The organism is Ensifer sp. Root142 (genome assembly GCF_001426785.1).
Taxonomy (GTDB): Bacteria; Pseudomonadota; Alphaproteobacteria; order Rhizobiales; family Rhizobiaceae; genus Ensifer; species Ensifer canadensis.
In genome coordinates, this window is the sequence record NZ_LMFK01000016.1 from 1 (window position 1) to 56,746 (window position 56,746).

Genomic DNA, 56,746 nt, shown 5'->3' on the forward strand with positions numbered 1-56,746 from the left:
TCGGCAGCCCACTTGGTGATCGCCGCAAACGAGTTGAACGGCGCCGCATCCCCGGCAAACTGCGCAAGAAACAGACCGGGGCCCTTAATCGTTTTCATCGCAAACATCCTCCTGATGATATGGCTACCGGCAGAGCCGGCCGGTTCAGCCAACGACAGGAAGAAGCGGACGAAAGCTTCATTTTCGCTGCAGCTGAAGCACCTGAAACGTTGCAGGCGCCGAAGCTAGCAGATTTTCTGTATGGAGCAACCGGTTGGGACGAGAATTTCGGGAGGCGTCCTCCTGCGTTCACAGGCGCCGAAATGCCAATCCGGAAACTGACTGCGGTGCGCCTCACCGGCACGACGAGGCACCAGTAAAAAAACCGGCCGCAGCGGCGGCCGGTTCTTCAATCAGCGTTGATCGCAGCCGCTCAGACGTAGCGGTTGACGACATTCTCCAGCAGCTCCTGCTTGCCGGACTTCGGTTGCGGGTTGAGGTCGGACTTCAGCACCCAAGCTTCGATCTCTTCCAGCGAGAAGCCACCCTCGAGCATCTTCTTGGCTTCCGGCACCTGCCAACCGGCGTAGCGCTGATCAAGCGGAGCCGACAGCGCCTTGTCTTCGATCATCTGGGCGGCCGCCTTGATGCCGCGGGCGCAGCAATCCATGCCGCCGATATGGCCGATCAAGAGGTCCTCGGGGTCGAGCGACTGGCGCCGCAGCTTCGCGTCGAAGTTGGTGCCGCCCGACTTGAAACCGCCGCCTGCCAGCACCTGATAGTAGGCGAGCGCCATTTCCGGCACGTTGTTGGGGAACTGGTCCGTATCCCAACCCGACTGGTAGTCGTTGCGGTTCATGTCGATCGAACCGAAGATGCCAAGCGCATTGGCAAGAGCCAGTTCGTGCTCGAAGGAATGGCCGGCGAGGATCGCATGGCCCTGCTCGATATTGACCTGGACTTCCTTCTCCAGACCGTACCTCTTGAGGAAGCCGTAGACCGTGGCGACGTCATAGTCATACTGGTGCTTGGTCGGCTCCTGCGGCTTCGGCTCGATCAGGATCGCGCCCTTGAAGCCGATCTTGTGCTTGTAGTCGACCACCAGATTGACGAAGCGGCCGAGCTGGTCGAGTTCTCGCGAAAGGTCGGTGTTGAGCAGCGTCTCGTAACCTTCGCGCCCGCCCCACAGCACGTAGTTCTCACCGCCGAGACGCTGGGTGGCATCTAGGCAGGTCTTTACCGTCGCGGCTGCAAAGGCAAACACATCCGGATCCGGATTGGTGGCGGCACCCGACATATAGCGGCGATTGGAGAAGAGATTGGCGGTGCCCCAGAGCAGCTTGACGCCGGTGTCGGCCTGCTTCTTTGCGAAATAGTCGACGATCTCGTTGAGGTTCTTGGTGTTTTCGACGAAGTTCCGGCCCTCGGGGCGCACGTCGGCATCGTGGAAGCAGTAGTAGGGAACGCCGAGCAGCTGGAAGAATTCGAACGCAACATCCGCCTTCAGCTTGGCCGCATCCATCGTGTCCTTGAACCATGGGCGCTCGAACGTCTGGCCGCCAAAGGGGTCTCCGCCCGGCCAGACGAAGGTGTGCCAATAGGCGACCGCGAAGCGCAGGTGATCTTCCATGCGCTTGCCGAAAACGACCTCGTCCTTGTTGTAGTGGCGGAAGGCGAGCGGATTGCTGCTCTCCGGTCCCTCATACTTGATCTTAGCGATATCGCCGAAAAATCCCGTGCTCACGGTCTGGCTCCTCTCAAGGCTGGTGTGCCGGCGCCGCGACTGCAAAACGCCCGGTCATTACGTGGAAGGTAATTGGTTTCATTCCCTCGTGCGGCGATACCTGCGGCATCGAAACGCCAAGCCAAAGGAATAGTCAGATGAACGATTTCAACCGGATCGCCGAGGCCTACATCGCCGCCTGGAACGCAGAGGTCGGCAGCCGCAGCGTGTTGATCGAAGCGGCCTTTACCGTCGACGTCGCCTATCGCGACCCGATCATGCAGGGTGACGGGCATGCGGGCATCGGCGGCTTGATCGCCGGCGTTCAGGGCCAGTTTCCTGGTTTTCGCTTCACGCTCAAGGGCACGCCGGACGGCTTTGCCGACACGATCCGCTTCTCCTGGGCGCTTGGCCCAGATGGCGACGAATCCGTGATCGAGGGCACCGACGTCGGCCTCATCGAGAACGGCCGGCTGAAACAGGTCACCGGCTTTATCGACAAGGTGCCGGCGCAATAGGCCCGGTCGATCGAAAACAGCCATGGAGGGGCGCGGTGCGGTCACGTCGTCGCGCCCTTGATGGCGGGATAGAGACGCCGATAGCTCTGGTAGGCTTCGTCGTAGGCCGCCACAAAAGCCGCTTCGGGCGCGATCGTTTCCGCCGTTTTCGGTGCATGGCAAATCGCGACTGGGTCGGCGCCGGTCGCCGCGATCAGGCCGAGACGCGCAGCACCGAAGGCGGCGCCGAAATCGCCATCAGCAGGCAGATCGACCGGCAGGTCGAGCGCGGTCGCGATCGACTTCAGCCAGTAGCGCGAACGCGATCCACCACCGATCGCCGTCACCCGCGAAAGCGTCGTGCCGGCGGCACGCAAAGCTTCGAGGCTGTCACGGATGGCGAAGGAAACGCCTTCCATGACCGCCTGCGTCAGCACTACCCGGCTGCTCTCGTGGCCGAGCCCGGCAAATGCGCCGCGGATCGTTGCATCATTGTGGGGCGTGCGCTCGCCGGAGAGATAGGGAAGGAAGGTCACGCCGCTTGGCGCCTTCAGCGTATCGCCGAGCTCGGTGCTGAGGTCGGCGGCGCTGCGACCGGCGATTCCGGAATACCAGTTGAGCGCATCGGTCGCCGACAGAATGACACCCATCTGATGCCAGGTATTCGGCAGAGCGTGGCAGAAGGCGTGAACGGCGCTTTCCGGATTGGGCAGGTAGCTTGCATTGGCGGCAAACAGCACACCCGACGTGCCCAATGAAACGAAAGCATGGCCTTCGCCGACGGTGCCCATACCGCAGGCAGACGCCGCATTGTCGCCCGCCCCCCCGGCAACGACGACGCCGGCATCCATGCCCCAGCGTGACGCCAGCTCGGGCCGGAGCCCGCCCGCCCGATCCGTGCCTTCGACGAGATCCGGCATCTGCCGTTCCTCCATGCCGGTGGCCGAAAGCAGGCTTTCTGACCAGCGGCGCTTGGCCGTATCGAGCCAAGCCGTGCCGGCCGAATCCGACATCTCGGACATATGCTCACCCGTCAGCCACAGGCGCAGATAGTCCTTCGGCAACAGCACCCACCGCACCTTGGCAAAGAGATCCGGCTCGTTTTCACGCACCCATGCGAGTTTCGGCGCGGTGAATCCGGGGAAGACGATGTTGCCGGTGATGGCGCGGAATTGCGGCTCGGCATCGAGCGCCGCTGCCTCGCGAAAACTGCGGGTGTCGTTCCAGAGGATGCAGGGCCGCAGCACCTTGTCGTCGGCGTCAAGCAGCGTCGCGCCATGCATCTGGCCGGAAAGGCCGATGCCGCGCACGGCGGCAAGGGCTGAAGGATGTGCCGCCTTCAGGCCTGATATCGCCTCCTCGGTAGCCCTGATCCAAGCGGCCGGGTCCTGCTCCGACCAACCGGGATGCGGCCGCGAGACGTCGAGTGCGCCGGATGCCGAACCGACAATACGCTGATCGCCATCCATCAGCATCGCCTTGACGCCCGACGTGCCGAGATCCAGTCCAAGATACATGCGTGCCTCCATTGGGCAATTCCGGGGAAAGCGTGCAACGGTTTTCCGTCAGGAATTGTGTAAATTCAAAGCATTACACCGGTTCGACCGGCAGGTTGTCTTTGAGGAAAATGTCGATGCGGATGCGTTCCTGCGCCTCTATCATCGAGAGCCCATCGGCGCGGGCCTTCAGCACGCGAATGGCGCTGCGCACCTCGTGACCGGCATCCTGGTTGAGCAGCGCATCGATGGTACCCGAAACGAGTGCAGCACGACTGTACGGCGTCAATTCGTGCGCGATCGCGCAGATCTCGGACTGACGTCCGGCCTTCTCCAGCGCCGCGATCAGGCCGCGGTTGCCGGCGCCGAGGCTGTAGATGCCGCTAAGGTTCGGATGCGCGGCGAGCAGATCCTGCACCAGATTTTCGACTTCCGACGGGTCATCGTGGCCCTCGACCACGGGCAAAAGCTGCCGCTTGGCGGCACCTTCATTGACGGCAGCGCTGAAACCCTCAAGCCGATCCCGATGGTCTCGCACCAGCATCGATCCGGCGACGATGGCAACGGGCCCGTCGCGGCCGCCGACAAAACGCCGCATCAGACTGCCGGCCGTGCGTCCGGCGGCAATATTGTCGACGCCGGCGAAATGCTCGCGCTCGGAGCCGGTCAGGTCGGACACGAGGGTGACGACGGCAATGCCGTCCTCGCGAAGCCGCCCAACGGCCGCAACCACTTCAGGCGCTTCGACGGCAACGACGGCAACGCCGGCCGGTCCGCGTCGGCGCGCTTCGTCGAGCGCATCGGCCAGCGCCGATGCATCGAAGGCGGGAACGGAGAGGATGCTGACATCGGTCCGCTCGACGGCGGAGCGGGCCATTGCGGACTGGACCTCGGCCTCGAGCCCGCGCATGAAGGCGTTTTCGCCTTCGGGCAAAATGAAGATCAGCGGATAGCTGCGGCTCTTGGCAAGGTTGGCCGCCGCCACGTCCCTGATATAACCGAGCGTCGCGATCGCGCGCTCGACCTTGTCGCGCGTGACCGTCCGCACACCCGGGCGATTGTTCAAAACCCGGTCGACGGTCGCAAGGCTGACGCCTGCTTCTGCAGCGATGTCGTGGACTGTAGGGCGCATCATTTCCTCCCGCAAACTGCCTTAGAGGAATTTTTGATGTACGTAAATCAAAAACACGCAAGGAAAGACCGGCCGCTGTTTTCGCTGGCTAAAAACGCTTGCTGAATGCTTGCGTGAAAGTGACCTCGCCGTGGCCCTTCCCGGCCTCGGCAAGCACCACATCCATGAAGCCGTCGGTCACGCGCACGAGCGCGAAACCGCCCATATAGGCCGCCTTCGGCTTGAACAGATCCAGCCCTTCGCGGCGATAGATCATCGCGGTTTCGTGCTGATGGCCGTGAAAGAGACCGATGACATTATAGCCCTTGACGGCATCAACGAGCGCCTGCCGCTCGCCAGGACTCCACCAATGCGGCGGGCCATTGCCCTGGTCGTCGAAGGTCCTGGCGGCAGCGTCCCAGACCTCCGTCGAGAAGGCATCCCAGCCATAGTGCTGGAACAGGATCACCGGTCGGCCGTCAGCGGCATAGGTTGCCAGATCCTGCTTCAGCCACGGCAGCGCATCCACCGCACCCTTGCTGACGTCGCCACCGAAGCGTTGGAGCTGAACGAGATGCAGCCCGCCCCAATCCCAGGAATAGCAATCCGACAGCGGGTCGTAGTTCGTCACCGGCACCGGAGGCTTGTAGAACACCGACTGCCGATGATTGAGCTCGACATAGTCGCGCAGTTCGCGGCGATACCAGTCGACATGCGGCGGCGGCCCGTCCTGGTCGAGGTCATGGTTGCCGAGCCCGACATAGACGGGGAAGTGCACGCGGTCGGCACCCGGTCCTTCCTGATAGCGGCTCGAAAACTGCTGCAGCTGCCGTCCCTCACGCGGCTGGCGCACCTGTCCGCCGCCGTCATCGGTCACGTCGCCACCGAGCACAAGACCGAGCGGCCGGCCGATCCGCCGGCCGGTGCTGCCGAGCCCGCTTGACTGACCGCCGACGGTTTCCGGCCAGTGCATCGCCGGCAGGGCATTGAGCGCTGCCACGTGGCGAAGCAGATTCGCGTCGGTCTTGCCTTCGGCCGCACAGTTCGGCGCAAGGCCCTCGGTCGAGACGAGGCAGGCGTGGATATCGTTCGAAAACAGGAAGGTAGCATCGATGGGCGGACGTCCGGCTGCGCGCATGGGCGTGGCCAACAGTGTCGCGCCGATGCCGGCGGCGGCGGCAAGGAAGGAGCGCCTGGAGATGCCGAAGTGTTGGTATGCCCGCATGAACGGCCCCGTTTCCAACCCGGCCAGGTGCCGGATCGTCGATCAGGGTTCGGCCGGACGTTGCTTTCCGGCCGGATTGTGCCGCAACACGAAGACGGCGTAAACCGCGCGTGGGCCTAGTGCCCGCCGCCGCTGGGTCCGACGCCCTGCGGTTTCTTGATCATCATCACACCCAGGATCAGCGACAGGAACAGCACGGTCAGGATGACGAAGATATCGCCGAACGACAGGATCATCGCCTGCTTCTGGGCCATCGCCGCAAGCTGCTTGATGGCGATCGAAGCACCATCGAGACCATGGGCGTTGAAGGTGGCGGCCATGTTGTTGAACCGCTCCATCGCCTCGGGGTTGCCCCACTGGATGTGTTCGGAGAGCCGGGCATAGTGCAGATCCTGGCGCTGGGTCAGGATGGTGTTGATCACCGCCAGGCCAACAGCGCCGCCAAGGTTGCGCGTCAGGTTGAAGAGGCCGGATGCGCCGCGCATGCGTGCCGGCGGCATGGTGCCGAGCGCGATGTTGTTGATCGGCACCATGCACAGCATCAGCCCGACGCCGCGCAGGATCTGCGGAATGAACAGCTCGTAGAAGTCCCAGTCAGCCGTCAGATGTCCCATGATCCAGGTGCCGCTGGCAAAGCTGGCAAAGCCGATGGTCATCAGCACGCGCGGATCGAGTTTGCCCGACAGGAAGCCGGCGACCGGCGCCGTGAAGAACATGGCTAGACCCGAGACAAACATCGTCTCGCCGATCATCAGTGAATCGTAGCCGCGGATGCGCCCGAGATAGAGCGGGTAGAGATAGGTGAGACCATAGAGCCCGATGCCCATGACAAAGGAGAACATCGAACCGAAGGCGAAATTTCGGTTTGAAAACGCCCTGAGGTCGACCACCGGGAATTCCACCTTGAAGGCCCGGTAGAAGAAAATCACCGCGGCGATCACGGTGGCGACGGCACCCATGACGATATGCTCGTCGTTGAACCAGTCGTTGGCGTTGCCTTCTTCCAGGACATATTCGAGCGAGCCGAGGAAGATCGCCATCGAGGCGAGCCCCCACCAGTCGAACTTCTTGAACAGACCAAGCTCCGGCTTGTCGAAATCGATGAAGGTCCAGGTCAGCGTCGCAACGATGATGCCGGGAATGACATTGACCAGGAACAGCCAGTGCCAGGAGAAGGCGTGGCTGAGGTAGCCGCCGACGGTCGGGCCGATGGTCGGCGCGAGCGTGGCGATCAGACCGATGATCGGCGAAACGATGTTGCGCTTCGACGGCGGAAAAATGGTGAAGGCAGCCGCAAAGACTGACGGAATCATGCCGCCACCGATGAAGCCCTGGATCGCCCGGTAGACGATCATCTGGTCGATATTGGTGGCTGTGGCGGCGAGCGCGCTTGCCGCGGTGAAACCCGCAGCCGATACCGAAAACAATACCCGCGTCGAGACGATACGCGCCAGCGTGCCCGAAAGCGGGATCATGATGACTTCGGCAATGAGGTAGGAGGTCTGCACCCAGCCGATTTCGTCGGAGCCGGCCGACAGGCCGGCCTGGATTTCGGCAAGCGATGCCGAAACGATCTGGATGTCGAGGATCGCCATGAACATGCCGACGACCATGGCGAAGAAGGCGATCAGCCTTCTCGGGTCCATATGTTCTTCGACCTTCGGTGCGGCTGCCGCCACCGAGCCTGCTGTTGCCGTTGCGGCCATCTGAGCCACTCCCTGCGTGTAAAGGCGCATCGGCGCGTTCAAAAGAACACGCCGGCGCGTCAGGCCCGATTACTTCGTGGCGGCGACCTTGGTCTCGTCGGGCGCCGTGCGCGTGTCGACATCGACGACGACGCTCAAGCCCGCCCGCAGATGGCCTTCCGCCAGCACATCGGCCGGCAGCGTGATGCGCACCGGCACACGCTGGATCACCTTGGTGAAGTTGCCGGTGGCGTTTTCCGCCGGCAGCAGCGAGAACACCGAGCCGGATGCCGGCGCGATCGAGGCAACCGTGCCTTCGACCGCGTGCTCGTCATAGGCGTCGATATGGACCTTGACCTTCGAGCCGGGGACCAGATGGGCGATCTGCGTCTCCTTGAAGTTGGCGTCGATATAGAGCTGGTCGACAGGCACGAGCGCGGCCAGTCGCTGGCCAGCGGAAACGAGGTCACCGACCTGGACGGCGACGTTGCCGATGACGCCGTCATAGGGCGCCTTCAAGACGGTGAAGCCGAGGTCGCGGTTGGCCTTGTCACGGGCAAGTTCGAGCGAGCGGATCTGGCTTTCCGCCTCTGAGCGCTGCGCCTGCAGCACGGTGATGTTGGCGTTCGCAGCCGCGATGTTGGCATCGGCGCCGGCAAGGTTCGCCCGAGCCTGATCCAGAGCCACGTCGGCATTGTCGCGCGAAGCAACGGTGCCGACGTCCTTGGACTGGAGGTCGCTCGCGCGCTTCTGCGCGAGTTCGGCGCCGCGCACCGTTGCTTCGAGAGCGTTCTTCTGGGCTTCGGCCTGGGCAAGGCTCGCCATCGCCCCTGCGATCTGCGCGTCGAAACGGCTGAGCGCCAGCTTCTGGGTGGCGATCTGGGCTTCGGTCTGCTCGGCCGCGATACGGTAGTCGCCGTCATCGAGCGTGACCATGGGATCGCCGGCCTTCACCTTCTGGTTGGCGACGACGTCGACCTTGGCGACATAGCCCGACACTTTCGGAGAGATCGTGGCAATGTCGCCTTCGATATAGGCGTCATCAGTCGAAACCATGAAGCGGCCATTGGTCCACCAGTCATAGCCATACCAGCCGGCGCCAGCGAGCGCGACAAGGCCGAGAACCGGCAAGATCGGGCTGCGCTTCTTCTTTTTCGAAGCGGCCTCGACAGCAGGCTCTTGCACCGCTGCCGGCGCCTCGGCAGTCGCCCCCTTGGCCTCGGGCTCGGCCTCATGGGTCTGCGGAACTTCAAAATCCTCGCCGACAGGGCGAACGCGAGCGGCGCTGGACGTTTTGGATGCGGACATGGATACCGGCCTGGTTAATGAGGGGTGACTGAACTGAACCGTTCGGTTCGATCGAAGCTTGACTTAGTCGCTTTGACGTCGCATATCAAGAGGGAATCGAACCGGGTAGTTCGATGGACGAGAATTAATGCGAACGGGACGGGTGCAGACGGCAATCATGGAACCAGCAAAGACCGAGCAAAACGAGACCTTCCGGCCTGATAACGGCGCGGACGACCAGCTTGGTCCCGGCAGCGGACGCCATGCGGCGGGTGAAGACCCTGCCAAGCGCCAACAGATTCTCGAGGGCGCGCGGCGGGTCTTCATGAGCCAGGGCTTCGACGCCGCCAGCATGAACGATATCACCCGCGAGGCCGGCGTCTCGAAGGGCACGCTCTACGTCTACTTCGAAAACAAGGAAGACCTGTTCAAGGCGCTGATCATCCAGGGCAAGACCCTGGTGATCCAGACCGCCAAGCATGCACTCAACGACCACGAAGACGTCGAGGAGGCGCTCTACGATTTCGGCGTCACCCTGACGAGCAGCATCACCTCCGAGGCCACGATCCGCTCCATGCGCATGGTGATCGGCGTGATCGACCGGATGCCGCATCTGGCGGAACGCTTCTTCAGCGAGGCGCCCGAAAACGGCTATACGGTCCTCAAGACCTATCTCGACCGGCAGGTTCCAACAGGCACGCTCGACATCGACAACACGGAAGTAGCGGCCAGGCAGTTCATCGAGATGGCCCAGGCCGGGCTGTTCAAGCACCGCCTGTTCGGCGGAATGTGCTCGGCGCCGCCGCGAGAGCAGATCGAGGGCACGGTTGCCGCGGCCGTCCGCGTCTTCATGGCCGCCTATGGACCGAAGAAGAAGACGGACTGAGCCAAGCCAAGGGGCTCATTCGTTCGGGCTAGCCTTCAATCCAGCAATTGCGATCAAGCACGCCTTGCGGCAAGACCCTATGAGCATGGGCTGTCTGCCACGGGAGTGAACATGAGTGCTATCGGAAGGGCGATCTGGTTCATCGAGAGCCATTTCGCCAGGGATATATCGCTGGAGGAGATCGCCGAGGCTGCCGGCCTTTCGCGCTTTCACCTGTCGCGCGTCTTCGGACTGGTGACCGGTCGCTCCATCAGCGCCTATATCCGTGCGCGGCGGCTGAGCGGCGCCGCACGAAACCTTGCCGACGGCTCGTCCAGCATTCTCGCGGTGGCCCTCGAAGCGGGCTACGGCTCGCACGAGGCTTTCACCCGTGCCTTTCGCGAGCAGTTCGGCGTCACGCCGGAGACCGTGCGCAAGCAAGGGCACCTCAGCAACATCGCACTGACGGAGCCTATCAGAATGGACGACACCCGCCTCCTCAAACTGGACCCACCGCGCTTCGAAGACAGCCCGCCTTTGCTTTTGGCCGGCCTTGCCGAAACCTACGCCTATGGCCGCACCGAAGGCATTCCCTCGCTGTGGCAGCGCTTCAATACCCACTTCGGCAACATCCCCGGACAGAAGGGCAACGTCGCCTACGGCGTCTGCAGCCAGAGCGATGGCGAAGCCGGGACATTTCGCTATATGGCGGCAGCAGAAGTCGACGACGCCGGCGCCCTGCCCGCCGGCTTTACCACCATGAAGCTGCCGAAGCAGCGTTACGCCGTGTTCCTGCACCGCGGCCATATCTCATCGATCGCCACGACGGCGCACCATATCTTCGGCACCTGGCTGCCGGAGTCCGGTCTTCAGCATGGCCAAACGCCTGATCTCATCGAGCGTTATGATGATCGTTTCGACCCGCATTCGGGCATGGGGGTGGTCGAAATGTGGATTCCGATCCAAGCGTAAACGGTAAAGCGCCGCCGCAAATGGCCGGCGGCGCTTGTCACTTTCGCAATGTTGCTTAAATACTGCCGCGATTCTTGCGCGACGACGCGCCACCGAAAAAGGAAAGATCGCCGATGCAGGGGATAATGTCGCTTGCCCAGGACCCAGCCGCCTGGGTCGCCCTCATAACACTGGTTGTCATGGAGGTGGTTCTCGGCATCGACAACCTGATCTTCATCTCCATCCTCACCAACAAGCTGCCGGCCGAACACCGCGAGAGGGCCCGCCGCATCGGCATTACCCTGGCGCTCGTCATGCGCCTCGCCCTGCTCGGCACCGTCGCCTGGATCGTCAAGCTGACCACGCCGGTGTTCGAGGTCTTCGGACACGGCTTCTCGTGGAAGGACATGATCCTGATCGCCGGCGGTCTTTTCCTCGTCTGGAAGGCGACCAAGGAAATCCACCATAGCGTCGATCCGAGCGACCACGGCGAAGACTTCATCGCTTCTTCGGCGATCAACAGCTTCGGCGCGGCGATCGGCCAGATCCTGCTGCTCGACCTCGTCTTCTCGGTCGACAGCATCATTACCGCCGTCGGCATGACGCCGCATCTGCCGATCATGGTCGTCGCCGTCCTAGCCGCCGTCACCGTGATGCTCGTTGCCGCGACGCCGCTTGCCAACTTCATCGAGAAGAACCCGACGATCGTCATGCTGGCGCTCGCCTTCCTCTTGATGATCGGCACGACGCTGATCGCCGAAGGCATGGGCCTGCACGTGCCGAAGGGCTACATCTACGCCGCCATGGCCTTCTCGGCGCTGGTGGAGGTTCTCAACATGGTGGCGCGCAATGCGCGGCTGCGAAAGAAGGCCGCCGGCAAGCTGCACTGAGGCGTTGCCACGAACAAAACTGGAAAGGCGGGGCCACCAGCCCCGCCTTTTCGTTGCGCCGAAAAAAGACCTGCATCACAGGGGATGCAGGCCATCTTGCTGCGGGCGTTTGTGAGAACGCTACAGCGCCGCGCGTCTTACGAGACGCGCAAAGGTCGCTGTCGCGCTTTGTATTGCTGCATGTTTTGATCCTTATATCGAATAGCATTTAAGGAAACATGCAGTGGCGCTCGACTGCCGTTTCGTTGGCCACGGGAAGAAATCGGAAAAATTCCCGTGTTCTCCGCCTTCGTCATGTCCGATTGGCACAGCCCGCGCCTCTCGAACGGATAACGCCTCATCCGGTAAATCGTTCCGGTTGCTTCAGGCGTCGGGACGTTGCCCAATCTCCACGAGGATGTTGCCGGGTATGACCATATAGAAGACATAGGCGCCATGCCGCTCTTCCGGTTCGGTGATGCGGATGCCGCTCGGCAGGATGCGCCGATAGGCATCCTCGACTGCCAATCGCTCGGGCAGCAGGAAGCCGATATGGTAGGTCTGAAGACCGAGGCTGACCTGGTCGCCACCGCCAAGCTTGGCGATCGGCGGGCTGATCACCAGCACCATGCCGGCATCGTCTGCCAGGCGATAAAAGGCATCCTTGCCGCGCGTTTCGACAAGCGTGAAGCCAAGATGTTCGATGAAGAATGTCGCCGTTTCGGTAACGACGGGGCTGTGAAGGTCGAGATGGTTCAGTCGCATATGCAGTCTCCGTGTTTTGAGAAACGCGGCGGACTGCGTCTGATCTGGATACACCCCGCCGCGGACCGATGCGGATGCATCGGAACCACGCCGCGGGTTCGAACGATCAGGTTCGAGCAGAGCTTCGCAACCGCTCGTACGGTGACGAAGGGACCGGGCTTACCATATCCGGTCCTGCCTTTTTCGACACGGGATGTGTAGCGCAGCCAAGCTGCGCCAGCAAGATCGCTGAGATCAGTTTTTCCCGGCGTCCGGATCCACCTTCTGCAACTCCTGCAGATAGGCGTCGAGACGATCAAACTTCTCTTCCCAGAAGCGGCGGTAGCTGTCGAGCCAGCTGTTGACGTCGCGCAAGGGTGCCGCTTCGAGCCGGCAGGGGCGCCATTGCGCCTCGCGGCCGCGGCTGATCAGCCCGGCGCGCTCGAGAACTTTCAGATGTTTTGAAACCGCCGGCAGGCTCATCTCGAACGGCTCCGCCAGTTCGCCGACAGAAGCCTCGCCGAGAGAGAGCCGGGCGAGAATCGCCCGGCGCGTGGGGTCGGCAAGGGCTGAGAGCGTGGTCGACAGGCGATCTTCCGGCATTTCCTAAAAAACCTTTCAGTTAAATAACCTCACGGTTCAATATAACCAGCCATCGGCAGTGTCAACAAAAACCGGCGTGATCCACTTTCCGTTGACATGCTCCATGTTCTATGGTCTCACGCGAGCCGACTGGAATAGCCCGCCGATACCGCTGGTGCGGCACCCCTACGGGCCTTTCCTTCCCATAAAATGCGCGCCCGGCGGCCGGACTTGTCTTCCGGCAAGGGGCGAGAAGCACGTCAAACGGGCAAAGACCATGGCAGATTCAGCAGTTCGGGTACGCATCGCACCCTCCCCCACCGGCGAGCCGCATGTCGGCACCGCCTATATCGCACTGTTCAACTATCTCTTCGCAAAGAAGCACGGCGGCACCTTCATCCTTCGTATCGAGGATACCGACGCCACACGCTCGACGCCGGAGTTTGAGCAGAAGGTTCTGGATGCGCTGAAATGGTGCGGGCTCGAATGGTCGGAAGGCCCTGACGTCGGCGGCCCCTATGGCCCCTACCGCCAGAGCGACCGCAAGGACATCTATCTCGACTACGTTCGCCAGATCGAGAACAACGGCCACGGCTTCCGCTGTTTCTGCACACCGGAACGGCTCGAACAGATGCGCGAGGGCCAGCGCGCCGCCGGCAAGCAGCCGAAATATGACGGCCACTGCCTGAGCCTGACAGCCGAAGAAGTGACCCGCCGCGTCGATGCCGGCGAGCCGCATGTCGTGCGCATGAAGATCCCGACCGAGGGCTCCTGCAAGTTCACCGACGGCGTCTATGGCGACGTCGAGATCCCGTGGGATTCGGTCGACATGCAGGTGCTGCTCAAGGCCGACGGCATGCCGACCTACCACATGGCGAACGTCGTCGACGACTACCTGATGAAGATCACCCACGTCGCGCGCGGCGAGGAGTGGCTGGCCTCCGTGCCGAAGCACATCCTGATCTATCAGTATCTCGGCCTGACGCCGCCGGTGTTCATGCACCTGTCGCTGATGCGCAATGCCGACAAATCGAAGCTGTCGAAGCGCAAGAACCCGACGTCGATCTCCTACTACTCGGCGCTCGGCTACCTGCCGGAAGCGCTGATGAATTTCCTCGGCCTGTTCTTCATCCAGATCGCCGAAGGCGAGGAACTGATGACGATGGCCGAGCTTGCCGAAAAGTTCGACCCCGACAACCTGTCGAAGTCGGGCGCGATCTTCGACATCCAGAAGCTCGACTGGCTGAACGGCCGCTGGATCCGCGAGAAGCTGAGCGACGACGAATTCCTCGGCCGGGTGCTTGCCTGGGCGTCCGAGAACGATCGCCTGAAGCAGGGCCTGAAGCTGTCGCAGTCGCGCATCTCCAAGCTCGGCGAACTGCCGGCCCTTGCCGACTTCCTGTTGAAGTCCGACCTCGGCCTCGAGCCGGCGGCCTTCGCCAAGATCAAGTCGAGCCCGGAAGAACTGGTCGAGATCTTCAACACGGTACAGCCGGATCTGGAAAAGATCCTCGAATGGAACAAGGAAACGATCGAAGCGGAACTACGCGCGATCGCCGACCGCATGGGCAAGAAGCTCAAGGTCGTGCTGGCACCGCTGTTCGTGGCGGTTTCCGGTTCGTCGCGGTCGCTGCCGCTCTTCGACAGCATGGAACTGCTCGGCCGCTCGGTCGTGCGCCAGCGGTTGAAGATTGCAGGCCAGGTCGCCGCCTCGATGGCCGGCAGCGGAAAGTAAGGACAGGACGATGAACGACAAGACCGAAACAACAGCCCTCTCCTCCGATGTGACGGAAGTGCGCGCGCAGAAGCTGAAGCTGCTCCGCGAACAGATCGGCGACGTCTATCCGGCGCATTTCCACCGCACGATGGCCAATGCCGAACTTGCGGCGAAGTACGAGAACCTGGAGCTGGACACCGAGACGCAGGACGTCGTCACCGTCGCCGGCCGCGTCTACTCGTCGCGCAACTCCGGCATGTTCATGGATATCCATGATGCCTCCGGCAAGATCCAGATCTTCAGCCACAAGGACACCACGCCTGAAGACGCACGCGCACTGCTGCCGATGATCGACATCGGCGACATCATCGGTGTCACCGGCGTCGTGCGCCGCACCAAGCGCGGCGAACTGACGATCAACGCGCAGACGATCACCATGCTGACGAAGTCGCTGCTGCCGATGCCCGAAAAATGGCATGGCTTGTCGGATATCGAGCTGCGCTACCGCAAGCGCCACCTCGACATCATGACCAACGAGGAATCGAAGCTGCGCTTCCAGCAGCGCAGCAAGATCGTTTCCGGCATCCGCCGCTTCATGGAAGACGACGGCTTCATGGAAGTCGAAACGCCGATGCTGCATTCGGTCTATGGCGGTGCGACGGCCGAGCCGTTCAAGACTCACCACAACACGCTGAAGCTCGACATGTTCCTGCGCATTGCGCCGGAACTGTATCTGAAGCGCACGCTGGTATCTGGCCTGACCGACAAGGTGTTCGAGATCAACCGCAACTTCCGCAACGAAGGCGTCTCGACCCGGCACAATCCCGAATTCACCATGATGGAATGCTACTGGGCCTATGCCGACTACGAGGACATCATGGACCTCGTCGAGCGGCTGTTTACCAAGCTCGCTCTGTCGATCCACGGCTCGACCGAATTCATGTTCGGCGACAAGGAAATCTCCTTCAAGGGTCCGTTCCGCCGCGTGCCGATGCCGGATGCCGTCAAGGAAGCGACCGGTATCGACTTCCTGGCGATGAAGACCGACGAGGAAGCCCGTGCGGCCGCCAAGGCTGCCGGGTTCGAAGTCGAGAAGGACTGGACCTGGGGCGAGTGCCTCGCCTTCATCTTCGAAGAAAAGGTCGAGCCGACGCTGATCCAGCCGGCCCACGTCACGCATTTCCCGAAGGACATCTCGCCTTTCGCCAAGGAAGTGCCGGGCGAGCCGCGCCTCGTCGAGCGTTTCGAGACCTATTGCAACACCTGGGAACTCGGCAACGCCTTCTCGGAGCTCAACGATCCGGAAGAGCAGCGCGCCCGCATGGTCGAGCAGCTGGAGCAGGCCCATGCCCGCGGCGAAAAGGCAAAGCAGCTCGATGACGAGTTCCTTGATGCCATCGACCAGGGCATGCCGCCGGCAGGCGGCCTCGGCATCGGCGTCGACCGCCTGATCATGCTTTTGACCAACGCGCCGTCGATCCGCGACATCATCCTGTTCCCGGCGCGCCGCAATAAGGCCGACTGATCAAAGTCATAACGGCACAAGACAAAGCCCGGCGCGATTGCGGCGGGCTTTTTTCATTTTCAATGATGGAGTGACAGCGCGCTGCGCGAGAACGGCGCTTCAGTGGCCTGCAGGCGCTTCGGCGCTCTCGACCTTGTGCTCTTGCGCCGTGGCGTCCGGTGCCGCCTCGCCCTCGACGGCGACAGCATTCGGATCGATGCAGGGCGACCGATCGTCCATGCCGGCCATCATGCCGCGGATGTCACCCACGGAAAGATCGATGGTGTTGCCATGAAAGAAGCCGGCCGAGTTTGCCGTGCCGTCATTGTAGGACGCGCGGAACGGTTCATCCATACCGGGCACGCTCTGCGGGCCCGGTGCAAAGAGAACTTGCGCGCCGATCGCCGCACCCCGAACCTGGGCGCGCTCTTCCGGTCCGGCCGCATCGAGAACGACCACCTGGTAAAGCTCGGCATTTTCCGTCTTGGAGAGAGCACCGACCACGCGAAGCGCCGTGCGCATGCGCGCTTCGCCGTCGGCACGATCCGTCTTGATGTGCATGCGGACCCAGCGCTGACCGTGATGGCCGAGCTTGATGGTTCTGACCAGGGTGCATTCGAGGCCGGAGGTGGCGGGCTTGGAAATCCGCTCCATCAATGCGTCGCGGCCGACATAGACGGCGGCAGCACCTGAGGCAGCCGACACGCCGAACGCCGCGGCGAGGATGACGACCAGCCTCTTCGATGGGCGCAGGTTGCCGAGAATAGCCTTCACGAGAATGGCTCCGCTGTCATTTCAGGAACTGTAACAAAAGCCCGAAGGCGCCTTGCAAGGATAGGCGCTGCACCTTTCAGAAAGTTTAAGCGCCGCGCGCCATAGACGAACGGGAAGAACAGAGGAGCTCGCCCAAAAGACATCTTCAGCTTCGACATCGGGCGTGTTCGATAGGGATCGAAGGGTGATTGACTTTCGCAGGCATCTTGCCTCCATTGCGACCCGTCAAACGCAAGAAAAAGAAAAGAAGAACACATGCACAAGGTTATCTTTGATACGGATCCGGGCATCGACGATGCGATGGCCCTCCTCTTCCTCCACCGCCACCCGGATATCGACCTCATCGGCATTACGACGGTCTTCGGCAACGCCTCGGTCGAAACGACGACGCGCAATGCGCTGTTCCTGAAGCGCGAGTGGGGCATTAAGGCACCGGTCGCAAAAGGTCTCGACAAGACCTTCAATCCGGATCGGCCGCATGTCGGCTGGCCGACCTTTATTCATGGCGATGACGGCCTCGGCAACATCGACGTGCCCGAGACCATCGACCTGCCCGTCGATCCCCGCCCGGCGCACCGCTTCATCATCGACACCGTCCGCGCCAATCCCGGCGAAGTGACGCTGATTGCCGTCGGTCGCATGACCAACCTGGCGCTGGCACTGCGCGAAGATCCGGATTTTGCGCCGCTGGTGCGCGAAGTGGTGATCATGGGCGGCGCCTTCGACGTCAACGGCAACATCACGCCGGCCGCCGAAGCCAATATCCATGGCGACCCCGAGGCAGCCGACGTCGTCATGACGGCGCCGTGGCCGGTTACGGTCGTCGGTCTCGATGTCACCACCAAGACGGTGATGACCAAGGCCATGCTCGCCGACATCGCCGCACGCGGCGGAGCGCCGGCACAGCTGCTCTCCGACATCTCGCAGTTCTACATCACCTTCTACGAGCAGCATGTGCCTGACGGTATGGTGGTGCATGACAGCTGCGCCTGTGCCTATGTCGTGGCGCCGGACCTGTTCAAGGTGCGCAGCGGCGTCATCCGCGTCGTCTGCGGCGGCCTTGCCGATGGCCAGACGATCCAGAAGCCCGACAGCCGGCTGTTCCCGCCGAGCCCGTGGGACAACCTGCCGAGCCAGAAAGCTTGCATCGACATCGATGCAGCGAAAACCCTGAAGTTGATCGGCGACACGCTGGCGCTGCACGACTGATGTCACCCCGAACGGACCGGCTTGTCCAACCGTTCGAAAAACTTTGCTGCGATAGCTGGCGGACATGCGTTCGCCGGCTATCTTTATGGCCATGAAACCGGACGCCCTGCTCTATCCAGCCCCGAAAGGTCTCTATTGTGAGATCGGGGATTTCTACATCGACCCGGTGCAGCCGGTCGATCGCGCCCTGATCACCCATGGCCATTCCGACCACGCTCGCGCCGGCCACGGTCAGGTGCTCGCCACCCGCGAAACGCTCGATATCATGCGCATCCGCTATGGCGACGGTTTCTGCGGCACGAGCCAGGCCGTTGCCCTGGGCGAGACGATGGTCGTCAACGGCGTCGAGGTGCGTTTTCACCCCGCAGGCCATGTGCTCGGCTCGGCGCAGATTTCGGTGATGGCGAAGGGCACGCGCATCGTCGTCTCGGGCGATTACAAACGACGCCGCGACCCGACCTGCCTGTCGTTCGAACCGGTTCCATGCGACGTCTTCATCACCGAGGCCACCTTCGGCCTGCCGGTCTTCCACCACCCGGACGACCGCACCGAGATGCAGAAGCTGCTGACGTCGCTGAAGCAGTTTCCCGAGCGCACCCATGTGGTCGGCGCCTATGCGCTCGGCAAGGCGCAGAGGGTGATCGCCCTTCTGCGCGAGCAGGGCTACGACCAGCCGATCTACATCCACGGCGCCTTGCAGAAGCTCTGTGATTATTATCGTGGCGAAGGCATAGATCTCGGTGAAATCCGCCCGGCGACGCTTGCCGCCGACGAGAAGCAGGATTTTTCCGGCACCGTCGTCATCGGCCCGCCCGCAGCCTTCGCCGACCGCTGGGCGCGGCGCTTCGTCGATCCCCTGGCGATCTTCGCTTCAGGCTGGATGATGATCCGGCAACGGGCCAAGCAGCGCGGCGTCGAGCTGCCGCTGGTGATCTCCGACCACTGCGACTGGCCAGAACTGACGCAAACGATCCGTGAGATCGGCCCGGCGGAAGTCTGGGTTACCCATGGCCGCGAGGAGGCGCTGGTGCGCTGGTGCGAGCTCGAAGGCATCGCCGCGCGACCGCTGCATCTCGTCGGCTATGACGACGAGGGAGAGTGAGCGATGAAGGCCTTCGCCGAACTGCTCGACCGCCTCGTGCTCACCCCGCAGCGCAACGCCAAGATCCGGCTGCTGGCGGATTATTTCCGCACTACATCTGATCCGAGCCGCGGCTATGCGCTCGCCGCGATCGCCGGCACGCTCTCGCTTGCAACCGTCAAGCCGACGATGATCCGTGACCTTCTGCTCGAACGCATGGACGAGGTGCTGTTCCGCTATTCCTACGATTATGTCGGTGACCTTGCCGAGACCGTGTCGCTGGTCTGGGAGCCGCCTGCAGGCGTGGTGCCCGACGACATTCCGCTCGGCGACGCGATCGAAAAGCTGCAGGCGACCGGCCGCGCCAATGTGCGCAGTGTCGTTCGCGACATGCTCGACCGGCTCGACACATCGGCGCGCTTCGCCTTCCTGAAACTCGTGACCGGCGGCCTGCGCATCGGCGTCTCCGCCAAGCTCGCAAAGCAGGCTCTGGCCGAGATGGGTGGAAAGGACGTCAGCGAAATCGAAACTCTCTGGCACGGGCTCGCTCCGCCCTATCTGCCGCTCTTCCAATGGCTGGCGGGAGAGGCGGAAAGGCCGGTGCTTTCGACGCCCGCCGTCTTCCATTCGGTGATGCTTGCCACTCCTGTCGGCGAAGGCGACCTCGACGGGCTCGACCCGAAGGATTTTGCCGCCGAATGGAAGTGGGACGGCATCCGCGTGCAGCTCGCCAATATCGGTGGGACCACACGGCTCTACTCGCGCAGCGGCGACGAAATCTCCGGTGCCTTCCCTGATGTGCTGGAGGCGGCCGACTTTTCCGGCATCATCGACGGCGAACTGCTGGTCGGAGGCACCGCCCGCACCAACCGTGCCACCCGGACCTTTTCTGACCTGCAGCAACGGCTGAACCGCAAGTCCGTCAGCCGCAAGATGCTGGACGAATACCCCGCCTTCATCCGCGCCTACGACGTGCTCTTTGCGGGCGAAACCGACGTTCGGGCGGAGGGTTTCCTGGCACGACGGGCGATATTGAGCGACCTTGTCGAACGGGCCTCGCCGCAGCATTTCGACCTGTCCCCGCTCGTGCCGTTTTCCTCCTGGGAGGAACTCGACCAGCTCCGATCCGATCCGCCCGATCCCGTCATCGAAGGCATCATGCTGAAGCGGCTGGATTCGCCCTATACCGCCGGCCGCGCCAAGGGTCCCTGGTTCAAATGGAAGCGCGCGCCCTTTAACGTCGATGCGGTGCTGATGTATGCGCAGCGCGGCCACGGCAAGCGCTCCAGCTACTATTCCGATTTCACCTTCGGCGTCTGGACTAAGATCGACGGCACGGAAACGCTGGTGCCGGTGGGCAAGGCCTATTTCGGCTTTACCGATGCCGAACTGGAAATTCTCGACCGCTTCGTCCGGGATAATACCATCGAGCGCTTCGGCCCGGTCCGGGCCGTGCGGGCCGAACCCGATTTCGGCTTCGTCGTCGAGGTCGCCTTCGAGGGGCTGAACCGGTCGACCCGGCACAAGTCGGGCGTTGCCATGCGCTTTCCCCGTATTGCACGGCTGCGTCAGGACAAGCTCCCGCATGAGGCCGACCGGCTGGAGACCTTGCAGGCGATGATCGATGGCAGATCGTGATCGACTGCATAATTCCTTAAATCGGATCCGGTTTAAGGATAAAATTATGCAGCAAATTTAAAGCGTTACAGCGTCCTTCGCGCGTCTTATTTGACGCACGGCGCTGTAAAGCGCGGAACCGGCGCGATCGATCGGCGTTTGAGCTATTCGAACGCACGCAAGGAGATGCGACATGCCTGCAAAATCCAAGGCACAGCAAAAGGCGGCCGGTGCAGCCCTTGCCGCCAAACGCGGAGACATGAAGAAATCCGAACTCAAGGGCGCGTCACGCGAAATGGAAAAATCCATGACCGAAAGCGAGCTTGAAGAACTTGCGGAAACCAAGCGCAAGAAACTGCCCGAGCGGAAGACGGCAAAATGACCTCCCGGCAAGCATAAAAGCCGGAACTAAAACACAATTGTTAATACCAATTTGGGATCATCCCGGTCGTTTCGTATCATTCGCACACCGCCGGGGTGATCTTGTGCTTGCCAGACATATCTTCCACCTCGGGAAGAAGAAACTTTCCAGAGTTCTGACGCCGAACTACCTTCCCGCGATCATCGCCTCTTTCGTTGTTCTCGCGGCCGGCATTCTTGCGGACAATCAGAACCAGGTGGTCTCCGAAGCCCGCATGCGATCTCAAGTCGCCGACGAGCTCAACCCGATCCGCTCCAAACTCGAGGCCAGCATCAACGGCAATATCCAGCTCGTACGGGGCCTGATCGGCACCATCGTGACCGAACCGGGTATGGACCAGGAGCGTTTTGCAGCTCTTTCGCGCAGCATCTTTACAGAGCGCTCGCAGCTGCGCAGCATCGCCGCGGCGCCGAACCTCATCGTGCGCATGGCCTATCCCTTGCAGGGCAATGAAAGGGCGATCGGGCTCGATTACCGCAAGAACGATGCCCAGCGCGCCGCCGTCATGAAGGTAAGGGACACCGGCAAGATGGTTCTCGCCGGCCCGGTGGATCTCGTGCAGGGCGGGCGCGGACTGATTGGCCGCTTCCCGGTATCGATCGATGCCGGCGGAGGCAGCAATCGCTTCTGGGGCATCGTCTCTGCCGTCATCGATGTCGATCGTCTCTACAATGACAGCGGTCTCCTCTCTTCCAAGCTGGGCATTGATATCGCGATGACCGGCCGCGACGGGACGGGCAGCAGTGGAACGGCCTTCTTCGGCGACCCCAAGGTTTTTGGTCAGGCGCCGGTTGATATGACCGTCCTGCTTCCCGGCGGCTCCTGGCACATCGCCGCCGTTCCCAAAGGCGGCTGGCCGCACACGCCCCGCAATGCCTGGTTCATCCGCGCGCTGATCGTTGCCGGCGGCCTGATGATCATCCTGCCGATGCTGCTGACGGGCCGGCTGATGAGCGAGCGGCAGAACAATATTCGCGCCCTCAGGCACAGCAAGGCGCAATTGCAGGAACTGTCGCACCGCCTGAAGATCGCGCTCGACAGCTCGCAGATCGGCATCTGGGAACTCGACATCGCCAGCGGCAAGCTGCTCTGGGACGAGCGGATGAAGGAGCTCTACGGAAAGACCGGATCGGTGCGCAAGGCCTATGACGACTGGAAGACGACCTTGCATCCCGACGACATTGACCGCGCGGAAGAGGAGTTCGCCGAAGCCCTTGCGGCGGGCAGCGCCTACAATTCCGAGTTTCGAATCCGGCTACCGGATGACACCATCCGGCATATCCGCGCCATCGGCTCGACCTATGACGGCGCCGATGGGCGCAAGAAGATCGTCGGCGTCAACTGGGACGTGACCGCCGACATCAAGACCCGCGCAACCCTGTCGGAAGCCAAGCGCCAGGCCGAGGCGCACAGCGCCGAACTGGAGGCCGCGCGCTACCGCATGGAGTTCAATGCCCTGCACGATCCGCTGACCGGCCTGCCGAACCGGCGCTTCCTCGACCAGGTACTCGCAGACAGAAGCCATCACTTCGAAGCGGAGGCAAGGCTCAGCATCTTTCATATGGATCTCGATCGCTTCAAACAGATCAACGACACGCTGGGGCATGCGGCCGGTGACGAAATCCTGCGGCATGCAGCCGAACTGCTGCGCACCAACGCCAAGGAGAAGGACTTTGTCGCTCGCATCGGCGGCGACGAATTCGTCCTCGTCCGCCCGGAGGACAGCGCCGAGCCCGACGCCCGGCTGGCGTCATGCATCATCGAGGTAATGAGCGTTCCGGTTCGCTACAAGGACCAGGAATGCCGCATTGGCGTCAGCATCGGCATCGCGGCGCAGACCAAGCCGACCGACGACCTGGCGCAGATCCTCGTCAATGCCGACATCGCCCTTTACGAGGCCAAGCGCCGCGGCCGCAATCGGCACGAGACCTTCACCGGCGACCTGAAGACTGCCGTGTTCAAGACCAAGCAGACCGCCGACGAGATCCTTCGCGGTCTGGAACACAAGGAATTCATCGCGCATTTCCAGCCGCAGTTCTGCCCGAACACGCTTGAGGTCATCGGCGTCGAGGCGCTTGCACGTTGGGACCACCCGACCAAGGGATTGCTGGGTCCCCACACCTTTCTCAAGACCGCCGAAGACATCAACGTCGTCGCCTCCATCGACCAGGCGATCCTGGAGCAGGCGCTGTTCCAGATCTATCGCTGGGAGGCCAATGGCATCCACATCCCGAAGATCTCGGTCAACCTCTCCTATGCCCGCCTGCACGACGAGGGGCTGATCGGCCGTCTCGAACAGCTGCAGATCCCGCGCGGCCGCCTGTCCTTCGAGTTGCTGGAATCGATCTCCTTCGACGAGAGCGACGTCACGGTGCTGTCCAACATTCGCCGGATCAAGGAACTCGGCATCGATATCGAGATCGACGATTTCGGCACCGGCTATGCCTCCATCCTCAGCCTGCTGAAGCTGACCCCGCGGCGCCTGAAAATCGATCGCCAGCTGATTTTGCCGATCCTGAACTCGCCGGCCGAAAGGCGCCTCGTCGAATCGATCATCGATATCGGCACCTCGCTCGGCATCGAGGTGATCGCCGAGGGCGTCGAAACGCTCGAGCACGCCCGCATTCTGCAGGAGCTCGGCTGCCACGGCCTTCAGGGCTATGCCTTTGCCCGGCCGATGAGCGCCAACGATCTTGCGACCTTTGTTTTCGAGCGTAGGTGGCAGGCCGCCTGACGCCACCTTCGGTCGGCTGCGACAGTTCGGCGCGCGCGCGAGCTGGCCAAAAATGACGCGATCTCACATTTTTCCCGCCATCGAGGCTTGGCAGCCCCCGGGAAAATCGTCATAAAAACATACGGCTGTTACCGCTATGCGGACCATGACGGCGTCGTCTGCGACCGTTGCGTCAGCGATGGTCCTTGAGGGGCTTCGGCACCCAATCTCCAATATGCCCAAGAGAAGGGAACGATACGATCGAATACGCGGGGAAATTGCTTTCTGTCTTCATCCTAGCCCCGTTTGCGGGGAGCCTCATTGCAATCTTCTTTCCGTCCGATCAACGCGGCGCAACGGCCTGGTTCGCAGGCGCGATCGCGCTGCTCTGCTTCCTCGTTGCGGTTTGCCTCTACCCCTTCGTCACCTCCGGCGGCGTTCTTCGCTATGAACTTGCCTGGATGCCCGAGCTCGGCCTCAACTTCACCTTGAGAATGGACGGCTTTGCCTGGTTGTTCACGGTGCTGGTGACCGCAATCGGCGTGCTCGTCGTGCTCTACGCCCGCTACTACATGGCGGCAGAGGATCCGGTACCGCGCTTCTTTGCCCTGTTTCTCGCCTTCATGGGGTCGATGCTGGGCGTCGTTCTCTCCGGCAATCTGATCCTGCTTGCGGTCTTCTGGGAGCTGACGAGCATCGTCTCCTTCCTGCTGATCGGCTATTGGCACCACAATGCCCACGCCCGCGACGGTGCGCGCATGGCGCTGACGATGACCGGCATGGGCGGGCTCTGCATGCTTGTCGGGCTTTTGATCATGGGCCGCGTCGTCGGCAGCTACGACCTCGACGTCGTGCTTGCCTCCGGCGATACGATCCGCAACCACCCACTCTATGTCACGATGCTGGTCCTGATCCTGCTCGGGGCCTTGACCAAGAGCGCGCAGTTCCCGTTCCATTTCTGGCTGCCGCACGCGATGGCAGCACCAACCCCCGTCTCCGCCTATCTGCATTCGGCGACGATGGTGAAGGCAGGCGTGTTCCTGCTCGTCCGGTTCTGGCCTGTGATGGCCGGCACCGAGGCCTGGTTCTGGATCGTCGGGCTCGCCGGCCTGACGACACTACTGCTCGGCGCTTACTTCGCCATCTTCCAGCAGGATCTGAAGGGGCTTCTGGCCTATTCGACCATCAGCCACCTGGGCCTGATCACGGTGCTGCTCAGCCTCGGAAGTCCGCTCGCGGCGGTCGCCGCCGTCTTCCACATCGTCAATCACGCGACCTTCAAGGCATCACTGTTCATGGCGGCCGGCATCATCGACCATGAGACCGGAACGCGCGACATGCGCAAGCTCGGCGGGCTCATACGCTACATGCCGGGAACCGCAATGCTCGCCATGGTCGCCAGCGCCGCGATGGCCGGCGTGCCGCTGTTGAACGGTTTCATCTCCAAGGAAATGTTCTTCGCCGAAGCGATCGAGACGCACCAGGCCAATTTGCTCGATACGATGACGCCCTATGTCGCCACGCTCGCCGGCATGTTCGCGGTGACCTATTCGCTGCGCTTCATCCACAGCGTCTTCTTCGGCCCGACGCCGAGCGATCTGCCCAAGATCCCGCATGAGCCGCCGCGCTGGATGCGGGCGCCGATCGAGTTCCTGGTGCTGGCCTGCCTCGTCGTCGGCATTATCCCGGCCATCACCATCGGCCCGTTCCTGCACACAGCCGTCGTGTCTATCCTCGGTGCCAGCACCCCGCAGTACAACCTTTCGGTCTGGCACGGCTGGAACCTGCCGCTGATAATGAGCTTCGTGGCGCTTCTCGGTGGCATCGGCCTCTATTTCCTGATGGGGAACTATCTGGCGACCAGCACCGAAGGGCCGCCGGTCTTCCGCCTGCTGCACGGCCAGCGCATCTTCGAGCGGGTACTGGTGACCCTGTCGTGGAAGTGGGCGCGCTGGCTCGAACAGAGGCTCGGCACGCGCCGACTGCAGCCGCAGATGCGGTTCCTGGTCTTCGTCGCGATCGTCGCCGGCGCCCTGCCGCTGCTGCTCAATCATTTCGAACTGCCGCCGCTTCTGGTGCGCGGCATCGATCCGGCCTTCGCCCTGCTCTGGGCGATCGGCATCGCCTGCGCGGTTGGGGCCGCCTACCAGGCAAAGTTCCACCGGCTGGCGGCACTCGTGCTTCTCGGCGGCGCCGGTCTCGTCACCTGCATCACCTTCGTCTGGCTGTCGGCCCCCGATCTTGCGGTTACCCAGCTCCTCGTCGAGATCGTCACGACTGTGCTGATCCTGCTCGGCCTGCGCTGGCTGCCCAAGCGCATCGAGGACACGCAGGAATCAGAATTGCTGTCGCTGCGCGTCCGTCTGCGGCGCCTGCGCGACTTTCTGCTGGCCATTGTCGCAGGCGGCGGCGTGGCGCTGATCGCCTACACCGTGATGACCCGCCCAATGCCCGAAACCATCGCCAGCTATTTCCTCGAGCGTGCCCACAAGGAAGGCGGCGGCACCAATGTCGTCAACGTCATCCTCGTCGACTTCCGCGGCTTCGACACGCTCGGCGAAATCGCCGTGCTGGCGATCGTGGCCCTGACCGTCTTTGCACTGTTGCTGCGCTTCCGTCCTCAGGCAGACAGCCTTGAGGCGCCGGTACAGCAGCAGGTCCAAAATGCCTTCGACGACGATCATCCCGATCGCGCAAAGGGCGACAGCGTCGCCGAATATCTGTTCGTTCCATCTGTCATCATGCGCTGGATGTTCCCGGTCAGCGGCATGCTGGCCGCCTATCTCTTCCTGCGCGGCCACGACCTGCCGGGCGGCGGCTTTGCGGCCGGCATCGCCATGTCGATCGGCTTCATCCTGCAATACATGTCGGGCGGCACCCGCTGGGTCGAGGAGCGGCTGCGCATCCACCCGCTGCGCTGGATGAGTATCGGCATCATCGTCGCGGCGGCAACCGGCATCGGTTCGTGGCTGTTCGGCTATCCGTTCCTGACCTCGCACGCGCAATATGTCACCCTGCCGATCGTCGGCAAATTCCCGCTGGCAAGCGCAATCCTCTTCGACCTCGGCGTCTTCTCGCTGGTGGTCGGGGCAACCGTGCTCATCCTGATCGCGCTTGCGCACCAGTCGATCCGCGCTCCGCGTGCCCATGCCCGTGCCGTCCTTCGCGCCGGAAAGGAGGCGAAGTAATGGAGATCATCCTGTCTGCCGCCATCGGCGTCCTCACCGCCTCGGGCGTCTATCTCCTGCTCCGCCCACGCACCTACCAGGTGATCATCGGCCTGTCGCTGCTCTCCTATGCCGTCAATCTCTTCATCTTCAGCATGGGTCGGCTGCGCGTGAATGCGCCCCCCATTCTCGAGCCCGGCGGCGTCGGCGATCTCTCGCGCTACACCGATCCTGTGCCGCAGGCGCTGGTGCTGACCGCGATCGTCATCGGCTTTGCCATGACGGCGCTCTTCCTCGTCGTACTGCTCGCCTCGCGCGGCTTCACCGGCACCGACCATGTCGATGGAAGGGAGCAGCGCAGTGACTGATTGGCTGCACCACCTGATGATCCTGCCGATCCTCTTGCCGCTGATGGTCGGCGCGGCGATGATCCCGATCGACGAGCGCAACCGCATGGCCAAGGGCGTGATGGGCTTCGTCTCGACGCTCGCCCTCTTCGTGCTCTCGATGGTGCTGATGCGCGCTAGCGCCTCGACGGAAGGCTTTCTTGCGGGCACAAGCGTCTACCAGCTCGGCAACTGGCCGGCGCCGTTCGGCATCGTACTGGTGCTCGACCGGCTCTCCGCGCTGATGCTCTGCCTGACGAGCGGCCTGGCGCTCGCCGCCCAGGTCTATTCGATCGCCCGCTGGCACACCGCCGGCCATCACTTCCACTCGCTGTTCCAGCTGCTGATCGCCGGGCTCAACGGTGCCTTCCTGACGGGGGATCTGTTCAATCTCTTCGTCTTCTTCGAAATCATGCTCGCGGCCTCCTACGGCCTGCTGCTGCACGGCTCGGGCCCGCTGCGCGTCAAGGCCGGCCTGCATTATGTCGCGATCAACCTTGCCGCCTCGTCGCTGTTCCTGATCGGTGTCAGCCTGATCTATGGCGCGACCGGCACGCTCAACATGGCCGACCTCGCGGTCAAGCTTGCGACCATCTCGCCAGAGAACCGCCAGATGGTCGAAGTTGGCGCCGGCGTGCTCGGCGTCGCCTTTCTGGTCAAGGCCGGCATGTGGCCGTTGAGCTTCTGGTTGCCCACCGCCTATTCGGCGGCAACGCCACCGGTTGCGGCCGTCTTTGCGGTGCTGACCAAAGTCGGCATCTACGTCATCCTGCGGCTGTCGCTGCTCGTCTTTGGCGCCAATGCCGGGGTGTCCGCCGGCTTCGGCCAGACTCTGCTGGTGGTCGGCGGCATGCTGACCATCGCCTTCGGCGCCATCGGCGTACTCGCCTCGCAGGCGATGGCCCGGCTTGCCGCCTATTCGGTGCTCGTCTCTTCGGGCACGCTGATGGCGGCGATCGGCCTCGGGCATTCCAGCATGATTGCCGGTGCACTGTTCTACCTCGTCAGTTCGACGCTGACGATCTCGGCCTTCTTCCTGTTGATCGAACTGGTGGAGCGCGGCCGCGATGCCGGCGCCGACGTTCTGGCGGTGACGATGGAAGCCTATGGCGATGCCGACGAGGACGAGGAAGTCGATGAAGCGGGTGCCGCCATTCCCGGCACCATGGCCGTGCTCGGCCTCTGCTTCTGCCTCTGCGCGCTGCTGCTCGCCGGCCTGCCGCCGCTCTCGGGTTTCGTCGCCAAATTCGCGATCCTGAGCGGCCTCTTCGGCCTTTCCGGCCCCGAGGCCGCGCCGGCGATTTCTGCCGCCGACTGGACTTACGTCACATTGCTGATCCTGTCCGGCCTCTCCGCCATGATCGCCATGAACCGCGTCGGCATCCGCACCTTCTGGGCCTCGATCGAAAACACCGTGCCGCGCGTCTTCGTCATCGAGATTGCCCCCGTCGTCGTGCTGCTCGGCGCCTGCATCTTCCTGAGCCTGCAGGCCGGGCCGACGATGCACTACATGCAGGCAACGGCCGATTCCCTGCTCGACCCGTCGGGCTACACCCAGCGCGTCCTCAGGGCGCCACGTGCGGGAGGGCAGTAACCGATGCGCACCTGGTTCCCCTACCCGCTGCTGTCTGTCGGCCTGCTCATCATCTGGCTGCTTCTCAACCAGTCGGTCGCCCCCGGCACGATCGTCATGGGCACGATATTGAGCGTCGCGCTCGGCTGGGTGACGCTGAAGCTCAATCCCGCCCACTCGCATCCGCGCCGGATCCTGCGCACGCTGCGCTTCGGCGCCAGCGTCGTCGTCGACGTCATCCGCTCCAACATTGCCGTCATGCTAGTGATCCTGCGCGCCGGACGGCGGGCGCCGAACTCGGGCTTCCTGACGGTCGACCTCGATCTCGAAGACGAAAACGCGCTTGCTCTGCTCGCCTGCATCATGACGGCGACGCCGGGCACCGCGTGGCTCGAATACGACCGCCGCCGGAAGTCGCTGCTCTTCCACGTGCTCGACATGGAAAACGAGGAGATCTGGCTGCAGACGGTGAAGCGCTATGAGGCAGGTTTGAAGGAGATGTTCGGATGACTGAGCTTGCAATCATCTGGTCGATCCTGATCGCGCAGATCATGATCGGGCTTGCCATGGCCTTCGCGCTCTACCGCATGGTCAAGGGACCGCGGGCGCAGGATCGCATCCTCGGCCTCGATACGCTCTACATCAACGCCATGCTGATGCTGCTATCCTTCGGCATCCGCACCGCCAACAGCCTTTATTTCGAATCGGCGCTGATCGTCGCGCTGATCGGCTTCGTCTCGTCGATCGCCTTCGGCAAGTTCCTGATGCGCGGGGAGTTGATCGAATGAGCCATCTGACCGACCTTCCGACCTGGGCCGCCATTGTCGTCTGCGGGCTCGTTCTTCTCGGCGCGGCGATTGCGCTGATCGGCTCGCTCGGCCTGCTGAGGTTGCCGGATTTCTACACCCGCCTGCATGCGCCGACCCTTGCCACCAGCGGCGGCGTCATCCTCATCTGCACCGCCTCGATCATCTGTTTTGCCGTGCTGCAGAGCCGCTGGGTGTTCCACGAAGTGCTGATCATCGTCTTCGTCATCATGACCACGCCGGTGACGCTGATGCTGCTCGGCCAGGCAGCACTTTATCGCGACCGCGTCGAGCAACGCCGCGGCGTTCCGTTGAAACAGAAGCCGCTGCCCGAAGAGAGCGCAGAGTAGGCCTACTCGCGCCCGCGGAAGCGGCGCTGATAGGCGGGATCGTAGAGCGAGCTTTCGCGGAAATCCGACGCTTCCAGTCCCAGACCGACGAAGATCAGCGCGGTGCGCTCGATCGGCTCCTCGGCCACCTTGGCGGCGATGGTGCCAAGCGTGCCACGCACCACCCGTTCATCCGGCCACGACGCCTTGACGACGATCGCCACCGGGCATTCGGCGCCATAGAGCGGTGTCAGTTCCGCAACGACCTGGTCGAGCGCATGGATGGCGAGATGGATGGCAAGGGTCGAGCCGGTGGCGCCGAAGCCGGCAAGCGTCTCGGTGTTTGGCATCGGCGAGGCACGACCGGAAACCCGCGTCAGCACCAGGCTCTGGGCGACCGCCGGAATGGTCAGCTCGCGACCGAGCGTCGCGGCCGCGGCGGCAAAGGCCGGCACGCCGGGGGTCATGGTATAGCCGATGCCGTGCTTTTCCAGCCGGCGGATCTGCTCGGCAACCGCGCTCCAGACCGAGAGGTCCCCGGAATGAAGCCGGGCGACATCCTCGCCGACTTCCGCCGCGCGCACATATTCCGCCTCGATCTCGTCGAGCGACATCGGCGCGGTATCGACGATGCGGGCGCCGGGCGGACAATATTGCAGCAGTTCCGGCGAGACGATCGAGCCGGCATAAAGGCAGACCGGGCAGCGCCCGATCAGATCGCGGCCGCGAACCGTGATCAGGTCCGCCGCTCCCGGACCGGCGCCGATGAAGTGTACCGTCATGTGTCTCTCCGAATGTTTTGGAGCGTCCCCTTTGCACACAGCATCGTGGATCCACGCCATCTCATAATTGCGCAAGTCGGACGTAAAACGCTCCGCCCTTTTGCGCGAATGTTCTTTCGCGTGCCGTTGTCGCAAAACCGCGGTACACTTTTGCGCGACATGCTCTAGGCCTTGGTCCAGGACCATTGCGTCACCGGCATCGCCGGGCGCCATCCCGTCATGCCGCCGACCGGCGAGGCGCGGGCGATGTCGATGCGGATCAGCGATCCGCCGAGCCGCGCGTGGCGTTGAAGCAGCACCGCTTCCATTTCCGTCGTAACCGCGTTGGCGACAAGCCGGCCGCCGCTGCCAAGCGCCGCAACGGCTGCGTCCATGACGCCAGGCTCGCTGCCGCCACCGCCGATAAAGATTGCATCGGGACGCGACAGGCCTGAGAGAGCCGCCGGCGCCTTGCCTTCGACGACGGTAAGGCCGGGCACGCCGAATGCCTCGGCATTGCGGCCGACACGCGCCGCGCGCTCCGGCGAGGCCTCGATGGCGATCGCCCGCATGGCCGGATCGGCCAGCATCCATTCGATGCCGATCGAGCCGGAACCGGCGCCGATATCCCAGAGCAGCTCGCCCTTGCGCGGCGCCAGCGCCGAAAGGGTCAGCGCCCGCACCTCCCGCTTGGTGATCTGGCCGTCATGTTCGAACAGCGTGTCGTCGCGCCCGGCCGAAAGCGGCAGCACCCGTCCGCCCTGATCAGCGGCCACCTCGATGGCGCAGACGTTGAGCGGATGGACCAGACCCAGCATGAAGCGCGAGGCAATCTGCGTCGTCACGCGTTCGCCGGCGCCGCCAAGGGCCTCCAGAACCGTAAGCCTGGACTGACCGAAACCGCTTGTTGCGAGCAGCTCGGCGAGCGCCTTCGGTCCCGCCCCATCCGAGGTCAGAGCGAGCACCCTGTTGCCGGGCTGCAGGTGTGGCCGCACTAGATCGATCGGCCGGCCGTGCAGCGAAACGAGCGTTGCCTCCTGCAGTGCCCAGCCGAGACGTGAGGCGGCAAGGCTGAAGGAGGACGGTGCCGGAAGCGTGCGGATCTCAGGCGCGGCGACGCGGCGCGCAAGCGTGGCGCCGACGCCGAAGAAGAAGGGATCACCTGAGGCGAGCACGACCACCGGGCTGCCGCGACGCGCAACGATCTCCTCGACCGAGCGGCCGAACGGGCTTTGCCAGACGCGGCCCTCGCCCTTTATCAGCGAGTGCGTCAGCTCCATGTGGCGGGCACCGCCATAGACGACCGGCGCAGCGGCAATCAGCCGCTTGGCCTCGTCGCCGAGACCGGCTACACCATCCTCGCCTATGCCGATGATGGTCAACCAGGGGGAGACGATGGCCGGATCGCTGTTCGACACCTCAGCCATGGAAAAACCTCGCATTCTCATTCTTGGCGGGACGACCGAGGCCCGCGAACTGGCATCCCGCCTTGCCGGTGACATGCGTTACAACACCATGATCTCGCTTGCCGGCCGTACGGCCGATCCGCGCCCGCAGCCAGTCAAGACCCGCATCGGCGGTTTTGGCGGCGCCGAGGGGCTCGCAGCCTTCCTCAACGCCGAACAGATCGCGCTGGTCGTCGACGCGACACACCCCTTCGCCGCCCGGATTTCCCAAAACGCCGCCGCGGCGGTAAAGGCTGCGCGGGTGCGCCTGCTCGCCCTGCAGCGCCCGCAGTGGCAAGCGGAAGCCGGCGACAACTGGACCGGCGTCGGCACCGTTGCGGAGGCGGTCGTGGCCCTTGGCGACGCCCCGCGCCGTGTCTTTCTCGCCATCGGCCGGCAGGAGGCCTTTCATTTCGAGACTGCGCCGCAGCACAGCTACGTCATCCGCAGCGTCGACCCGGTGACCCCGCCCCTGAAACTGCCGGACGCGACGGCGATCCTTGCCACCGGCCCATTTGCCGAAACGGACGAGATCGATCTGCTTAGGGCTCATCGCATCGACGTCATCGTCGCCAAGAACAGTGGCGGAGCCGCAACTTATGGAAAGATCGCGGCTGCGCGCAGGCTGGGGATCGCGGTGATCATGGTCGAGCGCCGCAAGCCCACCGACGTGCTGTCGGTGAGCGACTGCGATGCCGCGCTCGAACGCATCGATCAATGGCTGTCTCCCGCATAGAAACGCGGCGTATAGACCAGATCCGGCTTGCCTTCGCGCGCAACGATGCGCGTTTCCGACGAACCGATGATGACGCATGTCGCCATGTCGGCGCGGCTGGCGTCGGCCTCGCCGAGCGGCATGACGGCGATGCGCTCATCCGGCCGGCCGGCGGCGCGACCGAAGATCACCGGCACTGTTGCCGGCAGCACGCCGCGCAGGATTTCGAAGGCCTCGCCGAGCTGCCAGGGCCGTGCCTTGCTGATCGGATTGTAGAGCGCGATCACCAGCCCGGCTTCCGCCGTGAGCTTCAGCCGCTTGGTGATGACCTCCCAGGGCTTCAGGTTGTCGGACAGCGAGATGGCGCAGAAATCATGGCCAAGCGGCGCGCCGATGCGCGCGGCAACCGCCAGCATCGCGGTGACGCCGGGCGTCACCACGAGATCGACGGACTTCCATTCCGCCGGTCCCTTGTCAATCGCTTCGCAGACAGCAGCCGCCATGGCAAAGACGCCGGGGTCGCCGCCCGATACCATGCAGACCTTGGCGCCGGCAGCAGCGCGCGTCAGTGCCGCCTGTGCGCGATCAAGCTCCTCGCGATTGTCCGACGCGATGCGCATCTGGTCGGGCCTGAGGTTGAGGCGATCGAGATAGGGGATGTAGCCGAAGAATTCCTGCGCGTTTGAGACCGCCTGCGCCGTCTCCGGCGTCATCTGCTCGGCATTGCCGGGGCCCGTGCCGACGACATAGAGCGTGCCGGTCATGGCCTGTCCTTCCACCCGGGAACGAGCACGAGCGAGAAGTATGGCGCCTCGTCATCGGGCTTTTCGGCAAGTGCCGTCATCGCCGCGTTCTTCATCGTGCCACGCTCGACATAGACGGCCTGGTCGAGCCGGCCGGAGGCGGCAAGCGCCCGGCGGATTTTCGGCAGGTTGCGCCCGACCTTCATGATGACGGCGGCCTCGGTATCGGCAAGGCGTCGTCCAAGCTCACCTTCCGCCATGGTGCCCGGCAGGACCGACAGGACGTCGTCGCCCTGGACCAGCGGCAAGCCGGCAAGCGACCAGCAGCCGGACATGGCGGTGATACCGGGGATGACTTCGACCGGGAAGCGCCCGGCAAGCCGCACATGCAGATGCATGTAGGAACCATAGAACAGCGGATCGCCCTCGCTCAGCACCGCAACGGTCCGCCCGACCTCGAGATGCCTGGCGACTGCGTCAGCAGAAGCGTTGTAGAAATCGGTGATCTGGCTCTTGTAGGCGCCGTCGTCCTTGTCGATCTCGGTGGTCACGGGATAGTAGAGCGGCAATTCGATGAGACCGGGCTTCAACAGCCCCTCGACAACAGCGCGGCCATTGCCGCTGCGGCCTGCCTTGGCGAAATAGGCAAGCACATCCGCCTCGCCCAGCGCCTTGACGGCCTTGACCGTCAGCAGCTCCGGATCGCCGGGGCCTGTGCCGACGCCGATCAACCGGCCCATGCCTGCCCCGCTCACAGGCCCGGCCTCGCTAGCGAATTGAGTGCTGCAGCCGTCATGGCGCTGCCGCCGAGGCGACCGCGCACGATGGCGAAGGGCACGCCATAGGAATTCTCGGCAAGCGCATCCTTCGATTCCGCAGCACCTACGAAACCGACCGGCATGCCGATGATCGCAGCCGGCTTCGGCGCGCCATCGCGCAGCATTTCGAGCAGATAGAAGAGCGCCGTCGGCGCGTTGCCGATCGCGACGACCGCACCAGCCATGTGCTCACCCCAGAGCTTCAGTGCCGCAGCCGACCGGGTATTGCCGATCTCGGCTGCCAGTTCCGCGGTGCGCGGATCGCGAAGCGTACAGATCACCTCGTTGCCTGCAGGCAGGCGCGCCCGCGTTACGCCCCGCGCCACCATCTCGGCGTCGCAGAGGATCGGCGCGCCGTTCTTCAGGGCGCCGCGGGCAGCGGTGACGAAATCGGGAGAGAACACGAATTGCTTCGACGCCTCGACGAGGCCGCAGGCATGAACCATGCGCACCGCGAGATCGGCTTCCTCCTCGGAGAAGGCGGAAAGGTCGGCTTCTGCCCGAATGATGGCGAAGGAACGCTCATAGATGGCGTTGCCATCCCGGATGTAATCATACTCAGGCATTTCTATCCCTGTTCGAACGCAGCCGAGACGCGCGCGGCACCCAGCCGTGTAAGACAGGACCGCGCCGATTCGCCAGCGTCTTTGTTTTCCCGCACCAGGCCAGCCAGCCGTTCCAGCGCGGATTTCATTCCATTTTCATCGGTGTAGGCATTCGCGCCATCCTTCGCCGCCCCATTTACGACAAGCGCATATCCTGATGGCGCACCCACCAGCTTCAACGCCGACGCCTTCGGACGGGCGCAGCCCTTGACGCAACCGGAGAGGTGCACCGTCAGCGAGCCGTCGAGCAGATCCGGCGCCGTTTCCACCCATAGCCGCGCCATCGCCTTGGTGTCCATCCATGCGGAAGCGCAGCCGGTGCTGCCGGCGCAGGTGGCAATGTGGTTTCGCGGGTCATCCGCTGCAATACGAAAGCCCTGCGCCAGCGCCAGCCGCTGGACGATTTCGGCCGCTTCCGGCTCCAGACCCAGCATGAAGAAACTGTGGCCGGGCGCAAGCCGGATTTCTCGCGCCCCAAGCTCCGCGGCTTGCCGCAGAAGGGCGATGAGGCTGATAGCGTCGATTTGGGCGAAGGCGAGCCCAAGGCCAAGGACAGCACCAGTCGAGCCGAGATCGTGGATACCGACGACCGGAGACACCGACATCGGAGCCGGAACGATCTCGACAAAGTCGGCGCCCACCGGACAGAGCATCTGCACCGCATCGATCTCGAGATCCCGGCCACGCGCAGCCGGCCCGATGTCGGTCAGCGCTGCAAGAATCCGGATAACGATCGGCACGACCGCCTCGGTTCGAAGCGCGCAAATGGGCTTCGCCGTTGCAGCGGTTCCCGCAAGCGATAGGTTCCACCAGACGTCCCCGCCGCGCCCGACAGCCTGCAGACGGAGATCGGCAACCGTATCGCCGAGGTGGAACCGGCCGCCGCCATCGACGATGATGGCGAGCTTCGGCGCCAGCCGCAGTGCAGCGCCTCGTGCGGCGATCTCTTTGCGCAGCACGGCAGCGAGGATCCGTGGGTCGATGATCTCTTCCGGATCGATGCCGGCAAGCGGTGGCGTCTCGATGGCAACTCCATCGGGGACCACGATCGCCGCTTCGCCGATCGCTTGGGCAAGGCCGGGAACGGTCGATGCCGTCAGCCTGCGGACCTGCAGATTGCCGCGCGCGGTAATTTCCAGGATGCCATTGCCGAACTGCCGGGCGGCCTCAGCGACATCAGAGAACTGGGAAAGCGTCAGGCTGCCGTCGAGCGGCCGCAGCCGCACCAGCAGGCCATCGCCGGTCGGCATCGGTGCTGCAAGCGACGGGCACGCACCCCGGCGCATAGAGGCGGCGGCATCCATTGTTTGCGATGTCGGCACGGCGCAACTGCTCATAGTCTTGTCTCGGTCGCTCCCAGCGGTCGCCCTCTCGTTGGGCTTTTTTTTCACCAGACGCTATAGCACAGCCACCGACGTTGAGAGAGATCAAAGACGACGGGAAAAGCCTGGAGAAAGCAGGCACAACAGCGGCTATTCCTCGAAATCGGCACCCTTGCGCAAGAGGTAGATATCCATGATCCACCCCATGCGCTGGCGTTCCCTTGCGCGGGTCGCCAGGATCTCGTCCTTGACGTCGGCCAAGCGGCCGGAGATGACGATTTCGTCTGGCGTTCCGAGATAGGCGCCCCAGTAGATCTCGGCGTCCGGATCGTCGATCCGCTGGAATGCCTGCTCGCCATCGAGCATGACGACCGACGTCTGGCTGCGCTTCGGAAAACTTTCGGACAGGCGGCGCCCGGTGGTGATCTCGACCGGTTTGCCGACAAGGTTCAGCGGAATGCGGTGGCTGGCGCAAAGCGCCTGCAGGCTGGTGATGCCGGGAAGAACGTCATAGTCGAACGCGACCTTGCCACGCGCCTTCACCCGTTCGACGATGCGGATGGTGCTGTCATAGAGCATTGGGTCGCCCCAGACGAGAAAGGCGCCGGTTCCGTCTTCGGTCAGTTCGCCATCGATCAGGCGCTCGTAGATTTCGGCGATGCGGGCATGCCAGTCGTCGACGCTGCCATCATAGCTGACGCCCTCGGTGCGGCGGACCGGCACAGCGAATTCGACCGTGCGGCTGTCGGCGCGCGTGACGTAGCGCGCGCAGATCTCGCGGCGCACCTCCGCAAGCTCGGTCTTTTTCTCACCCTTGGTCGGGATGAACAGCACGTCGGCGCGGTTGAGCGCATTGATCGCCTGTACAGTCATATGCTCGGGGTTGCCGGAGCCGATGCCGATGATCAGAAGTTTTCGCACGCGGTCCTCGCCTTTGTTATCTGCAGCAGATCAAAGTGTTGCAGTGTCTTTGGCGGATTGCCGATTGAGACACAAGACCCGCCCGCGACACGCTCCCAGCCGTCGGCGTCATTGCTTGGCGCGCGCGCTTAAGGTGCCTCCGGATTTTCCGGCAGCGTCCAGTCGATCGGCTCAAAGCCTTTCGAGGCGAGGAAGGCATTGGCCTGGGAAAAGTGCCGGCAACCGAGAAAGCCGGAATGCGCCGAGAGCGGCGAGGGATGCGGCGCCCGCAAAACGAGATGGCGCGAGCGGTCGACGAAGGCGGCTTTCTTCTGCGCGTAGGAACCCCACAGCAGAAACACCACCGGGTGATCGGCCTCGTTGACGGCGCGGATGATCGCGTCGGTGAAGCGCTCCCAGCCCCGCCCTTGATGTGAAGCCGCCTGCCCGCGCTCGACCGTCAGCACGCTGTTGAGCAGCAACACGCCTTGTTTCGCCCAACTTTCGAGAAAGCCGTGACGAGCCGGTGGAATACCGAGGTCGGCGTTCAGTTCCTTGTAGATGTTGACGAGCGAAGGTGGCGTTCTGACGCCCGGACGCACGCTGAAGCAGAGCCCGTGCGCCTGGCCGTCACCGTGGTACGGGTCTTGCCCCAGGATGACGACGCGCACCTTGTCGAGCGGCGTCAGATCGAGCGCCCGAAAATATTCAGGTCCCCGCGGAAAGATCTGCCGTCCTTCGCTGCGCGCGCCGACCAGGAACTGCTTGAGTTCGCCCATATACGCGCTGGAAAATTCGGGCTCCAACGCCGCCTTCCAGCTTTCTTCGAGCTTCACTGCCGTTTCCATCACGCCTCCGGTCCGTTTCATCCGCTTGCCGCCCCGGAATTTAGAGCGATCACCCGCAGCCGCAAGCGCTAACCGCGCGACGAGCCGCTTGTTTCACGGCTTTTACTAGCGCTTTCGAGCAGCATTGTATTTCAATGGATACAACGCTAATCAGGATGAGATATCGTTATATCCTGAAAAATATCACGAACTTGATGGAGGCAAGACTGATGATGCAACGCAGACAATGGCTGAAGGGGCTGGTGCTCGCCCTTGGCGTCGCCTGGGCCGGCGCGACCTTCGCGCCAAGCGCCGCCATGGCCGAGGACAAGGTAACCGTTTTTGCTGCCGCGAGCCTGAAGAACGCGCTCGATGCGATCAATGCCGAATGGCAGAAAGAAAGCGGCAAGGAAACGACCGTCTCCTATGCGGCCAGCTCCGCGCTCGCCAAGCAGGTGGAACAGGGCGCACCGGCTGACGTCTTCATCTCCGCCGACCTCGCCTGGATGGACTATCTGGCCGAGAAGAAGCTGATCAAGGACGACACCCGTGCCAACCTGCTCGGCAACAGCATCGTTCTCATCTCGGGCAAGACAGACGCGCAGCCGGTCGACATCAAGCAGGGCTTCGATCTGGCAACGCTACTCGGTGACGGTCGCCTGGCGATGGGTGCAGTCGATTCCGTGCCGGCCGGCAAATACGGCAAGGCAGCGCTTGAAAAGCTCGGCGTCTGGTCGAGCGTCGAACAGAAGGTTGCGGGCGCCGAGAGCGTGCGCGCCGCACTGCTGCTCGTTTCGCGCGGGGAAGCGCCCTATGGCATTGTCTACCAGACCGACGCTGCAGCCGATCCGGGCGTCAAGATCGTCGGAACCTTCCCCGAGGACAGCCATCCGCCGATCATCTATCCGATCGCAGTCACCACGGACAGCAAGAACGCCGACGCGACCGCCTATGTCGACTTCATCAAGTCCGACAAGGCAGCGCCGCTCTTCGAAAAGCAGGGCTTTACTATCCTGAAATAGCGCGTGCGGCGCCTGTCCAGAAACGGGCGAAGCATCTATCTTTCTCCAGCGCCGCGCGGACATCGCGCGGCGCTGGGCATTTCGACCGGGAGTGGGATGACTTTGGATTGGTTGGAGTTGAGCGAGGCGGAATGGACGGCGATCCTGCTGAGCCTGCGCGTGGCGACGGTTGCGATGGTCTGCAGCCTGCCGTTTGCGCTTGGGGTCGCCATGCTGCTTGCCCGCGGACGCTTCTGGGGCAAGACGGCGCTAAACGGCCTCGTTCACATGCCCCTGATCCTGCCCCCCGTCGTCACCGGCTTCCTGCTGCTGCTGCTGTTCGGCCGTCGCGGACCGATCGGCGCCTTTCTCGCCGAGAATTTCGGCCTCGTCTTTTCCTTCCGCTGGACCGGCGCGGCACTCGCCTGCGCCGTCATGGCCTTCCCCTTGATGGTTCGCAGTATCCGGCTGTCGATCGAGGCGGTCGACCGCAAGCTCGAGGATGCCGCAACCACGCTCGGCGCCGGGCCGGTCTGGGTGTTCTTCACCATCACGCTGCCCTTGATCCTGCCAGGCATCATCGCCGGCATGATCCTCGCTTTCGCCAAGGCGATGGGCGAATTCGGCGCGACCATCACCTTCGTCTCCAACATCCCCGGCGAAACGCAGACGCTGTCGTCTGCGATCTACACCTTCACCCAGGTGCCGGGCGGCGATGCCGGCGCCATGCGCCTGACGATCATCTCGGTGATCATCTCCATGGCGGCGCTGATGCTCTCGGAGCTGCTGGCAAACGCCGCCGCCAAGCGAACGGTTGCCGCATGAGCCTTCTCGTTGAAGCCCGCCATCGGCTCGGGGATTTCTCCGTCGACGCCACCTTCACCTCCGACGGCGGCGTCACCGCGCTGTTCGGCCGCTCGGGCTCGGGCAAGACCTCGCTGATCAACATCATCGCCGGACTGATGAAGCCGGAAAGCGGCCGCGTGGTGCTGGACGGCGACATCATCGCCGACAGCGAACGACGGATCTTCACGCCGGTGCATCGCCGCCGCTTCGGCTATGTCTTCCAGGAAGCTCGGCTGTTCCCGCACTTAAGCGTCGGCAGCAACCTTGCCTATGGCCGCTGGTTTGCCGGCAGGTCAGGAAAGGCGGCCGACATGGCGCGTGTCGTCGACATGCTCGGCATCGGCCATCTGCTCGAGCGCAACCCCTCGGCGCTCTCGGGCGGCGAGCGGCAGCGCGTCGCCATCGGCCGCGCTTTGCTTGCCGCCCCCCGCCTGCTGCTCATGGACGAGCCGCTTGCCGCGCTCGACGATGCGCGTAAGGCCGAGATCCTGCCTTATCTCGAGCGATTGCGCGACGATGCGGGCGTGCCGATCGTCTATGTCAGCCACTCCGTGAGTGAGGTCGCGCGCCTGGCGCAACGGGTCGTCGTGCTGGAGAACGGCCGCGTAAAGGCATCGGGCGCCGCCGCCGAAGTGTTGAGCGCGCCGGCGGCGGCACTGGCAACCGGCCGGCGCGAAGCGGGCGTGTTGCTCGAAGGCGTGGTCGAGATGCACGACGCCACCCACGATCTGACAACCGTCCGGGTCGGCGACCGGCTGATCCGGGTGCAAAGGATCGACGTGGCGCCGGGGCACGCGCTGCGCCTGCATATTGCCGCACGCGACGTCATGCTGGCGACGGTTCGTCCTGAAGGCATCAGCGCTCTAAACGTGCTGGAGGGAACGATCGTCGACCTGACAGTGGGCGAAAACGGCAGTGTCGATGTGCGGGTGGACTGCGGAAGCGCGACGATCGCCGCCCGCATCACCACCTTTTCACGCGATGCGCTCCAGCTTTATCAGGGCAAGCCGGTCCACGCGATCATCAAGTCCGTGGCGATCGATCACTGACAGGCGCACTCGCCTGCTCCCGATCGCGGACGGCCTCCAGCCAGGCGAGATCATCGGCGATGGCGGCCTTCGCCTTCGCCTCCATTTCGCGATAACGGCGGATCAGCGTTTCGCCGAACGGTGTCAGCATCGCACCACCACCCTGTTTGCCGCCACGCTGGCTTTCGACCGACGGTTCCCGGAACATCCGGTTCAGCGCATCGACCAAAAGCCACGCCCGGCGGTAGGACATGTCCATAGCGCGGCCGGCAGCCGAGATCGATCCGGTCTCGCGGATGAGTTCCAAAAGCATGATCTTGCCGCGCCCAAGTCGGTCCCCTGGCGGAAAGTCGATGCGCAGAATAGGGCGAAGGTCGTCGGGTCGGTCACTCATGCGCGAAACATAGAAGTTTGCGCGCCAAATCGAAAGTCGGTCTGAAGCCAGGCCCGGCCGATTTCACATCGGCCGAACCGGGCAAAACATCAAGGGTGCAGAAAGGCTAGAATCCGGGCCTTGATCTGGCGATGCCGGCATGTACCGATGGCGCGTCCGCAAAACCCCGCCTGAAAGCTTGCCCTCATGCCCGGTCCCCCTCTCGATGCCGTCGAAACCGATCAGATCCAACCGGCGAAAGCCGATGTCGTCATCATCGGTGGCGGCGTCATCGGTGCCAGCACCGCACTGTTTCTCGCCGAACGCGGCATCGATGTTGTGCTCTGCGAAAAGGGTGTGCCCGGAGCGGAACAGTCGAGCCGCAACTGGGGTTGGGTGCGCGTCATGGGCCGTGACGAACGGGAGATACCGCTGGCGATCGAAGCGCTGAAGATCTGGGATACGCTCGATGCCCGCGTTGCAGGCGAAACCGGCTTTCGCCGCAGCGGCATCCTCTACATCTCCGAAAACGATGCCGATATCGCCAACCGCGATGCGTGGCTTGCCATGGCAAGACCCTATGGCGTCGACAGCCGGCAGATCGGGGCCGAAGAAACTCAAGACCTGATGCCGGGCGCAGGCATCCGCTACTGGGGCGCGCTGCACACGCCGAGCGACGGCAGGGCCGAACCGCAAAAGGCGGTACCGGCAATCGTTGCCGGAGCCAGGCGCGCCGGCGCCCGCGTTCTGTCCGGCTGTGCCGTCCGCGGTGTCGAGAGGACGGCCGGCCGGATCAGTGCCGTCGTCACCGAGAAGGGCCGGATCGAAACCGCGACCGTGGTCGTGGCCGGGGGCGCCTGGTCACGCCTCTTCCTCAAGGGGCTCGGCATCCGGCTGCCGCAACTGAAAGTGCGCAACACAGTGCTCCGGACCAGTGCGGTATCGGGCGGCCCCGAGGGCGCGGGCGCGACGGGCAGCTACGCCTATCGCAAACGCCTCGACGGCGGCTACACGATTGCCGACGGTGGCGCCAATCTGCACCCCGTTGTGCCTGATAGTGTCGCCTTTTTCCGCGATTTCCAACCGGCGCGGAAGGCCGAGGGCGATTCCGTCCAGGTCGGCCTCAGTGCCCAGAGCTGGCGCGAACTCTTCGAGATCGGTTCCGTTCCACTCAACCGCCCAGGCGCCTTCGAGCGGCACCGGGTGCTGGATCCGCAACCCGATCAGCATTCCGCGCTGCGCGCATTCGATGAAGCAAAAAAGGCATTGCCGTCCCTCCGCGACGCTCGCGTACAGCAGGTCTGGGCCGGCCTGATCGACGTCACGCCCGACGCCGTGCCGGTGATTTCTACGGTCGAAAGCCTGCCCGGCCTGGTCGTCGCCGCAGGATTTTCCGGCCATGGCTTCGGCATCGGCCCAGGGGCCGGACATCTGGTCGCCGACCTCGTTACCGGTCAAAAACCGATCGTCGACCCCACACCTTTTCGCCTCTCACGTTTCTCCGACGGCACCCCGATCACCATCGCTCCGCCGGTTTGATCATCCGAACGGCAAGTGGTCGCGCAAGAAAATTACGCGTGAGCCGGACCTGGAATCGCAGCCGCATCTGCCGCTGGCATGGCGATGGCAGGAATCTGTCTTTCTTCTGCTGCAAGCAGCCCGGGCGGCCGAAAGGCCTTCATAAGCCCCTGAACTCATGGCAGTCTGTGTGCATTCCCGTCGGGAGAACGGGCTGAGGAGGAAGGCGTGACGATCTGGGGCGGAGGAGCCCGCAGGTGGTCCCGCCCACTTTTGCCATGCGGCGACATCCCGTTTTCCCCGATGCTGACTGGTGCGCGTCGCGCACTCCGGAGGGAGGCCGGAAACCGCATGAGCGATCCCGATCGACTTAGCCTGCATGTCCCCGAACCGGCCGTCCGGCCGGGTGGCGAGCCGGACTTTTCCAACGTCAAGATTCCGAAGGCGGGCTCCGTTCCGAGGCCGGAAATCGATGTCGCCCCGGAAGAGATCCGCGACCTCGCCTATTCGATCATCCGCGTACTCAACCGCGACGGTGAGGCGGTCGGCCCCTGGGCCGGGCTGTTGTCGGACGACGAACTCTTGGCCGGCCTCAAGCACATGATGACGCTGCGCGCCTTCGATGCGCGCATGGTCATGGCGCAGCGGCAGGGCAAGACCTCGTTCTACATGCAGCATCTGGGCGAAGAGGCGGTCAGCTGCGCCTTCCGCAAGGCGCTGAACAAGGGCGACATGAACTTCCCGACCTATCGCCAGGCGGGCCTATTGATCGCCGACGAATACCCGATGGTCGAGATGATGAACCAGATCTTCTCGAACGAGAGCGATCCGTTGCGCGGCCGCCAGTTGCCGATCATGTATTCCTCCAAGGAACATGGCTTCTTCACCATCTCCGGCAACCTCGCCACGCAATATGTCCAGGCTGTCGGCTGGGCCATGGCCTCGGCGATCAAGAACGACACCAAGATCGCGGCCGCTTGGATCGGCGACGGCTCGACGGCGGAATCCGACTTCCACTCAGCGCTCGTCTTCGCCTCCACCTACAAGGCGCCTGTTATCCTCAACATCGTCAACAATCAGTGGGCGATCTCGACCTTCCAGGGCATCGCCCGCGGCGGCTCCGGCACCTTTGCCGCCCGCGGCCTCGGCTTCGGCATCCCGGCACTGCGCGTCGACGGCAACGACTATCTCGCCGTCTATGCGGTCGCCAAATGGGCGGCGGAGCGCGCCCGGCGCAACCTCGGCCCGACGGTGATCGAATATGTCACCTACCGGGTCGGAGCACATTCCACCTCCGACGATCCGAGCGCCTACCGGCCGAAGACGGAATCGGAAGCCTGGCCACTCGGCGACCCGGTCCTCCGGCTGAAAAAGCACCTGATCCTGCGTGGCGCCTGGTCGGAAGAGCGCCACACCCAGGCGGAAGCCGAGATCGTCGACGCGGTGATCCAGGCGCAAAAGCAGGCAGAAGGCCACGGCACCTTGCATGCCGGCGGCAAGCCATCGGTGCGCGACATCTTCGAAGGCGTCTACGCCGAGATGCCGCCACATATTCGCCGCCAGCGCCAGAAGGCAGGATACTGATATGGCCAGAATGACAATGATCGAGGCCGTGCGCAGCGCCATGGACGTCTCCATGGGGCGCGATGACAATGTCGTCGTCTTCGGCGAGGACGTCGGTTACTTCGGCGGCGTCTTCCGCTGCACGCAAGGGCTTCAGGCGAAATATGGCAAGACCCGCTGCTTCGACGCGCCGATCAGCGAAAGCGGCATCGTCGGCACGGCAATCGGCATGGCGGCCTACGGGCTGAAACCCTGCGTCGAGATCCAGTTTGCCGACTACATGTACCCCGCCTACGACCAGATCACCCAGGAAGCAGCCCGCATCCGCTATCGCTCCAACGGCGACTTCACCTGCCCGATCGTGCTGCGCATGCCGACCGGCGGCGGCATCTTCGGCGGCCAGACGCACAGCCAGAGCCCGGAAGCGCTGTTCACCCATGTCTGCGGCCTCAAGGTCGTGGTGCCGTCCAATCCCTATGACGCCAAGGGCCTGCTGATCGCCTCGATCGAAGACCCCGATCCGGTGATGTTCCTGGAGCCGAAGCGGCTCTATAACGGTCCCTTCGACGGCCATCACGACCGGCCCGTCATCCCCTGGTCGAAACACGATCTCGGCGAGGTGCCGGAGGGGCATTACACGATCCCGATCGGCAAGGCGGAAGTGCGTCGCAAGGGCTCGGCCGTCACCGTCGTCGCCTATGGCACCATGGTGCATGTGGCGCTGGCAGCAGTGGAAGAAACCGGCATCGACGCCGAGGTGATCGACCTGCGCAGCCTGCTGCCGCTCGATCTCGACGCCATCGTCCAGTCGGTCGAAAAGACCGGCCGCTGCGTCGTCGTGCATGAGGCGACGCTGACATCGGGCTTCGGCGGCGAAATCGCCTCCCTCGTCCAGGAGTATTGCTTCTACCATCTGGAAGCCCCCGTCGTGCGCGTCGCCGGCTGGGACACACCCTACCCGCATGCCCAGGAGTGGGACTATTTCCCCGGCCCGGCGCGCGTCGGACGCGCGCTCGTCGAAGTGATGGAGGCCTGAGCATGGGCGAATTCGTAATCAAGATGCCGGATGTCGGCGAAGGCGTGGCCGAGGCCGAACTGGTCGAATGGCATGTGAAACCCGGTGATCCCGTGCGCGAGGACATGATCCTCGCCGCCGTCATGACCGACAAGGCGACGGTCGAGATCCCCTCACCGGTCAACGGCACGGTGCTCTGGCTCGGTGCCGAGATCGGCGACACGGTGGCGGTCAAGGCCCCTCTCGTTCGCATCGAAATCGCCGGCGAAGGCACGGAGGCTCTTGCGGCCGAAGAAAAGCCAGCGGCCAAGGCGGAGGAAAAACCGGTGCCGAAGACCGAAGCCCCGGCCGCAACACCGAGCCAACCGGCAAAGGTCGAGGCGAAGACGGCGGCCCCGGCCAAGAACGGCGTGCATGTTTCATCCGAGCGCCTGGAGAAGGCACTGGCCTCCCCCGCCGTGCGCCTGCGCGCCCGCGAAAGCGGAGTCGACCTGCGCCAGGTGACCGGCACCGGGCCTGCCGGGCGCATCACCCATGATGATCTCGACCAGTTTCTTGCCCGTGGCGCGCAGCCGGTGGCAGTCCCTGCCGGGCTCGTGCGCAAGACCGCCATCGACGAGATCAAGGTGACCGGTCTACGCCGCCGCATCGCCGAGAAGATGACGCTGTCGACCTCGCGCATCCCCCACATCACCTATGTGGAGGAGGTCGACATGACAGCACTCGAAGACCTGCGCACCATGATGAACCGCGATCGCAAGCCGGATCAGCCGAAGCTGACGATCCTGCCCTATCTGATGCGCGCGCTTGTGCGGGCGATCGCCGATCTGCCGGGTGTGAACTCCACCTTCGACGATGGCGCCGGCATCATCAACCGTCACCACGCGGTACATATCGGCATCGCCACGCAGACGCCGGCGGGCCTGACCGTGCCGGTCGTGCGACACGCCGAAGCGCGCGGCATCTGGGATTGCGCCGTCGAGCTCAACCGGCTGGCGGAAGCGGCCCGTACTGGCACCGCGACCCGCGACGAGCTCACCGGCTCGACCATCACCATCTCCTCGCTCGGCGCACTCGGCGGCATCGTCACGACCCCTGTTATCAACCACCCCGAGGTCGCGATCGTTGGCGTCAACAAGCTGGCGGTTCGCCCGGTCTGGGACGGTGCGCAATTCGTACCGCGCAAGATCATGAACCTGTCGTCGAGCTTCGACCATCGCGTCATCGATGGCTGGGATGCGGCCACCTTCGTGCAGCGGCTGAAGGCTCTGCTCGAAACGCCAGCGCTGATTTTCGTGGAGGCATGAGGCGATCATGAAGGAAATTTCCTGCAAGCTGCTCGTCATCGGTGCCGGCCCCGGCGGCTACATCTGCGCCATCCGCGCTGGCCAGCTCGGCGTCGACACCGTCATCGTCGAGAAGGCGAAGGCCGGCGGTACCTGCCTCAATGTCGGCTGCATCCCGTCCAAGGCGCTCATCCACGCCGCCGACGAATTCCATAAGTTGCGCTCGGCTGCCTCCGGCCGCAGTCCGCTCGGCCTGTCGCTCGCCAACCCGACGATCGATCTCGCCCGCACCGTTGCCTGGAAGGACGGCATCGTCGGCCGGCTGAACGGCGGTGTCACCGGCCTTCTGAAGAAGGCAGGCGTTAAGGCCGTCATCGGCGTCGCCCGTTTCGTCGACGGCAAGACGGTCGATGTCGAGACCGAGATCGGCCTGCAGCGCATTCGCGCCGACGCGATCGTGATTGCCACCGGCTCGGCGCCGATCGAGCTTCCCGACATGCCGTTCGGCGGCTCGATCATTTCGTCGACCGAGGCGCTGTCGTTGAAAAGCGTGCCGGCCAGCGTTGCCGTCATCGGTGGCGGTTACATCGGACTGGAACTCGGCACCGCCTTTGCCAAGCTCGGCGCTCACGTCACCGTGCTCGAGGCGCAGACGCGCATCCTGCCGCAATATGACGCCGATCTGTCGAAGCCGATTGCCAAGCGGCTCGGCGAACTCGGCATCGAAGTGTTCACCCAGACAGTTGCCAAGGGGCTCTCCGCCGACGGCAAGAGCCTGCTTGCCGAGCACAATGGTCGGCCGATCGAGGTACCGGCGGAAAAGGTTCTGGTGACGGTCGGCCGCAAACCCGTGACCGAAGGTTTTGGGCTTGAAGAAATCGATCTCGACCGCGCCGGAAAATTCATCCGCATCGACGACCAGTGCCGCACGTCGATGCGCGGCATCTATGCGATCGGCGACGTCACCGGCGAGCCGATGCTGGCCCACCGCGCCATGGCGCAAGGGGAAATGGTTGCGGAGATCGTCGCCGGCAACAAACGCGCCTGGGACAAGCGCTGCATTCCCGCCGTCTGCTTCACCGACCCGGAGATCGTGACATCAGGACTATCGCCGGAAGAAGCCCGTGCCAGCGGCATCGAGATCAAGATCGGCCAGTTTCCCTTCCAGGCGAACGGCCGCGCCATGACGACGCTGTCGGAGGACGGTTTCGTGCGCGTCGTCGCGCGCGCCGACAACCATCTGGTCCTCGGCATCCAGGCCGTTGGCCACGGCGTGTCCGAGCTTTCGGCAAGCTTCGGACTTGCGATTGAGATGGGCGCGCGCCTAGAAGACATCGCCGGCACGATCCATGCTCACCCAACGCAATCGGAAGCGTTCCAGGAGGCGGCCCTCAAGGCTTTGGGCCACGCGCTGCATATCTGAACGGCGAGAGACGATCTCCTCTCACCTCATCCCTGTGCTTGTCACAGGAATCCAGCTACGGCGCGTCGGCGCCGTGAATGAATCGTCATCGCGCATTCAGCTCTTCGGAGGAAAGAAGCCCTTCAGCGCCGCAGACGCGGCGCTGCTGGATTCCTGTGACAAGCACAGGAATGAGGGCGGCGACAATGCCCCCCTTACTGCAACAACTCCAGCCCCACCGCCGTCGCCTCGCCGCCGCCGATGCAGAGGGAGGCGATGCCGCGCCTGACGCCCTTGGCGCGCATCGCGTGCAGAAGCGTCACGATGATCCGGGCGCCGGAAGCGCCGATCGGGTGGCCGAGCGCGCAGGCGCCGCCGTGGATGTTGACGATGTCGTCGGAAAGGCCGAGGTCGCGGACCGCAGCCATGGCAACCACGGCGAAGGCTTCGTTGATTTCATAGAGCCCGACGCTGTTCTTTTCCCAATCGAGCTTTGACAGCAGCTTCTCAATGGCTCCGATCGGCGCGGTGGTGAACCAGGCTGGCTCCTGCGCATGACCGGCATGGCCGGCAACGATCGCAAGCGGCGTCAGCCCACGCTTCTCCGCCTCGCTTGCGCGCATCAGGATGAGCGCTGCCGCACCGTCTGAGATCGAGGAGGAGTTGGCGGCCGTCACGCTGCCGTTTTCACGGAACGCCGGCTTCAGCTTCGGGATTTTTGCCGGGTCCGCCTTTCCGGGCTGCTCATCGTGGTCAAGCGTTACGGTCTGTCGCTTGCCGGCGCCGTTGATCGCAACCGTCTCCTCGGCAAACGAACCATCCTCCAATGCCTTCACGGCGCGTTCCAGCGAACGCAGGGCAAAGGCATCCTGATCCTCGCGGGAGAACTGGTAGTGCTCGGCCGTATCTTCGGCATAGGTGCCCATCAGCCGACCGGAATAGGCATCCTCGAGACCGTCGAGGAACATGTGATCCTTGACTTCGCCGTGGCCGAGGCGAAAACCGCCGCGTGCCTTGGGCAGTAGATAGGGCGCATTGGTCATCGACTCCATGCCGCCGACCGCAAGCGCCGTGGCGCCGCCGGAAAGCAGCGTGTCATGGCCGAGCATCAGCGCCTTCATGCCCGAACCGCAAACTTTCGAAATCGTGGTCGACGGCGTTTCCATGCCGAGGCCGGCGCCGAGTGCCGCCTGGCGCGCCGGGTTCTGGCCGACGCCCGCGGGCAGTACATTGCCCATCAGCACTTCGTCGACGGCATCGAGGCCGGCGCGCGCAAGCGCCGCCTTCAGCGCGATGGCGCCGATCTCCGGCGCCGTCAAATCCTTGAGGCCGCCCTGAAAGGCGCCCATCGGTGTGCGTGCCGCCGAAACGATGACGACCGGGTCAAGCTTGTCCATGTCTTCCTCCTGCACCGCCTCTCTCGCGGTTGGAAGCGACTATAGCGCAGCGATTGTGCAGTGCAACGCGACTTGTTGGCGCCAGCGACCGGATCGGATTTTCACGTGTTCCACCGCCGGGACAACGCCCGGCGATGGCAGGTCGGGCTGCCGGCCGGCAATCAGCCCATGCGCTCGGAAGCATAGCTGCCGGGGCTCGCCGGGAAGACGACGACGCGGTTGCCGTTGATGAAGCAGCGATGATGGATATGGGCGTGTACGGCGCGCGCCAGCACCTGACTTTCGACGTCGCGGCCGATCGAGACATAGTCCTCGGCGCTCTGGGCATGGGTGATGCGGGCGATGTCCTGCTCGATGATCGGACCCTCGTCGAGATCCGCGGTGACATAGTGCGCCGTCGCACCGATCAGCTTCACGCCGCGCTCATAGGCCTGCTTGTAGGGGTTCGCGCCCTTGAACGACGGCAGGAAGGAATGGTGGATATTGATGATCCGGCCGGACATCTTCTTGCAGAGTTGGTCGGACAGAACCTGCATGTAGCGGGCGAGCACGACCAGATCGGCGTCCGTCTGCTCGACGATCTCCAGCATGCGTGCTTCGGCCTGCGGCTTGTTCTCCTTGGTCACCTTGATGTGGTGGAAGGGGATGTCGTGGTTGACGACCACCTTCTGGTAATCGAAGTGGTTGGAGATGACGCCGACGATATCGATCGGCAAGGCGCCGATCTTCCAGCGGTAGAGCAGGTCGTTGAGGCAATGGCCGAAACGCGACACCATCAGCAGCACTTTCATGCGCTCTTCGCTGTCGCGGATCTCGCAGGTCATGTCGAACCGCTTGACAACAGGCGCAAAGCCTTCCTTCAGCTCGTCGAGCTTGACGCCGTCCTGGCTGATGAAGGTCAGGCGCATGAAGAACAGGCCCGTCTGCAGGTCGTCGAACTGCGAACTGTCGGTGATATAACAGCCTTTTTCCGCGAGATAACCGGTAATGGCGGCAACGATGCCGCGGGTGGACTTGCAGGTGACGGTCAGCACATAGCTTTTCATCGGTATCTGTCTCTCGCTCCAGAGGTTTTTCCGGCCCCCCTTATACGGCCAGTCACCGCGAAAACTAGCGCGGCCTTCGCCCGGCTGTCGATCCATTCGCGACATCGGCTGGACGGAACCGGCCAGCCGGCACCGGTGCGGCTTTGTGAATGGCGCCTGGATTGGCTAGCGCGGGGTGCGATCGGGATGGGCGCGGGCAAACGCGTCGATCTCGGCGCAGCGCTGGTCGATGGCGACAAGTTTCGGGCAGGCGGAAAGATCGACGTCCCAGCGACGGGCATTGTAGACCTGCGGCACCAGGCAGAAATCGGCCATGCCGGGGCTGTCGCCGTGGCAGAAGCTCCCGGTTGACGGGTGGTCGAGCAGGCGCTCGAACGCCGCCAAGCCCTCGCCGATGAACTTGCGCATCCAGTCGCGGCGCGCGGCCTCGCCGTCTGCAGCATTGGCCATGACGAAGGATACGACGCCGAGATTGCAGACGGGATGGATGTCCATCGCGATCGCGTAGGACAGCGCGCGCACGCGCTGCCGCCCCACCGCATCATCAGGCAGGAAGCCGGCCGCTTCCCGCGTTTCCGCCAGATACTCGATGATGGCGAGCGATTGCGTGAACCGCTCGCCATCGATGTCGAGCACGGGCAAGAGCCCCTGCGGATTGCGGTCGAGATGTTCCGCTTGCCGATGGCCCCTGGCAAGCAGGTCCACCGGCACCGATCGATAGGTCTCGCCGAGACTGTTCAGCGCGATGCGGACACGGTAGCTCGCCGAGGACCGCCAATAGTCATAGAGATCGGTCTCGGCCATGCTGCTATCCTCGTCGCGTGCGCTGCCCACAATCAGGCCTTTTCGTAAGGCCCGACCGACTGCTCGATCGCACCGAAGATCGAATGGCCCGCCTTGTCCTTCATCTCGATGCGCACGATGTCGCCGAAGCGCAGGAAGTGCGTCTTGGGCGCGCCGCCAACGATGGTCTCGATCATGCGCAGCTCGGCAATGCAGGAGTAGCCGGCGCCACCTTCGGAGACCGGTTTTCCGGGACCACGGTCGAGCTTGTTGGAGACGGTGCCCGAACCGATGATCGTGCCCGATGCAAGCGGCCGCGTCTTGGCCGCGTGCGCAATCAGTTGGCCGAAATCGAAGGTCATGTCGACGCCGGCGTCCGCGCGGCCGAAAGGCTTGCCGTTGAGGTCGACATGAAGCGGCAGATGCAGCTTGCCGCCATCCCAGGCGTCGCCCAATTCATCCGGCGTGACGGCGACCGGCGAGAAGGCAGACGACGGCTTCGACTGATAGAAACCGAAACCCTTGGCGAGTTCGGCCGGGATAAGACCGCGCAGCGACACGTCGTTGACCAGCATCACCAGCCGAATGGCGGCGCGCGCCTCTTCGATCGAGGCACCCATCGCCACGTCGTCGACGACGACGGCGATCTCGCCTTCCATGTCGACGCCCCAGCTTTCATCCGTCATCAGGATCGGATCGCGCGGCGCAATGAAGCTGTCCGAGCCGCCCTGGTAGATCAGCGGATCGGTCCAGAAGCTCGCCGGCATCTCGGCGTTGCGGGCTTTTCGCACCAGCTCGACGTGATTGACGTAGGCTGAACCGTCCGCCCACTGATAGGCGCGCGGCAACGGCGAAAGCGCATCGTGCTCGTGGAAGCGGACCGTTGGCTGCGCACCGGTTTCGATGCCTTCGGCAACGCGCTCGAGCCGCGGCCCTGTATGTGCCCAGTCGTCGAGTGCGGCCTGCATCGTGCGGGCAATGTGCCCGACCTCCGAGCAGCGGGTGAGATCGCGGGAGACGACCGCGAGTTTTCCGTCACGCGAGCCATCCTTGAGTGTCGCCAGTTTCATGCAATCCTCCCTCTACGCAGACGATTCGTCCGCAAGTTCCACAACAAGGCCGTCAGACGCGATCGTCAAGGCACCGGTCCAGCTTTTGCGCGTGGCAGCCGTCCAATGAGCGTGCGTGATTTCAGGATCGTCGGCCGGGATGAGATGATGCAGCACCAACCGCCCGACGCCGGCCGCCGTGGCAATCGCACCGGCCTCTCCGGCAAAACTGTGGCTTGCCAGCAGGTGCTCCTTCAGCCGCGCGCCGTTGCCGGTGCGCGCCACCAGCCGATCGACGCCCTCTGCCAGCATTGCCTCATGCACCAGAATGTCGGCACGATCAGCGAAATCGGCGAGCGGCGGGAAATAGGCCGTGTCGGCCGAAAATACCACGCTCGCCTCCGCATGGTCGAACCGCAGCGCGAAGCAATCGGTCACCGGCGGATGATCGACGCGCAGCGCCGACACCGCCAGGTCGCCTTCGGCCAGGACCGGGCCCTCGGCAAATTCGACGATGTCGACGAGTTGGCGCAGATCGGGCCGGCCCTCGTCGATGACGCGGATAACGATGTCGAATTTCATCGCCTGCAGAAAGCCGTGCCAGTAGTCGCGGGTTCCCGGCGGGCCGAAGACGCGCACGGTCGTTGCGAGACCGGCGGTCCAAGCGGTGTGGATCAAGGGCCCGAGCTCGAGCACGTGATCGGAATGCAGATGGGTGATGAAGATCAAATCCAGCGCTTTGAGGCTGACGCCGGCATCGGTGAGGCCGCGGGTGACGCCGAGGCCGCAGTCGACAACCACAGTGCGGCCGCCGATTTCAAGCAAGGACGAGGTCGGCGAAGGGCCGCCCGGACGGATTGCCGGGCCACCCTTGCTGCCGAGCAGAACCAGGCGTGCTCTCAAGACCAGTCGCCTTCCGGCGTGCCGTTGAAGCGCTTTTTCAGATCGGTCCAGCAATCGATGTAGTTGTCCTGCAACGTCTCCAGTTCGGCGGCGAAGCGGGTCAATTGCTGCGGAAAGCGGGTTTCGAACATGAAGGCCATCGTATGATCGAGCTTCACCGGTTTCAACTCGCTGTTTGTCGCCTTGTCGTAACCTGATGCGTCCGGCCCGTGGGCCAGCATCATGTTGTGCAGGCTCATGCCGCCGGGCACGAAGCCCTCCTCCTTGGCATCATAGCGACCATAGATCAGGCCCATGAACTCGCTCATGATGTTGCGGTGATACCAGGGCGGCCGGAAGGTGTGTTCGGCCACCAGCCAGCGCGGCGGGAAGATGACGAAATCGACATTCGCCGTTCCCTCCTCGCCCGACGGCGCGGTGAGCACGGTGAAGATCGACGGATCAGGATGATCGAACAGGATCGCTCCAACAGGCGAAAAGGTCCTGAGATCGTATTTATAGGGCGCGTAATTGCCATGCCAGGCGATGACGTCGAGTGGCGAATGGCCGATCTCGGTGACGTGGAAGGCGCCGCACCACTTCACATGCACGCGGCAGGGCGTTTCCTTTTCTTCATATGCAGCTACCGGCGTCTTGAAGTCGCGCGGATTGGCAAGGCAGTTGGCGCCGATCGGACCGCGATCCGGCAGTGTGAACTTGGCGCCGTAGTTTTCGCAGATGTAACCGCGCCAGACCTTTTCGTCGCCAAGCCTGGTCACCTTGAACATGGTGCCGCGCGGCACCAGGCAGATCTCCGAAGGCTCGACATCCATCTTGCCGAGTTCGGTGAACACCTGGATGGCGCCGCATTCCGGCACGATCAAAAGCTCGCCGTCGGCGTTGAAGAAATAGTCGTCGACCATATCGGCGTTGAAGGCATAGGCGTGGGCTGCCATGCCGCCCTGCGTCAGCGCGTCGCCGGCCGTCGTCATGGTGCGGATGCCTTCGAGGAAGTTCAATTTTTCCGACGGCGCCGGCAGCGGCCCCCAGCGCAACTGGCCAAGAGCCAGCGAATGATCGGCCACATGCGGCCCGGTCTTCCAGTACGGATAGTCGATTTTCTGGAACCGCCCGGTGTGACGCACGCTCGGGCGAATACGGTAGAGCCAGGAGCGCTCATTGGTGCCGCGCGGCGCGGTGAAGGGCGAACCGGAGAGCTGTTCGGCATAAAGACCGTAGGCGCATTTCTGCGGACTGTTCTGGCCCTGCGGCAAGGCGCCCGGCAGGCTTTCGGTCTCGAAATCGTTGCCGAACCCCGGCATGTAATCAAGCGACTGATCAGCAGTCGACCCGGCGCCCGCCTGCTTCTGTGCCTTGTCCAACATGACCTCAACCTCCTCCTCTGGTGCCTGCCCATCGAGGATCACGGCTGATCCCGGAAGTCCACGGCACGTTCTATACATATGGGCGCCGCCCCAAATCCGAATGGACGGTGGCGCGCTGCCGCCCTATTAGTTGCAATCGTAACTATCGATTTTGTAACTATCAAGGATGCCACAGATGGCGGCCGATGGCTTCGAGCTCAACGCATTCCTGCCCTACCGACTGAACCGCGCCGCCGAGTTCGTCTCCGTGCGCTTCGCAGCCGAATACAAGGCGCGCTATCAGTTGACGCGCCCCGAGTGGCGCACGCTGGCGGCGCTTGGAAGCTCGGCCCGTGCGATGACGGCGACGGAAGTCGGCACCCATTCGGCCATGCACAAGACCAAGGTCAGCCGCGCCGTCTCGGCGCTTGAGGAGCGGCGCTGGCTGAAGCGCAGCGAGGACGAAGACGACCGCCGGTTGGAACATCTGGAACTGACCAGGGCCGGCCGGCTGGCCTATGGCGAACTCACAGGACTTGCGAGCGTCTACCAGGCGCACCTCAACGAACTGATCGGCGCCGGCGGCTTGAAGGCGCTATGCGCCGGCCTTGAAGCGATCGAACGGGCGATCGACAGGGCCGAGAAGCGCCCTTCCCGCAAATGAGCCTTGTACCAGCCGGCGCTGATATCAGCCTTTCATGCGTTCCGGGATCGGCACGCCCTGGAAACTCTTCAAGGTGTCGAGCACGATCGACGTCTTGACGTGCTGCACGCTGTCATGCGGCAGCAGCACATCGTTGACGAAGCGCGAGAGGCCGGCGAGGTCCGGCGTCACCACCCGCAGGTGATAATCCATTTCGCCGGTCAGCGCGTAAGCCTCCAGAACCTCGGGCAGAGCCGAGATCAGCTTGCCGAAGCGCTTGGCGTTGTCGCGGTTGTGGGTGGCGAGCGTCACCGAAATCACCACCATCAGATCGAGTCCGAGCTTCTGCCGGTCGATCTGCGCCTGATAGCCCGTGATGAAGCCTTCCGCCTCCAGGCGGGTGCGGCGGCGCGAGCATTGCGAGGGCGAAAGGGCGATGCGCTCCGATAGCTCGTTGTTGGTGAGATGTCCGTCGCGCTGCAGTTCGCTGAGGATCTTGAGATCGAACCCGTCAAGCTGCTCCATTCATGCATCCTTATACAGTATTTCGCACGTTTTGTGCGGCATCCTGCTCAAAACGCACAAGAATACAAGCATCATGCATCGAATTTGCGTCATACTCCAGCAAAGTTTGGAGGCCAGAGAAATCTGGAGAACTTAAAGAGGAGACTTCCGATGGGCCCGTTCCCGCATGACGCCCCGCCCGCAACGATTACCGCGGAGAACCCGGCTGGTACGGATGGCTTCGAATTCGTCGAATTCGCCCATCCGGAGCCGGAGAAGCTCGCCGAGCTCTTTACCCGCATGGGCTACAGCCCTGTCGCGAGACACAAGAGCAAGAACATTACCGTCTGGCGACAGGGCGATATCAATTACATCCTGAATGCCGAGCCGGGCTCGCATGCCATGCGCTTCGTCGACGAGCACGGCCCCTGCGCCCCGTCGATGGCCTGGCGCGTCGTCGACGCCAAGCACACCTTCGACCACGCGGTCTCCAAGGGAGCCATCCCCTACGAAGGCACCGACAAATGTCTCGATGTTCCTGCGATCGTCGGCATCGGCGGGTCGCTGCTCTATTTCGTCGATACCTACGGCGCCAAGGG

General features: G+C 63.5%; 54 protein-coding genes (1 of these 54 cut by a window edge). 29 read left to right on the top strand and 25 right to left on the bottom strand.

The genetic code is table 11. The features are described from left to right. On the top strand, positions 1–359 hold a 359-nt coding region (locus ASD52_RS39115; RefSeq protein ID WP_162254171.1), incomplete at its 5' end, for a hypothetical protein. A 53-nt stretch (positions 360–412) separates the two neighbouring features. Here ASD52_RS39115 and xylA read toward each other — a convergent pair. Next, entirely contained in the window at positions 413–1,723 is a 1,311-nt protein-coding gene (xylA, locus tag ASD52_RS18350) for a xylose isomerase (protein ID WP_025424906.1), read from the bottom strand. A 137-nt stretch (positions 1,724–1,860) separates the two neighbouring features. Here xylA and ASD52_RS18355 point away from each other — a divergent pair, with 137 nt between their 5' ends. After that, positions 1,861–2,220 (top strand): nuclear transport factor 2 family protein, encoded by a 360-nt coding sequence (locus ASD52_RS18355; RefSeq protein ID WP_025424907.1) that lies wholly within the window; start codon positions 1,861–1,863, stop codon positions 2,218–2,220. A gap of 41 nt (positions 2,221–2,261) precedes the next feature. Here the strand turns inward: ASD52_RS18355 and xylB are convergent, their stop codons facing one another. The 5 genes from xylB to ASD52_RS18380 all read right to left on the bottom strand — a co-directional run bounded on the left by xylB (position 2,262) and on the right by ASD52_RS18380 (position 9,024). Continuing rightward, positions 2,262–3,716 (bottom strand): xylulokinase, encoded by a 1,455-nt coding sequence (gene xylB, locus ASD52_RS18360; RefSeq protein ID WP_025424908.1) that lies wholly within the window; start codon positions 3,714–3,716, stop codon positions 2,262–2,264. Positions 3,717–3,789: 73 nt separating this feature from the next. Further along, a complete protein-coding gene (locus tag ASD52_RS18365) occupies positions 3,790–4,827 on the bottom strand; it encodes a LacI family DNA-binding transcriptional regulator (RefSeq protein WP_057225132.1) in 1,038 nt (345 codons plus the stop codon). An 88-nt stretch (positions 4,828–4,915) separates the two neighbouring features. Next, on the bottom strand, positions 4,916–5,944 hold the full coding sequence (locus ASD52_RS18370; protein ID WP_162174738.1) for a metallophosphoesterase: 1,029 nt from the start codon (positions 5,942–5,944) through the stop codon (positions 4,916–4,918). 203 nt (positions 5,945–6,147) lie between these two features. Then, entirely contained in the window at positions 6,148–7,737 is a 1,590-nt protein-coding gene (locus tag ASD52_RS18375) for a DHA2 family efflux MFS transporter permease subunit (protein ID WP_025424911.1), read from the bottom strand. Between the two features lie 69 nt (positions 7,738–7,806). Next, on the bottom strand, positions 7,807–9,024 hold the full coding sequence (locus ASD52_RS18380; protein WP_025424912.1) for an HlyD family secretion protein: 1,218 nt from the start codon (positions 9,022–9,024) through the stop codon (positions 7,807–7,809). A 157-nt stretch (positions 9,025–9,181) separates the two neighbouring features. Here ASD52_RS18380 and ASD52_RS18385 point away from each other — a divergent pair, with 157 nt between their 5' ends. The 3 genes from ASD52_RS18385 (at position 9,182) to ASD52_RS18395 (ending at position 11,709) form a co-directional block, all read left to right on the top strand. Next, a complete protein-coding gene (locus tag ASD52_RS18385; protein WP_025424913.1) occupies positions 9,182–9,889 on the top strand; it encodes a TetR/AcrR family transcriptional regulator in 708 nt (235 codons plus the stop codon). Between the two features lie 111 nt (positions 9,890–10,000). Further along, on the top strand, positions 10,001–10,840 hold the full coding sequence (locus tag ASD52_RS18390) for an AraC family transcriptional regulator (protein ID WP_025424914.1): 840 nt from the start codon (positions 10,001–10,003) through the stop codon (positions 10,838–10,840). Between the two features lie 113 nt (positions 10,841–10,953). Next, on the top strand, positions 10,954–11,709 hold the full coding sequence (locus ASD52_RS18395) for a TerC family protein (RefSeq protein ID WP_025424915.1): 756 nt from the start codon (positions 10,954–10,956) through the stop codon (positions 11,707–11,709). A 363-nt stretch (positions 11,710–12,072) separates the two neighbouring features. Here the strand turns inward: ASD52_RS18395 and ASD52_RS18400 are convergent, their stop codons facing one another. Beyond that, complete coding sequence (locus tag ASD52_RS18400) at positions 12,073–12,453, bottom strand: VOC family protein (RefSeq protein WP_025424916.1); 381 nt, start codon at positions 12,451–12,453, stop codon at positions 12,073–12,075. Between the two features lie 234 nt (positions 12,454–12,687). Further along, positions 12,688–13,035, bottom strand: coding sequence for a metalloregulator ArsR/SmtB family transcription factor (locus ASD52_RS18405; protein ID WP_025424917.1), 348 nt, complete (start codon positions 13,033–13,035; stop codon positions 12,688–12,690). A 256-nt stretch (positions 13,036–13,291) separates the two neighbouring features. Here ASD52_RS18405 and gltX point away from each other — a divergent pair, with 256 nt between their 5' ends. After that, entirely contained in the window at positions 13,292–14,749 is a 1,458-nt protein-coding gene (gene gltX, locus ASD52_RS18410; protein ID WP_057210080.1) for a glutamate--tRNA ligase, read from the top strand. Positions 14,750–14,759: 10 nt separating this feature from the next. Further along, the gene (lysS, locus tag ASD52_RS18415; RefSeq protein WP_057225134.1) at positions 14,760–16,256 is read left to right on the top strand and encodes a lysine--tRNA ligase; all 1,497 of its coding nucleotides are present in this window, start codon (positions 14,760–14,762) and stop codon (positions 16,254–16,256) included. Between the two features lie 99 nt (positions 16,257–16,355). On the opposite strand, the gene ASD52_RS18420 is transcribed toward lysS, so the two are convergent. Further along, complete coding sequence (locus ASD52_RS18420) at positions 16,356–17,009, bottom strand: hypothetical protein (protein ID WP_025424920.1); 654 nt, start codon at positions 17,007–17,009, stop codon at positions 16,356–16,358. 255 nt (positions 17,010–17,264) lie between these two features. Here ASD52_RS18420 and ASD52_RS18425 point away from each other — a divergent pair, with 255 nt between their 5' ends. The 11 genes from ASD52_RS18425 (at position 17,265) to mnhG (ending at position 30,332) form a co-directional block, all read left to right on the top strand. Then, entirely contained in the window at positions 17,265–18,218 is a 954-nt protein-coding gene (locus tag ASD52_RS18425) for a nucleoside hydrolase (RefSeq protein WP_025424921.1), read from the top strand. A gap of 91 nt (positions 18,219–18,309) precedes the next feature. Next, complete coding sequence (locus ASD52_RS18430; protein ID WP_038576510.1) at positions 18,310–19,320, top strand: ligase-associated DNA damage response exonuclease; 1,011 nt, start codon at positions 18,310–18,312, stop codon at positions 19,318–19,320. Positions 19,321–19,323: 3 nt separating this feature from the next. Next, entirely contained in the window at positions 19,324–20,937 is a 1,614-nt protein-coding gene (locus ASD52_RS18435; RefSeq protein ID WP_057225136.1) for a cisplatin damage response ATP-dependent DNA ligase, read from the top strand. Positions 20,938–21,109: 172 nt separating this feature from the next. Next, positions 21,110–21,298, top strand: a complete 189-nt coding sequence (locus tag ASD52_RS18440; protein ID WP_025424924.1) for a DUF3008 family protein — start codon at positions 21,110–21,112, stop codon at positions 21,296–21,298. 103 nt (positions 21,299–21,401) lie between these two features. Then, a complete protein-coding gene (locus ASD52_RS18445) occupies positions 21,402–24,071 on the top strand; it encodes an EAL domain-containing protein (protein WP_244497482.1) in 2,670 nt (889 codons plus the stop codon). Between the two features lie 239 nt (positions 24,072–24,310). Further along, the gene (locus ASD52_RS18450; protein WP_337797751.1) at positions 24,311–27,238 is read left to right on the top strand and encodes a monovalent cation/H+ antiporter subunit A; all 2,928 of its coding nucleotides are present in this window, start codon (positions 24,311–24,313) and stop codon (positions 27,236–27,238) included. Next, positions 27,238–27,585, top strand: a complete 348-nt coding sequence (locus ASD52_RS18455) for a Na+/H+ antiporter subunit C (RefSeq protein WP_025428214.1) — start codon at positions 27,238–27,240, stop codon at positions 27,583–27,585. Before ASD52_RS18450 ends, ASD52_RS18455 begins: the two co-directional genes overlap by 1 nt. Further along, entirely contained in the window at positions 27,554–29,197 is a 1,644-nt protein-coding gene (locus ASD52_RS18460) for a monovalent cation/H+ antiporter subunit D (protein WP_025424927.1), read from the top strand. Before ASD52_RS18455 ends, ASD52_RS18460 begins: the two co-directional genes overlap by 32 nt. A 3-nt stretch (positions 29,198–29,200) precedes the next feature. Then, the gene (locus tag ASD52_RS18465; protein WP_025424928.1) at positions 29,201–29,686 is read left to right on the top strand and encodes a Na+/H+ antiporter subunit E; all 486 of its coding nucleotides are present in this window, start codon (positions 29,201–29,203) and stop codon (positions 29,684–29,686) included. Beyond that, positions 29,683–29,964, top strand: coding sequence for a K+/H+ antiporter subunit F (locus ASD52_RS18470; RefSeq protein ID WP_025424929.1), 282 nt, complete (start codon positions 29,683–29,685; stop codon positions 29,962–29,964). The genes ASD52_RS18465 and ASD52_RS18470 overlap by 4 nt, the downstream gene beginning before the upstream one ends. Continuing rightward, the gene (mnhG, locus tag ASD52_RS18475) at positions 29,961–30,332 is read left to right on the top strand and encodes a monovalent cation/H(+) antiporter subunit G (protein ID WP_025424930.1); all 372 of its coding nucleotides are present in this window, start codon (positions 29,961–29,963) and stop codon (positions 30,330–30,332) included. Before ASD52_RS18470 ends, mnhG begins: the two co-directional genes overlap by 4 nt. Before the next feature lie 2 nt (positions 30,333–30,334). Here mnhG and cobM read toward each other — a convergent pair whose 3' ends face one another. Beyond that, complete coding sequence (gene cobM, locus ASD52_RS18480; protein WP_025424931.1) at positions 30,335–31,093, bottom strand: precorrin-4 C(11)-methyltransferase; 759 nt, start codon at positions 31,091–31,093, stop codon at positions 30,335–30,337. A gap of 164 nt (positions 31,094–31,257) precedes the next feature. Continuing rightward, a complete protein-coding gene (gene cbiE, locus ASD52_RS18485) occupies positions 31,258–32,499 on the bottom strand; it encodes a precorrin-6y C5,15-methyltransferase (decarboxylating) subunit CbiE (RefSeq protein WP_107028392.1) in 1,242 nt (413 codons plus the stop codon). Between cbiE and ASD52_RS18490 the strand changes: the two genes are divergently transcribed. Next, the gene (locus tag ASD52_RS18490; RefSeq protein ID WP_038576517.1) at positions 32,468–33,253 is read left to right on the top strand and encodes a cobalt-precorrin-6A reductase; all 786 of its coding nucleotides are present in this window, start codon (positions 32,468–32,470) and stop codon (positions 33,251–33,253) included. The genes cbiE and ASD52_RS18490 overlap by 32 nt on opposite strands. Here ASD52_RS18490 and ASD52_RS18495 read toward each other — a convergent pair. The 6 genes from ASD52_RS18495 to ung form a co-directional block, all read right to left on the bottom strand. Beyond that, complete coding sequence (locus ASD52_RS18495; RefSeq protein WP_025424933.1) at positions 33,232–33,996, bottom strand: precorrin-3B C(17)-methyltransferase; 765 nt, start codon at positions 33,994–33,996, stop codon at positions 33,232–33,234. The genes ASD52_RS18490 and ASD52_RS18495 overlap by 22 nt on opposite strands. Further along, positions 33,993–34,730, bottom strand: coding sequence for a precorrin-2 C(20)-methyltransferase (locus ASD52_RS18500; RefSeq protein WP_025424934.1), 738 nt, complete (start codon positions 34,728–34,730; stop codon positions 33,993–33,995). The genes ASD52_RS18495 and ASD52_RS18500 overlap by 4 nt, the downstream gene beginning before the upstream one ends. Continuing rightward, positions 34,727–35,359 (bottom strand): precorrin-8X methylmutase, encoded by a 633-nt coding sequence (locus tag ASD52_RS18505; RefSeq protein ID WP_025424935.1) that lies wholly within the window; start codon positions 35,357–35,359, stop codon positions 34,727–34,729. Before ASD52_RS18505 ends, ASD52_RS18500 begins: the two co-directional genes overlap by 4 nt. 2 nt (positions 35,360–35,361) lie before the next feature. Further along, positions 35,362–36,735: a precorrin-3B synthase gene (gene cobG, locus ASD52_RS18510; RefSeq protein WP_057225138.1), complete on the bottom strand. Its 1,374-nt coding sequence runs from the start codon at positions 36,733–36,735 to the stop codon at positions 35,362–35,364. A 135-nt stretch (positions 36,736–36,870) separates the two neighbouring features. Further along, entirely contained in the window at positions 36,871–37,641 is a 771-nt protein-coding gene (gene cobF, locus ASD52_RS18515; RefSeq protein ID WP_025424937.1) for a precorrin-6A synthase (deacetylating), read from the bottom strand. Between the two features lie 128 nt (positions 37,642–37,769). Continuing rightward, on the bottom strand, positions 37,770–38,468 hold the full coding sequence (ung, locus tag ASD52_RS18520; protein WP_025424938.1) for a uracil-DNA glycosylase: 699 nt from the start codon (positions 38,466–38,468) through the stop codon (positions 37,770–37,772). A 209-nt stretch (positions 38,469–38,677) separates the two neighbouring features. Here ung and modA point away from each other — a divergent pair, with 209 nt between their 5' ends. From modA to modC, 3 genes are all read left to right on the top strand, one after another. Next, entirely contained in the window at positions 38,678–39,469 is a 792-nt protein-coding gene (gene modA, locus ASD52_RS18525) for a molybdate ABC transporter substrate-binding protein (RefSeq protein WP_025424939.1), read from the top strand. A 102-nt stretch (positions 39,470–39,571) separates the two neighbouring features. After that, complete coding sequence (gene modB, locus ASD52_RS18530; RefSeq protein ID WP_025424940.1) at positions 39,572–40,273, top strand: molybdate ABC transporter permease subunit; 702 nt, start codon at positions 39,572–39,574, stop codon at positions 40,271–40,273. Further along, positions 40,270–41,343, top strand: coding sequence for a molybdenum ABC transporter ATP-binding protein (modC, locus tag ASD52_RS18535; RefSeq protein WP_025424941.1), 1,074 nt, complete (start codon positions 40,270–40,272; stop codon positions 41,341–41,343). Before modB ends, modC begins: the two co-directional genes overlap by 4 nt. On the opposite strand, the gene ASD52_RS18540 is transcribed toward modC, so the two are convergent. After that, positions 41,318–41,716 carry a winged helix-turn-helix domain-containing protein gene (locus ASD52_RS18540; RefSeq protein ID WP_025424942.1) on the bottom strand — a complete coding sequence of 133 codons (399 nt, stop codon included), beginning with the start codon at positions 41,714–41,716 and terminating at the stop codon, positions 41,318–41,320. The genes modC and ASD52_RS18540 overlap by 26 nt on opposite strands. 186 nt (positions 41,717–41,902) lie before the next feature. Between ASD52_RS18540 and ASD52_RS18545 the strand changes: the two genes are divergently transcribed. The 5 genes from ASD52_RS18545 (at position 41,903) to lpdA (ending at position 48,500) form a co-directional block, all read left to right on the top strand. Further along, positions 41,903–43,234 carry an FAD-binding oxidoreductase gene (locus ASD52_RS18545; protein WP_057225139.1) on the top strand — a complete coding sequence of 444 codons (1,332 nt, stop codon included), beginning with the start codon at positions 41,903–41,905 and terminating at the stop codon, positions 43,232–43,234. 330 nt (positions 43,235–43,564) lie between these two features. Continuing rightward, positions 43,565–44,797 carry a 3-methyl-2-oxobutanoate dehydrogenase (2-methylpropanoyl-transferring) subunit alpha gene (locus ASD52_RS18550; RefSeq protein ID WP_025424944.1) on the top strand — a complete coding sequence of 411 codons (1,233 nt, stop codon included), beginning with the start codon at positions 43,565–43,567 and terminating at the stop codon, positions 44,795–44,797. 1 nt (position 44,798) lies between these two features. Further along, a complete protein-coding gene (locus ASD52_RS18555; RefSeq protein ID WP_025424945.1) occupies positions 44,799–45,812 on the top strand; it encodes an alpha-ketoacid dehydrogenase subunit beta in 1,014 nt (337 codons plus the stop codon). Positions 45,813–45,814: 2 nt separating this feature from the next. Next, entirely contained in the window at positions 45,815–47,098 is a 1,284-nt protein-coding gene (locus tag ASD52_RS18560) for a dihydrolipoamide acetyltransferase family protein (RefSeq protein WP_025424946.1), read from the top strand. A 7-nt stretch (positions 47,099–47,105) separates the two neighbouring features. Beyond that, complete coding sequence (lpdA, locus tag ASD52_RS18565) at positions 47,106–48,500, top strand: dihydrolipoyl dehydrogenase (RefSeq protein ID WP_025424947.1); 1,395 nt, start codon at positions 47,106–47,108, stop codon at positions 48,498–48,500. 194 nt (positions 48,501–48,694) lie between these two features. Here the strand turns inward: lpdA and ASD52_RS18570 are convergent, their stop codons facing one another. From ASD52_RS18570 to hmgA, 6 genes are all read right to left on the bottom strand, one after another. Further along, positions 48,695–49,876, bottom strand: coding sequence for an acetyl-CoA C-acyltransferase (locus ASD52_RS18570; RefSeq protein ID WP_025424948.1), 1,182 nt, complete (start codon positions 49,874–49,876; stop codon positions 48,695–48,697). Positions 49,877–50,037: 161 nt separating this feature from the next. Beyond that, positions 50,038–50,922 (bottom strand): formyltetrahydrofolate deformylase, encoded by an 885-nt coding sequence (gene purU, locus ASD52_RS18575; protein WP_025424949.1) that lies wholly within the window; start codon positions 50,920–50,922, stop codon positions 50,038–50,040. Positions 50,923–51,087: 165 nt separating this feature from the next. Continuing rightward, on the bottom strand, positions 51,088–51,726 hold the full coding sequence (gene maiA / locus ASD52_RS18580) for a maleylacetoacetate isomerase (protein WP_025424950.1): 639 nt from the start codon (positions 51,724–51,726) through the stop codon (positions 51,088–51,090). 32 nt (positions 51,727–51,758) lie between these two features. Then, positions 51,759–52,775, bottom strand: a complete 1,017-nt coding sequence (locus ASD52_RS18585) for a fumarylacetoacetate hydrolase family protein (protein ID WP_057221593.1) — start codon at positions 52,773–52,775, stop codon at positions 51,759–51,761. A 12-nt stretch (positions 52,776–52,787) separates the two neighbouring features. Next, on the bottom strand, positions 52,788–53,657 hold the full coding sequence (locus tag ASD52_RS18590; RefSeq protein ID WP_156612995.1) for an MBL fold metallo-hydrolase: 870 nt from the start codon (positions 53,655–53,657) through the stop codon (positions 52,788–52,790). After that, positions 53,654–55,021, bottom strand: coding sequence for a homogentisate 1,2-dioxygenase (hmgA, locus tag ASD52_RS18595; protein ID WP_025424953.1), 1,368 nt, complete (start codon positions 55,019–55,021; stop codon positions 53,654–53,656). The genes ASD52_RS18590 and hmgA overlap by 4 nt, the downstream gene beginning before the upstream one ends. A 175-nt stretch (positions 55,022–55,196) precedes the next feature. Between hmgA and ASD52_RS18600 the strand changes: the two genes are divergently transcribed. Then, positions 55,197–55,664 (top strand): MarR family transcriptional regulator, encoded by a 468-nt coding sequence (locus tag ASD52_RS18600; RefSeq protein ID WP_057225141.1) that lies wholly within the window; start codon positions 55,197–55,199, stop codon positions 55,662–55,664. A 24-nt stretch (positions 55,665–55,688) separates the two neighbouring features. Here ASD52_RS18600 and ASD52_RS18605 read toward each other — a convergent pair whose 3' ends face one another. Beyond that, positions 55,689–56,168 (bottom strand): Lrp/AsnC family transcriptional regulator, encoded by a 480-nt coding sequence (locus ASD52_RS18605; protein WP_025424955.1) that lies wholly within the window; start codon positions 56,166–56,168, stop codon positions 55,689–55,691. 150 nt (positions 56,169–56,318) lie between these two features. On the opposite strand from ASD52_RS18605, the gene hppD reads away from it, so the two are divergent. After that, positions 56,319–56,746, top strand: partial view of a 4-hydroxyphenylpyruvate dioxygenase gene (gene hppD, locus ASD52_RS18610; RefSeq protein ID WP_025424956.1) — the 5' end (the start) only. It continues 685 nt past the right edge of the window; only the first 428 of its 1,113 coding nucleotides appear in the window; its start codon is at positions 56,319–56,321; its stop codon lies beyond the right edge, outside the window.

Excerpts from the sequence above, each read along its gene's own strand:
- ASD52_RS18355 (WP_025424907.1), top strand. The coding sequence starts at position 1,861 with ATGAACGATTTCAACCGGATCGCCGAGGCCTACATCGCCGCCTGGAAC.
- xylB (WP_025424908.1), bottom strand. The coding sequence starts at position 3,716 with ATGTATCTTGGACTGGATCTCGGCACGTCGGGCGTCAAGGCGATGCTG.
- ASD52_RS18365 (WP_057225132.1), bottom strand. The coding sequence starts at position 4,827 with ATGCGCCCTACAGTCCACGACATCGCTGCAGAAGCAGGCGTCAGCCTT.
- ASD52_RS18370 (WP_162174738.1), bottom strand. The coding sequence starts at position 5,944 with ATGCGCGCAGCCGGACGTCCGCCCATCGATGCTACCTTCCTGTTTTCG.
- ASD52_RS18375 (WP_025424911.1), bottom strand. The coding sequence starts at position 7,737 with ATGGCCGCAACGGCAACAGCAGGCTCGGTGGCGGCAGCCGCACCGAAG.
- ASD52_RS18380 (WP_025424912.1), bottom strand. The coding sequence starts at position 9,024 with ATGTCCGCATCCAAAACGTCCAGCGCCGCTCGCGTTCGCCCTGTCGGC.
- ASD52_RS18385 (WP_025424913.1), top strand. The coding sequence starts at position 9,182 with ATGGAACCAGCAAAGACCGAGCAAAACGAGACCTTCCGGCCTGATAAC.
- ASD52_RS18390 (WP_025424914.1), top strand. The coding sequence starts at position 10,001 with ATGAGTGCTATCGGAAGGGCGATCTGGTTCATCGAGAGCCATTTCGCC.
- ASD52_RS18395 (WP_025424915.1), top strand. The coding sequence starts at position 10,954 with ATGCAGGGGATAATGTCGCTTGCCCAGGACCCAGCCGCCTGGGTCGCC.
- ASD52_RS18400 (WP_025424916.1), bottom strand. The coding sequence starts at position 12,453 with ATGCGACTGAACCATCTCGACCTTCACAGCCCCGTCGTTACCGAAACG.
- ASD52_RS18405 (WP_025424917.1), bottom strand. The coding sequence starts at position 13,035 with ATGCCGGAAGATCGCCTGTCGACCACGCTCTCAGCCCTTGCCGACCCC.
- gltX (WP_057210080.1), top strand. The coding sequence starts at position 13,292 with ATGGCAGATTCAGCAGTTCGGGTACGCATCGCACCCTCCCCCACCGGC.
- lysS (WP_057225134.1), top strand. The coding sequence starts at position 14,760 with ATGAACGACAAGACCGAAACAACAGCCCTCTCCTCCGATGTGACGGAA.
- ASD52_RS18425 (WP_025424921.1), top strand. The coding sequence starts at position 17,265 with ATGCACAAGGTTATCTTTGATACGGATCCGGGCATCGACGATGCGATG.
- ASD52_RS18430 (WP_038576510.1), top strand. The coding sequence starts at position 18,310 with ATGAAACCGGACGCCCTGCTCTATCCAGCCCCGAAAGGTCTCTATTGT.
- ASD52_RS18435 (WP_057225136.1), top strand. The coding sequence starts at position 19,324 with ATGAAGGCCTTCGCCGAACTGCTCGACCGCCTCGTGCTCACCCCGCAG.
- ASD52_RS18440 (WP_025424924.1), top strand. The coding sequence starts at position 21,110 with ATGCCTGCAAAATCCAAGGCACAGCAAAAGGCGGCCGGTGCAGCCCTT.
- ASD52_RS18455 (WP_025428214.1), top strand. The coding sequence starts at position 27,238 with ATGGAGATCATCCTGTCTGCCGCCATCGGCGTCCTCACCGCCTCGGGC.
- ASD52_RS18460 (WP_025424927.1), top strand. The coding sequence starts at position 27,554 with ATGTCGATGGAAGGGAGCAGCGCAGTGACTGATTGGCTGCACCACCTG.
- ASD52_RS18465 (WP_025424928.1), top strand. The coding sequence starts at position 29,201 with ATGCGCACCTGGTTCCCCTACCCGCTGCTGTCTGTCGGCCTGCTCATC.
- ASD52_RS18470 (WP_025424929.1), top strand. The coding sequence starts at position 29,683 with ATGACTGAGCTTGCAATCATCTGGTCGATCCTGATCGCGCAGATCATG.
- mnhG (WP_025424930.1), top strand. The coding sequence starts at position 29,961 with ATGAGCCATCTGACCGACCTTCCGACCTGGGCCGCCATTGTCGTCTGC.
- cobM (WP_025424931.1), bottom strand. The coding sequence starts at position 31,093 with ATGACGGTACACTTCATCGGCGCCGGTCCGGGAGCGGCGGACCTGATC.
- ASD52_RS18490 (WP_038576517.1), top strand. The coding sequence starts at position 32,468 with ATGGCCGGATCGCTGTTCGACACCTCAGCCATGGAAAAACCTCGCATT.
- cbiE (WP_107028392.1), bottom strand. The coding sequence starts at position 32,499 with ATGGCTGAGGTGTCGAACAGCGATCCGGCCATCGTCTCCCCCTGGTTG.
- ASD52_RS18495 (WP_025424933.1), bottom strand. The coding sequence starts at position 33,996 with ATGACCGGCACGCTCTATGTCGTCGGCACGGGCCCCGGCAATGCCGAG.
- ASD52_RS18505 (WP_025424935.1), bottom strand. The coding sequence starts at position 35,359 with ATGCCTGAGTATGATTACATCCGGGATGGCAACGCCATCTATGAGCGT.
- cobG (WP_057225138.1), bottom strand. The coding sequence starts at position 36,735 with ATGAGCAGTTGCGCCGTGCCGACATCGCAAACAATGGATGCCGCCGCC.
- ung (WP_025424938.1), bottom strand. The coding sequence starts at position 38,468 with ATGGAAACGGCAGTGAAGCTCGAAGAAAGCTGGAAGGCGGCGTTGGAG.
- modA (WP_025424939.1), top strand. The coding sequence starts at position 38,678 with ATGATGCAACGCAGACAATGGCTGAAGGGGCTGGTGCTCGCCCTTGGC.
- modC (WP_025424941.1), top strand. The coding sequence starts at position 40,270 with ATGAGCCTTCTCGTTGAAGCCCGCCATCGGCTCGGGGATTTCTCCGTC.
- ASD52_RS18540 (WP_025424942.1), bottom strand. The coding sequence starts at position 41,716 with ATGAGTGACCGACCCGACGACCTTCGCCCTATTCTGCGCATCGACTTT.
- ASD52_RS18545 (WP_057225139.1), top strand. The coding sequence starts at position 41,903 with ATGCCCGGTCCCCCTCTCGATGCCGTCGAAACCGATCAGATCCAACCG.
- ASD52_RS18550 (WP_025424944.1), top strand. The coding sequence starts at position 43,565 with ATGAGCGATCCCGATCGACTTAGCCTGCATGTCCCCGAACCGGCCGTC.
- ASD52_RS18555 (WP_025424945.1), top strand. The coding sequence starts at position 44,799 with ATGGCCAGAATGACAATGATCGAGGCCGTGCGCAGCGCCATGGACGTC.
- ASD52_RS18560 (WP_025424946.1), top strand. The coding sequence starts at position 45,815 with ATGGGCGAATTCGTAATCAAGATGCCGGATGTCGGCGAAGGCGTGGCC.
- lpdA (WP_025424947.1), top strand. The coding sequence starts at position 47,106 with ATGAAGGAAATTTCCTGCAAGCTGCTCGTCATCGGTGCCGGCCCCGGC.
- ASD52_RS18570 (WP_025424948.1), bottom strand. The coding sequence starts at position 49,876 with ATGGACAAGCTTGACCCGGTCGTCATCGTTTCGGCGGCACGCACACCG.
- purU (WP_025424949.1), bottom strand. The coding sequence starts at position 50,922 with ATGAAAAGCTATGTGCTGACCGTCACCTGCAAGTCCACCCGCGGCATC.
- maiA (WP_025424950.1), bottom strand. The coding sequence starts at position 51,726 with ATGGCCGAGACCGATCTCTATGACTATTGGCGGTCCTCGGCGAGCTAC.
- ASD52_RS18585 (WP_057221593.1), bottom strand. The coding sequence starts at position 52,775 with ATGAAACTGGCGACACTCAAGGATGGCTCGCGTGACGGAAAACTCGCG.
- hmgA (WP_025424953.1), bottom strand. The coding sequence starts at position 55,021 with ATGTTGGACAAGGCACAGAAGCAGGCGGGCGCCGGGTCGACTGCTGAT.
- ASD52_RS18600 (WP_057225141.1), top strand. The coding sequence starts at position 55,197 with ATGGCGGCCGATGGCTTCGAGCTCAACGCATTCCTGCCCTACCGACTG.
- ASD52_RS18605 (WP_025424955.1), bottom strand. The coding sequence starts at position 56,168 with ATGGAGCAGCTTGACGGGTTCGATCTCAAGATCCTCAGCGAACTGCAG.